Origin of the sequence: Paenibacillus agaridevorans (assembly GCF_003112455.1) — a bacterium.
In the GTDB taxonomy this organism is placed as follows: Bacteria; Bacillota; Bacilli; order Paenibacillales; family Paenibacillaceae; genus Pristimantibacillus; species Pristimantibacillus agaridevorans.
The window spans coordinates 1-57,671 of the sequence record NZ_BDQX01000047.1; the positions used below are offsets into that span (position 1 = coordinate 1).

Here is a 57,671-nt window from a genome sequence, read left to right on the forward strand (position 1 = left end):
CTGGATAGAGCGTTTGACTACGAATCAAAAGGTCAGGAGTTCGAATCTCTTAGGCCGCGCCATTATCTTCTCAAAATGCCGGTGTGGCGGAATGGCAGACGCGCGCGACTCAAAATCGTGAGGGAAACCGTGGAGGTTCGAGTCCTCTCACCGGCACCACATTAACAACTGACAGTTCATTAGAGAATATCTAATGGGCTTTTTTTATATTTTGATTACTCCATTCATTGTGTTTGCTTGCGGAGCAATCACTGTGACCTAACCATTCCTGCTCGTCTTTCATACTTACACTATTGCATAAAAGCAACGTAGCGCAGCTATCTAGAAGATCATGATAACGAATATGACGCATATTGTTGTTTTTCAAAACGAGTGCAAAATGTTGTGAAAGGTAGTTGGGTTTGATTCGTTCGCCAATTTTATCTACATAAATATAGCCCAGATAGTCCGTACAATAAGATTCCTTACAGACCTGTTTATCTGCTTCTTGCTGCTGTTTTAAACGTATCAGAAAGTCGTAGAAGGCGTCTAACGAGGGGAAGCGTACGGCGGCTCGACTTGTTCTTTGTCCGGTCTTTTGAAATGGTGACCAGTTTCCCATTCAAAGAGCCGGTCGTAACAGTATGCTTGACCGTGATTGTTTTGTTGAGCAGATCAATAGCTGACCATTTTAAGCCGATCACTTCGCTTCGTCTTAAACCGTAAAAAGCGGCTAAGATGACGCCGAGCTCAATTTTTGTCCCCTTCACCACTTCTAATAACTGATTAACTTCTGCTATTGTGTAGGAGCTGCCAACGAACGGTTCTTTCTTTGGACGAATGATCTTATCAGCCGGATTTGTAGTAATTCGCTACGTAATATAGACTTGATGAAGTGCCGAGCGAATATTGGCGTGATAATGAATAACCGTGTTAGCTTTGACTTTCCATTCATTTAAGGCGTAATTGTAAAATTCCTGAATGTGATGTGGTTTCAACTCCTGAAGTGTGATGCCTTTTTCACTAAAGTAGGGAGCAATACGTTTCTTAACTGCATTGGTATAGGAAATATAAGTAATCAGTTCAGTACTGGGCTTTACAGTTTCTAGCCACTCCAGCATGTAATCCGCAAATAAAGTCTGGTCAACATCTGAGCCCTTAAGTTCTTTTTTTTCCTCATTGATATTCATTCGACATCACACTCCTTTCCATGGTTATTAACTAAATAGGCACTTGAACTGGAAAAAGCAACTAACCTCTCAAAATCGATTATTTGAAAATAAAAAAGCCGAGAGTATAGTTGCAAGGCTTGGAACATACTTCGGCGGATCGATTAAATAAATGAAACTATTGGCTATAAAGATGTGATGCGAGTAATGCAATACTAATGCTGAAAGTGCGATACCGAAGCTGGCGGGCGAAGGGCGGATGCTTCGGCGGCATGTGGTTGGCGAAGAAGGGGAGTTCCCTGGCTGAGGTTGGTAGCCGGTCAACTTTTCCTACGGGGCGAAAGTGGAATGGACCGTCCCCAACGTGGGCTGGCATTGGGACGGCATTCATTTCCGCCATTACGTCGACGCGCCGGATCAGGGGCTGGTCTGTTTGTGTCTCTTCTCGGATATCGGACCGCAGGGCGGAGGGACGCTTGTCGTGGAAGGCTCTCACCATCTGTGCCACCCGTTCCTTATTCATGCCGCTTCGCCAAACCATAGCGGGGTTCCGCGGTTCATGTGCAATCGCGCGTCCCCGCTGAAGGAGAGGCTTCGCTTTGCCGCAGCAGGTGCCGCCGACGAGTCGCCGCTGGAACGAAGTGGTTTGAATTTCGCTAAGTGCGCACAATACCATCCTTACCGACTGTTGAACTGACAGGATACGACTACATGTGTGATAACGTAGCAGGAATTCATTTTGCCTCGTCGAAATAAACTAAACATGAACATAAACAAGAACCTGAAGCTTTTACTCCTTTCACTTCTATTTATAATGGCGTTGGTGAGCTTGCGACTTTTTTATTACAGCTTGTTCCAACCTGCGGATCATCCGCTGGCAGAGAACGGTATCTTGGATTTAAGGGAACAGCGATTGGTTGACGGTTGGATCAAATTGAACGGCGAATGGGAATTCTATCCATATTCATTTTTGCCTGCCCTTACAGAAGAATCCGCAGCTGCGGGTCTGCGGCCGGAACGCCTTGCGGTTCCAGGGGGCTGGCGCAGCGCATTTGCGGATACGGACGATTCCAACTACCGCTATGGCACCTATCGCCTGCAAATTCAGGTAGATCGTGGTGAAGCGCAACGCTACGCCCTCTATATGCAAACACCGCCTCAAGCGATGGATCTCTACGTGAACGGCCATCGGCTGGCCCGTGTCGGGGAAATTGCGGAAACGCCCGATCGCTTTGCCGCCCAAATGGCGACGACTTTCGTCGGCTTCGAGTTGCCCGAAGGCGAGGATCACATCGAGATTCTCATCCACACGTCAGCCGACGAGAGGCTTCTGCGCGGGGGCATGACGCCAATTCCGATTAAATTTGGGTCAGAGCGCGCCGTATCCGAATTCCGCACGCTCTCCTCCGCGTTGCAGGCCATGATGGTCATCCTATTGCTGATCTATCTTGGTTTTTCACTGATGCTCAACTCGTTGGGAGCCAGGCATCGAGGTATATTCTTTCACATTCTAATGATACTGTCCGGAGTCGGAGCCGTTCTGCTGGATAGGGACAAGCTACTGCAGTACGGTTTCTTCCTTGATATGGAGTGGGGAATCAAGCTGAACCACTTGTTTTACGGGGGGATAGGCGCATTTGTCCTGTTGCTCGCCATGGAACTGCTACCGAAGAACAAAAATAATCGCTATCTCTATGCGTATCTGGCGACGCTCGCGGTGCTGGTCATCCTGCGTCTGCTGCTTCCGCTTCATCTTTATATGGATGATATCACCCGCAAGCTGGAGCTCATCTTTGTATCAGGCACCTACCTGCTCGTTCCGGTCATCGTCTATCGCTCTATCTTGCAAGGGTTGAAAGATTACGTGTTTATTTTGCTGGCCACCATCAGCATTTTCGTCAGCACCGCTTGGGGACTGCTTTCCAGCAGCACGCAAGTAGAAGTATACTATTATCCGTTCGATTTTGTCATCGCCTCGTTCAGCTTCGCTGCTTTTTGGTTCAAACGTTTCTTCCAGGCCACATCAGAGACGAAAAAGCTCGCGCTGCGATTGCAAGACGAGGATAAACGCAAGGACGAGTTCCTTGCCAATACCTCTCACGAACTGCGCAATCCGCTGCATGGCATCATCAATATCGCCCAAGCGGTACGGGAAAATCCGAACAATACGCTGGAGCCCAAAGACCGCGACAACCTGGACCTGTTGATTACCGTAGGGCGACGCATGTCCTCGATGTTGAACGATCTGCTCGATGTCTCCCGGCTGAAAGACAGCCAGATTCGTCTTGATCTTCGCGCCGTATCCGTTGCTTCAATCACCGCCGGGGTATGCGACATGCTGCGTTTCATGACCGAGAACAAGCCGGTTCGTTTGGTACAGGACATTCCCGATGACTTCCCGCCGGTCCATGCGGATGAAAATCGTTTAACGCAAATCTTATTCAATCTGCTGCATAATGCCATCACCTACACCGATTTCGGCGAAGTTCGGCTAATTGTAGCGTACAACCGCGAACAGGCGATCCTGCGCGTTCGTGATACCGGGGTAGGTATGGATCAAGCGACGATGGACCGCATTTTCCTCCCGTATGAGCAAGGGAATGGCAGCCAAACCGGGCGCAGCGGCGGCCTGGGGCTCGGCCTGCACATCTGCCGACAGCTTGTGGAACTGCACGGCGGGCGGTTGAATGTGCGATCTTCTCCGGGACAGGGGGCCGAATTCAGCTTTACCCTTCCATTCTCGCCATCCGTTCCGCTGTTGAGCGCGGAAGAAGCGGCAGCGGCAGAAACGCGACAGCTTGCGAATGAGCGGACGAAGCCCGACGGCACGGTGGGTGCGGAAAGGAAAACGCCCGGAAACGGAGAAATCGCTTCCGCCTCACTAGATAAAGCGGACACGTTTGCCCGGAACGAAGAGCACGGCAAAAACGTCGCCCGCATTCTTGCAGTCGACGACGATCCGGTCAATCTTAAAATTTTGCAAAACCTGCTGGCTGAAGAAGACTCTTCCATTACCCTGGTTTCCAGCGGGGCGGAGGCACTGAAGCGACTGGGCGAAACTCGCTTCGATCTGATCATCGCCGATGTGATGATGCCGCTCATGTCCGGATATGAACTGACCCGAGCGGTCAGGGAACGCTTCTCCTTGTCTGAGCTTCCGGTTCTGTTGCTGACGGCGCGCAATCATCCGCAGGACATCGGCACCGGCTTTCGATCGGGCGCCAACGATTATGTAACGAAGCCGGTCGACGCCCTCGAACTCAAGTCCCGGGTACGCTCGTTGATCGCCACCCGACGCTCGTTCGAAGAACATTTGCGCATGGAGGCGGCCTGGCTGCAGGCGCAGATTCAGCCTCACTTTCTGTTCAACACGTTGAACACAATCGGGGCGCTGAGCGAGATCGACACGGCACGCATGCGCCAGGTTCTCGATGCCTTCAGCAGCTACTTGCGAACAGGCTTCGACTTCCGGAACCTCAACCGCGTCGTACCGATCGAACATGAGTTGATGTTGGTTCGTTCCTACCTGTCTATCGAGCAGGAGCGATTTGCCGAGAGGCTGGAAGTATCCTGGCATCTGGATGAACCACTGCTTGTCGAGTTGCCCCCTTTAACGATACAACCGCTTGTCGAAAACGCCCTAAAACACGGCATTCTCAAACGGTCGCGCGGCGGCAAGGTGGAGATCGCTGTCAGGCAGGATGAACGGGAAGCAACGGTTTCCATCAAAGACAACGGGGTGGGGATGGAAGAGGCGCTCATTCGCGATGTGTTGAATCATTCGGTAGCGAACAAAGCGGGAGTGGGTCTTTCCAATACCGACAAACGATTGAAGCAACTCTACGACCGCGGCTTGACCATCATCAGCGCTCCCGGACAAGGCACCGAGGTCGTCTTCCGCATTCCCATTGCCGAAGTCGGCAGTCGGGAGCCCTGAACGAAAATAGGAAAATCGCTCCTCTTGGCCAGGATTGCCTCTAAAAAAGAAACGCAGGATTCACAATAAAAAGAAATAAAAAAGCCGATTATCAGGTCTTGGACTTGATAACCGGCTTCTTTTTACTTTTCAGAGTAATATGTTTGGATGACATCTTCTTTAAGTGCCTTGAATTGTTCGTTATGATCTTCAATTTCCTTTTCTTTCAAATCCTTTTGGTCCACATTAAACTTACCTTGATGAAGAGAATGTACCCAATATGCTTCTTTTTTCTCATCCCAGTTTAAGAATAAGAGGTAGGTTGCTTCGGGGGCTGCCTTTCGATAATCTTCTGAATAAAATTGTGTTTTACCTACATCTGGGAATTCATTCTCTACGCTGAATGTTGGCTCAATAATAGTAATATTCCTTCCGTTTAATGGTTGGCCGTCGTTTTTAATCTCTTTGATAATTTCTATATCCGTTAACGAGTAGCCATCCAAATACTCACCTTCGATAATTACATCCTTCGATTTAGTTGTAACAGTAGCCAACACTACCAATTCAACATCTTCGGACAAGTCTTTTGCGTTGTCATAAATTGCATGGTTGAAATGACCAAGGGGTGCTTCTTTAATTGTTGTACGATCTAAATATATATATATGGAAGCAAACACCAGTATAACAACTACTATAGAAAATGTTAATTTTTTTCTAATCAACATATGAATTCCTCCTTATACTTTTCTTACGGAACTGGCCACTTCCACACTAAATGATCTGCATCTTGCGAAGAAGGAGAATTTAGAGATATTTGACCAGATTTCATCCAGTGGTTACCTGAATGTGCAGGAGAGAGTTCGAAATGGTGCAGACTCATGGCATGACCTGTTTCATGACCAGTATTATGATTTCTCTGCGCGGAAGTATAACTTGCGCTACTCATTCTCCCATGATCCAATCTAATTCTCGTCATATCAAAATTAGTACCGGATATAACACTTGCGGCAGAAACGGCACTAAGTGTACCGCTACTGCTTCGGTTCCAAAAATCAGCCGCGCCGAAAACTCCCGATCCTAGTTCGTTATCTGTTACATAATATTTAATTTGGGAATCGTCAGCATTTGATGTTTCATAAAGAAGGATTCCTGCATTAGGGACAGCATTCCAGCTGTTCTTTGCATTAGTTATTGAAGCACCATAACCATAGCTTGTAACTGATGAGTCAATCCAGTATTTAAAAACACCTCCATTTCTATTTTTTCCGCCCAAAACATGATTGCTGGAATAGTCTGCACTAACCATTGTAGCTCCTAAGAGCAGGAGAGACATTGTCGCCAACAGTGCTACCCGTTTTTTTTTCATTTGAACAGTTCTCCTTTCTCATTTAAACGAAAGTACGACACATATTGTTTCAAAATTACCAAAATACTTATATAAAAAATTGTACAACCATACTTAGATTCGAAAAAACATCCTCTCCTTTCTGTATTGAATTCCACTAATATGCATAATATGAATCATAATTTACATTAACATATATTTAGTAATTGGGAAGATATAGCAAAAAAAACAGTTCCTCTGAATTATTCTTTCTTCGACAAAACAAGACTACTTTTAATACCTTGTAACTATTTACCTGGTATAATTATACTATATCTTTCGTGTTATTATTTTATGGGTGAATGAAGGGGTTCTTGCAATTATTATCTATATTAGGGATTAAGAGGGAGTGTTTGGAATTTGTGGAGTGCAAAGTTATGAACATCGTCTGCTACTGGAATTTCTAAGCGTGCCTGGCGCACTATCGCAAGATGCTTATTGATGAATTTCTGGATGAATTTAATTCCTCAGGAACAGCAGAGACGAATAAAGCCATAGCGTTCTGTTTCAGGCGTAGGGACAAGGAAACAATTGGCCAGGTGCATAGAGATGACCCTCCATGAGGTCGGCATGCTCAGGAACTTAGGCATAAAAAAACGACACATACTTTTTACTGCACTCACCAGTAGTATCAGTGCTAACGATGAAGTGTAGGAGATGGATTGAATAATAAACCTAGCATTCTTATCTCATTCATAGTCATTTTACTTTGCTTGCTTGGACTTTCTACCACAAAGAGTCTAATGGGAATTGGTTAGAGAGTGGTCCGTTCGGGGATTCTTTTGGTGCATTAGACTCCATTATCGAGGAACCGCCTTATAATCAAAAAAACAGCTCGATAGAGATAATTTTGATTGGAAATTTAATGTATTCATGACGACTATTGGACCGCATCTATGGCACGGCAACTTGTCATATCGGAAGGAAGGGATATGCTAAAGGGAGGAGCAAATAGCAATGAATGGGTGGAGTCTGTCAATACAGGATATCTCTGCCTGTCTGCATGGGACCTGCGTTTTGGCAGGTTCTGTATGATTGGGGCGCAACAAGCCATTGAACTGGCAATAACTATTAATGAAAAATTCGATTACAGTAGAATGTGCTAAACTTCATTTGTTCTTATCTTGAATATCCCGGTGCGTGAGAGCCACTGTTCTGGTAAGTAGAGGGCCAAGTGTCCGGAAAAAATAAGCCAGGTCTTCGAAGGAGGGAGCCACTTCCTCAGTAGCTCCCTGTTTTTAAATATAAATGGAACGGATGGATGGCTTAGCTGTGGAAACATTTGCGCTTACGCATAGAGTCCATCCCATCGATCATGATAGAATAGGAGTTATGGACAATGCGGTCGAGAATGGCGTCGGCCAGCATGCTTTCTCCAATCTTGCCATGCTATCCGGCAGGCGAGAATTGGGAACCCCAGCCGGGCAGGGTCAGGCAGCAACTTGTATAACGAATTTATGGTTTATTTGCAAAAGACAGCCCTTTCTCATTAAGAGCATCATTCAGTATTCTCACTGCCTTTGGTCCAACCCCATGAATCTTCAAAATATCCGATTCCGTAACTTTTATTAATTGCTCAAGCCGATAAAATCCAGCATTAAGGAGTACACGATTTGCGGTCTTACCCATATTGGGCAGATCGCTTTCTGGTGGTGAATGATTAATAATGTCCATGTCTAGACTCCCCTCATTATTAAATTTAAAATCTGCAGTATAGCTTGTTACTTCAATAACAAAAACAGCATATTTGCTGAATAATATAGTATAATCCGTTTGTGATTCATATCGCTTTAATCACCGGTTCTGTTAGTTGTGGAAAGATGGAAAAATTCATTAAGATGAGTGAGCAATGACTGAGGTTGTGCAGTAATGTACGAGGCATGATCTCCAGGCACAACTATAAGCTTGGTGGTAAGTAATTTTGCCATCTCATGCGCGTACTCTGGGCGAATAATGTCATTGTCCCCTATAATGAGAAGTATGGGCATTGCAAGTTCTTGCAGTTGCATCGGTTTCAGTAAATCCTCTTTGTTGGAACTGTTGGCCATCTCTGCACCCTTGGCGATAAGCTTGGACCAATTCTCGGGATACGGGGCCACGCGTTCGTATTCCCGCCTCATCTCAGGCGGAAATCCTTCCGGCGAAGCATGGTTAAGGGCTTCGACAATAAAGGGAAAATAGCCGTCCATACTATAAACAGTCGATGCAAGCGCTAGTCTGCGAACAAGCTTAGGATTTGCAAGAGCTAACTGCAGTGCCGTTGCCCCCCCGGCGCTATATCCAAATACATCTGCCCTGTCGATCCCTAATTGCTTTAATAGTTCGGCGGTGTCGCGGCCCATTTGAGCAAAGCTTAAGGGACGATCGATATCGGCAGTATGGCCATGCCCTTGCTGTTCCATTAAAATGACTTGCCGGTGCTGAATCAGATCCGGCAAGATTGGATAGAACATGCCGACAGTTGCAAACTGGCCATGCAGCAAAACCAGCGGTTCACCAGTCCCGTGAATTTCATAATACATATTCAGTCCGTTTACCTGCTTATAACCGCTTTTGTCACTAATCATGAACTCTACCTCCGTTTATTTGATGGCGAGCCAAATTTCATTTGATGCGTTCGGATGATAAGGATCGGAAGCAATATAGACTTCAACGGCTGCCAATTCAGCGATCTCATATCCATTTGACGGGATCCATTCCGAATAAATTCGTCTCCAGGTATTCGGAATTTCAATCGGAGCTGATCCGTGCACTTCAAACACGACCCATTTGGTTGCGGGGAAATCAATGCTAGACATACCATCCGGCACTTCTCCAATATGTTCGGCTGCAATCCAGTAATCGACCGTGTTTTTCTCGTCGTTATAATTGTCTGTAATCCCCAATATCCCTTTTATTTCGCCGTTAATGAATTGAACCAGCTTGTCGGCTGTCCCATTTTCGTTCATCTCGCCCCAAAATTTCGCAATGCCCGAACCATTTGCCTCTTCTCCGCATGGACATTCACGCTTGACTCCGACGACTTGGAAAGCATCTCTTTCAACAATTTTGTAATTCATCGGCTCTGCTCCTTTTACATTCACCTGAATCATCAGGCGGTTGTAAGATTGCAGTTTCCCCGTCCCTTTTCGCACTTCACTCGGGGCAATGCCATGCTGTTTACGAAAAGCTTTTGAGAAAGCTTCAGGAGTTTCGTAACCATATTTGCTGGCAAGGTCGAGGATTTTGTATTGTGCACTGGATAGCTCCTGGGCTGCCAAGGTCAGGCGACGTCGCCGAAGATAATCTCCGACGGTTACATCTGTCAGAATCATAAAAGTACGTTGAAAGTGAAAGGGAGATATATTGGCTTGCTTGGCTATTTCTTCGATCGTAATCGAATCCAACAAGTGCTTTTCCATGAAGTCTATTGCCCTTTGCAATGACTCGACCATTGCCATGTCACCCAACTCCTTTGATCAAATTATAATCTTTGGGGAAATATTAGTCCTGTTATTCTGTGCTCTGTCTGGACCGAATGTTTAAAAAAGCCGTGAATTCCGGAATTTTTCTACTCTAAGCAGAAAGGATAGTGTTTTCCACGCCTTGGCTGATCCAACCCGAAGAGAAATTGTTCTTCTTATTGCCTCTCAAGATCGTACAGTATCAGAATTGGCGGCACCTTTTGATATGTCTTTAGCAGCTATTTCTAAGCATATTAAAGTCTTAGAACGGGCAGGTATTCTTGAAAGGAGTGTAAGAGGAAGAACACATACCTGTCGTCTTAATGCCGAATCCTTATCTACGGCTACAGATTGGCTGCGCTTTTACGAACGTTTTTGGAACAGACAGTTTGATGCTCTGGAACGTGAGCTTAATAACGCTAAAAAGGAGGAACATTAAGGTATTCACAACAAATTATTTAGGAAGGATGATTGAAATGATTTCTTCAACAACTACACTAACAGTATTAGCAGTAGTCCTCCTGTTGCTGGGTGATAGCATTTCATTATTTGGCGGGCTTGAAGAGCGTATTAAGTTGGAGCGGATAGAAACATCGGCCTTTGCGAGTGAAACCCACCTGCGATACCGGGTTGTAAAGTACGGATCATTTGGGATCTCTGTTGTTCACATATCGGCGCCTCAAGCTTCTGGGTGCTAATAAAAAGAAGCCCCGTCTCCTATCGGAATCCAAACGTATTGAAAGTAAAAAGAACTGATTGGCTCTTGCAGGTGATACCCTGAAGCTGCCATTCAGTTCTTCTTCTTTTTCAATGGCCGACACGAATGGCTCACACGTATCGCAGGTTTCCAAGCAAACGGGCTATCAATGCGAAGCGGTCAGGGCCGCAAAATCAGCCTTCCGGTGAGGCGTACTTACTCACGTCCGGCTCGAATGCTGCTTCGTTGGAGGGGTCCAGCTCTACATGGGTTGTTCCGCGATCGTCGGTCAGCACGAGCATGAGCGCTCCGACGAGGGGAACGCGGTCTGCGCTGAGATGACACGGGAAGCGCCGTTGACCATGTAGCCTACCTCGACCGTGAACACCGGAAGATCGAAGAGCCAGCTGTTCGTGAAGTTCACGGCGGTTAGCGTCCCGGTGAATGACGAGCCTTTCGCGTATAGATGCTCGATATCCGCCTGACGCCGCCGGGCGTGGGCGATCGAGCGGGGCAACCGTAGAAGCACGATAGCGGCCCAGAGCGCGAAGCTGGCTCCGACGACGGCGCCAAGCTCCGGCGGAATTGTCGGCGACGTCGCGAGGGCCTCGAGGTCAAAGGGGCGCGACGTATCGCTACTCAGCGTCCAGATCAGGAGAACTCCTGCGGCTGCAACGAGTCCTCCTGCGATTGCAAGCATCGGATATTGATGAAGCGGCGCTCTTCTATGCGGAAGTCCCGGAGATTGCAGCGCCCTGCAAGCAGGAGCAGGAGTTGCAGGACAAGTCGGCGCGGCTGAAGCGGAGCTGAATGCGTTGTTGAATATGGATAAGCCGGAGAACGAGGCGATAGACAAGGAGCCAGATGAAGAGGAACGGGGCAAGCGGAAATTTAAAATCAGTGGACAGGAGAGATGATGCTTAAAACATTGATCATTACAATCAGAATAAAGGTTTGATATACTTAGAGATGTCCGGATTGCATCCAAATGGAGCTGATACCTGACTAAACAGCATAGCAAAATTTTTCTTAAACCGCGCTTTGATTCATTCGTGAACAGAGACAAGGAGGAACGCGCTTTGAAAAAAACATTGTCAGATTTACGTAGCAAAAAGCAATTGAAACAGAAAATTTCCATGTTAACTTGTTACGACTACCCTACGGCTCGCTTGCAGGACCAGGCAGATATGGATGTTATTTTTGTCGGTGATTCACTCGGCCCCAATGAGTTAGGCTATGAGCATGAGAAGGACGTTACGTTAGAGGACATGATTCATCACCTTAAGGCAGTCCGCAGGGGTATAAAGAATGCTTATCTTTTGGCCGATATGCCTTATGGAACCTATGACACGATTGAAGCAGCGCGTACTACTGCGATGAAATTGATTGACCATGGCGCAGATGGAGTTAAATTGGAAGGACTGGAACTGGCTGTAATAGAGGACCTTTCCAAAAGAGGTATTGAAACATGGGCCCATTTAGGATTTAATCCTCAAAAACATATTGAGGCTAGCGTTCATGGCAAGACGTTTGAAACAGCGAGGTCACTAGTCGAGGCGGCAGACGCCTTGCAGAGTGCGGGAGCTTGTATGATGGTACTCGAGCTTGTTCCTGAAGAGGTAGGAGCTCTGCTGACGGAGCGTTTGTTGATTCCTACCATTGGCATAGGGGCTGGGAGGTTTACAGATGGGCAGGTTTTAATTGCACATGATTTATTGGGACTAACGCCTAAGAAGCTTCGACACGCTAAAGATTATGGACAATTGGATCAGCATATGCTAACCGCTTTTCAACATTACGTGAAAGATGTGAGTAGTGGAATGTTTCCCGAAAAAAGTAACTTACGCCATATGGATCAGGATGAACTGCATCTATTAAGATGTTATTTGTTAAAATAGACTGGTTGGTTCTGCTTATATCATTCAAATATAGCGAGCCTGTTGCCATTTCCCTGGTGACGGGCTTTTTTGTTTTGGGAACCAGTCACGATTATTTTAATTTAAATTTTTTCACAGAGCCACAACCAATTTGTTAAAACTTTATCATGCTGCGGATTGGAAACATAGCTCCAGTGAGTAAAGTGACACAACTTTATGCAACGCTAGTGATCCCGGATGCAAGAGCCGGGTATAGGATTCAAATCCGCGAGGGATGATGGCTGCCGTATAATTGGCCTTGTCACCGCGCCCCCAAGGCTGTTCCAGGGACGCCTGCAACCATGTCGCCGCATCCGTACCGGCCTGGCCCGATAAGGTTCCAACATACAATCACCCTCTTTATCTGTTTTTCGTCTTAAGCGCCTATCGATGTCCAATGACCACCGTCCAAAAACACGAACCGGTTTGTTTTGTGGAACAGGAAGTTCTAATCGTCACCGGATGTGAGGCAGCGGTTTTTCATCGACTGACGTTTGCCGTACGTCAAGGAACGCCATACCCATTCGAACGGTCCGAAGCGGAAGCGGCGCAGCCATAGTCCGCTTAGCCAAACTTGAACCGCAAAAATGAGCAAGGATAGCGCAAGCCCGATTGATGGCGCGATTTGACCGTACCATCCGAGACCGTAGCTGTAAAACAGGAAGGTGTACGAAGGACTGTAGCAAATAGTTGGTAAGCGCCATACGTCCCGCAGCCTGAAGCGGCGTAAAGAGCTGTCTCCAGAAGCTCCGCTGAATGAGCAGCAGCAGGCTGGCCATATAAAACAGCGCGATCGCCGGGCCGGCGATCAGGATACCTGCCCAATGCGCGTTGTTAAACCCGATTTGTCCCGCGTCTACCGTATGGTACAGCCAAAGCTGGAACGCCAGAAACAAAATTCCGATGCCGCCGCTCCACCGCCAAACTTTACGGATCGCCGCAACATGGCGGTCCGGATCGCGCAGCCATCCTTTCTGCCAGCCATACGCCCCGAATAGAAACATAGCGAACGTTAAAGGAATCGTTAATAACGAGCTGTTTTGCAAATGGGAAAGGTCGACAAGCCGCTGTCGAAATATTTCCTCGTACTTGCCGCCGCTGTAAACCGCATTTGAATCGTGTAGCAGCCGCAAGGCCTCGTCCGCCGACGGCCCGAGAGGAAGTCCCCATGGGACAAGCTCGGCCGTTGCGCTCCACCATTCAACATTCACCATATTCATATAGACGGAGGCGGACGCAAACAGCGGCATATTGGCGATGACGATTCCGAGCAGCGCCAGCCCGCGTATCATATCGAGATGGGCCGCTCTCGCCTCTCGTTCCCAGGCATTCGGCTCCACGTTGCTGCGCTTCATGCGTGGAGCCTTACAAGCTTTCGCCGGGCGGGTCGATATCGCGGAAGCCGTATTCCACCGCAACATCGGCGACTCGCAGCGTTTGGCCCGAGTATCGCTGCACGTCCGGATCCGTAAGCAGCGCCTGAACCGCGCGCCCCGGGAACTCGATGGAATCGCTCCCCGGCGGTCGTTCGCCGATCGCCGCTACAATCGCTTCGGTTCGCGTAAATCCGGGAGAGAGCGCCACGGCGGCAACCCCTTGGGAACGGAAATCGCGAGCAAGCGAACGGGCAAGCCGACTCACACTGCTCATCGCCAGATCGTAGAACAGATTGCCCATCACGTCCGCCTTAGGATCCGTATATCCGGTCAATATTACGAGACCTTTCCGTTCCATGAGCAGCGGCGCGGCGTACCAAGCGGAAACCAGATGACTTCGAACGCCGATGTCGATCATGTTCCGCCAGTTTTCAAGCGGAAGCGTCCAGAACGGGCCGTTCTGGAAAGGGAGCGCGTTCCCGTTGCAAGCATTGGCGACGAGCAGATCGATCCCGCCGTGTTCATCTCGAATACTCGTAAACAACGCTTCGACGGCGCTGTCGTCTGTATGGTCGAGGGGGATCGCAATGCCTTTCCCGCCTCTGGCCGTCACCTGCTCCGCCGTATCTTCGACCGTGCCTGGCAAGGGCGACGTCTTTCGGCTCCGGGATTCAATATCGGTGACATAGACGGTGGCTCCGGTTTCCCCGAGCACCAATGCGATGCCGCGCCCGATGCCGCGCGCCGCTCCCGTGACGACAACAACGGTGCCGCTTCGATCGTTCATTCGTTTTCACTCCCGTTTTTGGATTCGTCTACTTCAGCAACGATGCATACGCCCGGAACCGGTAACAGCTCGTGGGCGATCATGTGCTTGATCGCAAACCCGGCGCTTATGAAATGGCCGGCGGTACGATCGGCAATAAGCTGCAGCTTGCTTGCTGCCGGAGGCTGATTGAACACATAGACGGCGCCGCCGGGCGCCAGCATCTGTTTCATGAGGTCCAGGCCGCAATCGCGATCCAGCCAAAACTGATTGACGTTTACAGCAAAAATTTTGTTGAACCGGCTTTGGGCCAAATCGGCTTCATGCAAAGAAACGGCTAGAAAGCGAGCCTTACCGGATGCGACATGCTCTGCATTGTTTTTCTCAGCGAGGCGAATCATTTTAACCGATCGATCTAAAGCGGTGATGCTGCCGTTTGTCAACGTCCTGCAAATTTCAGCAACCGCCGCTCCGTTGCCGCAGCCGATTTCAAGCAGCCGGTCGGACGGAGAGATCGCAAGCACATCGACTGCCCAGCGGATTCGATCCGCTATAGTCGCCCCCATTATCAGGCTCCCTGACCGATCGTTCCATCGTTCGTTAACACATCCCGCAGCTGCGGCAAATTGCGATTCCAGCCATCCTCGTGGCATTCCCGTTCGGACTCCGGTACAGAGGAGTGCTGCAGGTGCAGCCAGGTGCCGCCGGCATCGGGTTTCAGCGCAATGTCCACAATGGAAGAGCCCGGCGGATGGACGTCGCTTCCTTTCCACCCCCATGTGAATACGATTCGCTCATAAGGGTCAATCGTCTTGAACGTGCCGAGCACGATATCGTGTCCGTTCATATCGATCTCGATGCGGCCGCTCTCTGCCGGTTCCAGCTTTGCTTGTTGGCCTAACCATAAACAAAGCTTGGCGGCATCGGTGAAATACGAGAAAATCGTGCTGGGCTTTGCCTCAATGAAAATTTCCCGCTTAATACCTACATCGCTCATCACTGCTCCTTCTCCCTTTCTTCGGCTTCGGCCAACTGCTTCAGCACCGTAAGATGATCGTCCCAAAACTGCCCTAAATATTGCTGTAAATCTTCAAAACCTTCCTTTCGCAAATAGTAAATTCGACTGTTCTTCCGCTTCTCCACGCCGACCAGCCTGGCTTGCAAAAGTACCTTCAAATGTTGGGATACGGCGGAGCCGCTAATGTCGAACGAGGAGGAGAGGTCGCCTGCCGTCCGTTTGCCATGCTTGAGAATGTCCAACATCCGTCTACGATTCGGGTCGCTGAATGCGGTGAAAATGTGATTGTTCATGAGCATATTTTAGCAAAAACTTAATTTAGTGTAAACTTAAACTATTCGTTCTGTGCTAGATACGATCGTCGTGTGCCTTGGCACGGTTTACAGGGAACAAGATCCCTACCGGCATGCGCCAAATGGCGCTGTTGGCGAGATTTACAATCTTGCGGATCGGCGAGTTCTCTCGGAACTGGAATGGCTCCAGATGATAGCGGGTCTGATGAAGTGGGATAACGAGCTTGTAGTAGCTCCCGATGATTGAGGCTTTGAACTTGGTATGGAACTGTGCTTTACTGAAATCACACCCTTGGAAACAGTCCTACTGAACACCATCCACTGGGAGTTTCTTAGGCACCAACGGAGCGGGGGAAGACGACCACCATTCGCATGATGGTGGAACTGATCAAGATCAGTCGGGGCGATATTTTCCCTTATAATCGATTGAAGACCAACGTTATGCTTTGAATCCATTTCTGAAGAGCCCGGTGCGGGAAAGCCGCACGCCGAGTTCTGTGGGGGTTCGGGCCACCAGTTGGGTGGCCCTTCTACCCGGAGACGGGGGCTAGGCGCCCCCTTTTACTCGATTCTGGCAATGTAAAATAAGAAAATCCTTATTATGCTAAGACCACGGCATCTGCTATTGCGGCATTAATACACTGACGAGTCTGAAGCAGCCAGTCCAAACTTTTTGGATATTGATCGAAAGCAAGCTTTTCCTGCAAACCCTGCTCTAACAACGTCATTGTTTGCTCTCTGCCCACAAGCTTCTCCAGCAATTGAAGTGCCCGCATATCCTGCAAACCTTCATAGAACACTTCCCAACGCAAGGAGTCCAGCGGACCGTCAGCGCCTGGGTACACAACAAAGGCATCACCGGAAGGGAAACCGCAATCGGCATCCGTCACGCGGAACGGATCAATCGCTTTAAGGGAATGCTGGCTGTACCAGAAGTTAAAGCCCCAATGCAGGAAACCTTTTACATTAAATTTGTACATTTGTGCACCGATAATCCGGTTACGATAAGATGGCATGCCGAAGAAACGATTGGCTACGTCGACATATTGTCCGCAGCAATAGTACGTCCATAGCGGCTCCACTTGATTCTCAATAAACGGCTCGATATGATTAGTCGCCGGAATAGGCACATCTACCAATCCATGTTGGTAAAAATCATAGTCGGACAAAGCATCAAGGAAAGCAAAATTACCCAAGTGCTTCTTCAGAATTTCGCTGGCTTGGCGGTAAGGCTCCAAATGTTCTTTATGCGGCTCATCCGAAACATGAAAGTACACTTGCTTCTCGATACCGCGCTTTTCAATAAACGCAACAAGTTCCTGTAAAAATTGATCAAGGAACGCGCAATAGGCTTCTCCGCCAGCATCCGTATCCCATCCGAAAATGCGCTGTTCCTCTCCATCCACTTCCGCGATAATTTTAGGAGCATGCTTCGCCCCCCACTGGGTGAACAAATGTGAGAACTCGTAATAGAGAATGCCGACTCTCTCACACATAGCAATCCAGCGCTCAAGCTTCTCAAAATTGAACTCATACGTATGTTCTGCGACTTGCTTCACGCCAATCAATTGAATTGTCGGACGTTCTCCTCCAATTGCCGTATCAAGCGGCGGTGTAAATAGCGGGGTAAGTAACAAGTTCACACCATGTCTGGCAGCATTGCTCGCATATTTCTCGATAAGCTCCCAATGCTCCTCGCCGAGCATCTCTACCTTATATTGTGTTGCTATGCAATCCGTATGGAACCATTCTGTATGAATCAGTTGCTGTGGCGGCAGCTCAGCCGGAAGAACTTCCAGTGTAAACTGTTCTTCTCCCAAGTGAGTACCCTCGCTGCTTGCAAAAGCAAGTGTGATAGTAAAAGATTTCTTGTCTTGCGCTGCATCCACCGCTGCGATAGACGGCAACGCAACCGTTACCCAAATCGAACGCCATTGATGCGGAATTGCATGCACACCTTGCTCGACAGGATACAAAATATCCGGATACAAACCGGGAGTTGTGCGTGTATAATCATCATCTGTTTGCGCGAAAGTCGGCATATCCGACGGTGCCAAGCCTACCGACCGCAAAGTGATGTAAGGCTTCATTTCGGATTTGACAGATACTTCAAGAAACCTTGACAAGGTGCCACTGCGATAAGCTACTTGAAAGGAGTATACTTCATTCCACAAAGCTGTTCCGCTATTGATCTGTGTATCAAGTAGATCCGAGTCTGCAAACACTTTACTCAGAGAACTTAGACAGCGTGTCTCGAATACTGGTGAAATACTGGTCACAATATGACCTCCTCTAGCTATGATGGTTTCATCATATCAATAGACCTTATTGTTCGCAATCTAAGAATATTGAATAAACTATAACAATAATGACCTTAATTTCAGAAAAAATTTGCGGTATACTCAAATAGAGAAAGATTGCAGAAAGGCAGGGTTTAACCATGGAACAAGGCGCGTTTGCATTCAGATATACAGAAGCTCTCCCTTACTTGCTGCTCGATTCTATTGGTTGGCAATCTACTGATTCACCCTATTACGGCAATAATGGGCATACCCGCACCGACAATGGTCATGTTATTTTTCAATATACCTTGAGTGGGGAAGGCAGGCTTGAATTGGATGGCCAGACATACAGACTCACGCCTGGAAAAGCTTTTATCGTAAAAATTCCGAGTGATCACCGCTATTACTATCCGGTGGAGACAGGGGAACCGTGGGAGTTTATATGGCTGAATGCCAAAGGTGAAGATGCGTTTCGCATGTGGGACCGCATTATCGAACATGGAGGTGAAGTTATTGCCTTGCGCGATCGCAGCTTGTCATTGTCCAGTTTCTGGGACATGTATAAAGCTGTATCCGAAGAAAAACTTTCTGATTGTGCAGAGCTGTCCGTTATGTTATACCGCTTCATGCTCTCCTTATTTACTCCCGATGCAGGCTTGAATACACAGGCAGAGAATTCTTCTATAGTAGAAAAAGCTAAACATTATATCAAAGAAAACCTTACCACTCCGGTCACTTTGGAGGATATTGCGGCATATTGCGGGGTATCAGGCGCCTATTTATGCCGCTTGTTCCAACGGAACAAACTTTCTTCGCCGCTGGAATATTTGCGTCGGCGCCGAATTGAAGCTGCTGTCACCATGCTACGTACAACAGAAATGAGCGCACAGGATATTGGCAAACAATGTGGCTTCGAAAGTCCCAGCTACTTCAGTAAAATCTTCAAAGCTTATCTCGGCTTCTCCCCCCGCGAATATCGCGTGCAGAGAGTGAATTATCCATTTGATACGATTTATTTGGATTAATTATTTTGTCCTGGTATCGTACTACAAGTTTAATGTGCTCATGTTGTTGGCATGATGGCTTCCCTCAAATCAACTCCATCATCCGTCCTCCCTCAGCCCCCGCCGCTGGCGATAAGACCACCCTGATCGTCGAAAACAAGCAGCCCGCGACTGGCGGCAGGCAACGTCTGTTCAACCATTTCAACGAGACGATCCATATTTAGTTGAAGCACCAGAATTCCATTCGGCGACGGGGAATTATCCGATTGGCCACTATGAAACGCAGGAAGATGTGCTTGGTTATTTGAGCAAACATCTGTAAGTGACAGAGGAACGACAACACATTCGGGCTTTAGCAGTCCGTAAATAATTCAACCAACATCAGGGGGGGCCTTGCCCCCCTATTTGTGTTGTTTAAGATAAAGAATGAACATAGGGCTGCTAAAATTCCGACATATGCATGAGTAGGGTGGTTGCTTATAGTTAAAATATGTTTTTGTAACCGCTTCAATAAAGGAAGGGCTTTTTATGTGATCAATAAATCATAATGGGGGGTACAAGTTGACAATAAAAATAGGCATTGTCGGTGCAAGGGGACTTAGCGTTTTACAAGGGTTTCGATCGATACCGGATACTGAGGTTGTAGCGCTTTGCGATTTGGACGAAGGGTATTGTCAAATGCAAGCCAAGCAACATGGAATACCGAATACATTTAGAATCTATGAAGATATGCTAGAATCGGACATCGACGCAGTTGTCATTGCAACACCGATGCATCTGCACGTCCCCCAGGCTATTCAGGCTTTAGAGCATGGAAAGCATGTGATGAGCGAGGTTACGGCGGGCGTTACGATGGATGAATTGTGGTGGTTAAAGGAAACGGTAGAAAGCTCGGGGATGGTTTACATGCTGGCGGAAAATTATTGTTACATTCCGGAGAATCAATTGATTATGAATATGGTTAAAAAGGGACTGTTCGGCGAGGTTTATTTTGGCGAAGGGGAATATCTTCATAATGCTCGGGATCTTGCTTATCGATTTAACCGTGAAGGAACGGTGGAAGGCGTTAACTCTACCTGGCGAAAGTATTGGCAATTGGGAAAGAGGGGGGCATTTTATCCTACACATAGCTTAGGACCGGTTATGCAGTGGTTCGAGGGGGATCGGATTAAATCAGTTTCCTGCTTCGGCACGGGTTGGCATACCGACAAACGTTTTCGTCAGGAAGATACTTCGATAACGATGTGTCAGTTGGAGAGCGGCAAGCTGATTAAGCTGCGTCTGGATTGCTTATCTAATCGCCCACATAATATGAGCTATTACACACTTCAAGGGACAAAAGGCAGCTTCGAAGCTCCGAGGGGGCTTGGCGATCAGCATAAAGTGTACTTCGTTTCCGAAGGCGAACATTCGGATGATGCTCAGTGGAAGCCGCTTAGCGATTTATATGAACATATGCCTGAACGCTACAAGAATGCTACAGACGAACAAAAGTCAGCAGGTCATTGGGGCGGAGATTACTTTATCGTGGAGGATTTCGTCAACGCCATTAAGGGCTTGCAGAAGCCGGCAATTGACGTATATGACGCCTGTGAATGGACAGCGGTAGCGCTGTTGTCTGAGCTGTCTGTCATGAATGGCGGACGAACGATGGATATGCCTGATTTTCGCAAGAGCACTTCATATGCAGACCAGATTATTAAGCTTTGATAATAATTAAATTACTCAACTGCTAAAGAATGAACATAGACCTGCTAAAGTTCTGACATAGTAAATAAAGATGCTGCATTCAATACTCGTACTGTAAGCGCTTTTTTAAGGTTTGGGCTCATTAGCAGTTAGCAAGAGCATTTAAAAATATAGGGAGTTAGGTCCGTGAAAGAATAACAAAAATGGAGGGATGAAGATGTCAGCGATAGGCGTACCGGGATTAATTTTATTGATTGTGCTGGCACTGCTGCTGTTCGGCCCAAGCAAGCTGCCAGAGCTGGGGAAGGCTGTAGGAAGGACATTGCGGGAATTCAAGAATGGGACGAGGGATATCCTGGAGGATAATTCGGTCAAGAAGCCGTTTGAGGTCGAACCGACTCCGTCGGTAATCGAGACGAAGGACAAGCAGCCGCTGCCGTGAGCTTAGCAAAAAAGGGGGGGGAAGTGATGGGTCAGGAAAAGGAGATGACACTCGTCGATCATTTGGGCGACCTGCGCAAAGTAATTATTCGATCCCTATCTGTAGTTGGGGTGGCACTAGTGATCGGTCTGGTGGTGGCAAGCCCGCTGCTGGATTACTTGAAGGCAGTGCCGCCGGCGAGCGGGATAGCCTGGAATGTGTTCTCCCCGTGGGATGCGGTTGGCATCTATATGAAATGCGCCCTGGTCATTGCTCTTGCGGTCTCGTTGCCCTATGTGCTGCACCAAGTTTGGGGATTTGTACGCCCGGGGCTGCGGCCTGAGGAGCAATATGTAGCTTTGAGGTATATCCCCGGCGCGGCAGCACTGTTTCTTCTGGGAGTTGCCTTCGCCTACTTCATTCTTTTTCCAATGGCCTACGGCTTCACATCAAAGATGGCACAGAGAATGGGGCTGCAGGAGACGTATGGAGTCATACAATATTTTACCTTTATGTTCAATATTATCCTTCCAACAGCACTGCTATTCCAACTACCTGTGGTGGTGCTGTTCCTGACCCGGCTGGGTATCGTTACGCCATCGCTGCTGAGGCGGATGCGCAAAGTGGCATATTTGGCACTGGTCGCCATCGCCGTGCTGGTGACGCCGCCGGACTTTATCTCGGATTTCCTAGTCGCTATCCCGTTGGTGGTCCTATATGAGCTGAGCATCTTGCTTTCAGCGCGGGCGTATCGGCAGCAGCAGGCATTGGAAGGGCAGGCAGCAGGAGAAAATAACGTTTCTAGTGTACAGCTTGGTTAGCTTGGACAAGATACTGCTGACATAAATAGAGTTGAAGGATCAAAGGAAGTCAGAAATTTTTTTTGCAAATTGACAACGGTTACATTGAATGGGAGGGAGCAAGGCCAATGGAAGAGAGAAGGAGAGGTTCACGGCGTGCTTTGTCAGCATGTCTGCTAGCGGTTATCGTGCTGCTGGCCAGTGTGTCGGTGCAGCCAGCGGCAGCGAAGGAAGAGCAGCTGCCTAGCATAGCGGTAGGGCAGGCGCCGCATGCGGTCGCGGTCAACCCAGCAACGAATCGAGTGTATGTAGCGAATGCGGCGGGCGACAGTGTCACGGTGCTCGCCGATGAGGCAAGCGGATCACCTGCGGTAGTGGCAACAATCGGGGTGGGCAAGACCCCCTATGCACTGGCTGTTGATGCAAAAAGCAACCGGATTTATGTTGCGAATGCGGATAGCGGCACTGTCACGGTGATTAATGGGGATACTCATGCGGTGCAAACGGTGAAGGTGGGCGATGAGCCGGTGGCGTTGGCTGTGAACAGTACAGGCAACAAGGCCTATGTCGCGAATGCGGGGAGCGGCTCGATTACAGAAATTGATGGAGCCACGCTGACAACTCGTACCTTTGCAGCAGGGGAAAGCCCGATAGCAGTGGCGATTAATGAGGCAGCGGGCAAAGTTTATGCCGTCAACATAGACAGCGATACAGCCACCATTATCGATGGTGCGACCGGATTTACGGAAACCGTGACCACAGGGAATGGGCCCAACGCATTGGCGGTGCATATCGGAACAGGCAATGTATACGCGGCGAATTTCTATAGTGGTGACGTGACGATCATAGACGGGACAACCGGGAAAACGCGGCAAGTGGAGGTTGGCAAAGGGCCAGCTGCAATTGCAATTGACCAGACCGACGGAAAGGTCTATGTCGCGAATAGTCAAGATAATAGCGTGTCAGTGCTTAGCGTGTCAGGGGAGGTACTGGGGACAGTGCCTGTCGGTAAGCGGCCAGGGAGCCTCGCTGTTCATCAAGGGACAGGCAACGTTTATGTGGCAAATTATGAAAGCGATAGCATTACAGCCATCGACGGCCATACGTATGCCGCCACGGAAACAGCCATTGGCGCAGGTCCAATAGCATTGGCCCTGCATGCAGGGCTGGGCAAAGGATATGTCGCCCAATATAGAGGAAACAGCATCGGAGTGTTGGATGGCTTAGGCATCGTTAAACCTCCCGGAGGGGGAGAGGGACCTGTAATAACACCGTCCCCATCACCTCCAGTTGACGAGCAAGAAGGGGCAGGAGAAAACGAAGGCGAAGCTAGGTGGCCGGAAGAGGAAGCTGGCAGCATTAAATTAGGCCGCGATTCGGCGACCATTTCAGTGCAGGACAACGGCCATATCAAAGCCATCCTGAATAGTGAGGCCTTGGAAGAAGCATTCACTAAGCTAGCAGAGCAAGGGCAAGCAGCGGTGCAGCGGGTTACATTTACCTTGGAGGAGCAAGCTCACAGGTACCGGATCGGGATTCCGGCGAAGTGCCTGCAGTCAGCGGCTCTTGCTGCTCCAGACGCAGTGCTTAAAATCAAAGCGGGCACTGCAAGCTATTACTTACCTGTCAGCTTGCCCCCTTTGGTTAATGCGTTGTCCAAGCGTGTCGAACATTTGGAAGACGTTGTTGTGTATGTCGGTATTGATACGAGCCGAGGCCTGGCTGCGGAAGAGTTGGCGGGGAAGGCCGGAGGACAAGGCTTGCAACTAATAAGCTCGCCGCTGACATTTAGCATCGCCATAGAGGACGATGAAATAACAGATTATGGAGCTGTTTATGTTGCAAGGAGCATCTGGTTGCCGGAGAAGTTAAAGCCAACAGATGCCATCGCGCTGCGTGTATCGCCATCGGGAGAGTTTCACTATTTGCCTGTGCGATTTAGCGAAGCGGCAGCCGGAGGCACTCTAGCTACATTGTTGCAGCCAGGCAACGGGATAATCGTAATTGCCAAGGCGCCAACGCCAAGACAATTTCAAGACCTGGCGGGCCACTGGGTATCTCAAGCTGTGGAGGAACTGGCCGCCAGACAAATTGTCAAAGGCGTATCGGAAACAACGTTTTCTCCGAGTAGGGCAGTATCGCGAGCAGAGTTCACCAGTTTGGCCATCCGAGCCTTGGCGCTTGCAGAGCAGGCTAGCGCGGGGACAGCTTTCGGGGATGTCGCGCCGGATAGCTGGTATGCGGCTGCTGTAGGAGCAGCAGTTCAAGCAGGTCTGACTCAAGGCACTGCTGGAGGGTTGTTCGATCCGGAAGGAAGGTTGACACGCGAACAACTGGCAGTGTTTTCCGTACGTATGCTCGCTCTAGCTTCTCATCCGGCGAAAGTGGCGGCAAACAGGCAGGAGGAGCTGCTAGGCGCATTCGCTGACGGAGCGGAAGTAAGCAACTGGGCAAGAGGGGCAGCGGCAGCAGTTATGCAAGCTGGAATCATGGAAGGTATGGGTGATGGACGCTTCGCACCTAAGAAAAACGTAACACGTGCTGAAGCGGCGGCAGTTGTGAAAAGACTGCTTGTGCTTATCGGTTTTATCCAATTCTAGTGAGGAGGCATTTAACATGAAATTAGGAGAAGAGAAGTTGGGCTCAGAGGAGAACAAGGTGAAGGAAAGTTTAATAAGCCGGCGCAAATTGCTGGCATCGATGGGAATTGCCGGTGTCGGGTTGGCGTCCAGCAACCTGCTTGGCGGAGCAGGGCAAGCGTATGCGGCCGAATCAGAGGTGCAGCGCAATAGGGTGCAGGATTTGCTGGCGCTGAATCTAATGGTGCCTGTAACAATCGCCCAGTTGCGTGCAGAGGAAAGCCCGGGATTAGGAGCGCTATACTATGTTCAGGACAGAGGGATGGAAGGGATGTTCCGCTATGATCCGTCTGACCAGGTATCTGCTGACGACACAGGCGGGGTGCTTGTATCAACGGCTGGCAAGAGGTTCAAGCGAATTGTGGAAGACGATGTTAGCGCGAAATGGTTTGGTGCAAAAGGAGATGGCGAAACGGATGATTCGTTCGCAATCGTTCAAGCTAACGCTTATGCGGCCGCGGGCGGAAGAGCGGTGTATTTTCCTGGCGGAACGTACAGAGCCCACGGCCTGTTGCCCACCGTTTCCTGGTATTCGCGTGAACGGGCAGTTATAAAAAGTAATTTTAATCCTGGTATGTCGGAATTCGATCGCGACTTTGTTAAAGTCATCAATCAGACAGGCCTCACGTTCGAAGGACTGGTCTTTGATGGTAATGTCAGCGCTGATCCGGACGCATGGAATTCGTCGAATTATAATGCATTTGCCGGTTCTATAGCCTTTGACATTTGGGGAAGCCAGCATATTGTATTGCGGAATTGCGTATTTCGCAATAGCTTCTTCTCAACCGTGCGCATCGAGTCCGAGAGCAGCCACATTACGTTGGAAAACTGCAGATTAATGCATGCTCGCGGAAATTTCGGAGACTGTTTCTACTCTCAGAAGTCTCACGATCTCACGCTCATTAACTGTATAGCTGAAGACTATACGCGGATTGGATTTGTAAACGATCTAGTGGTCTACAATGTTGACTATTCGCTATGTTTTGCAACGAATGGGCATAATTCTTCCGTTCTTTATGGGGGAGCCGAATACAACGCAGGCTTCTGGGCTGAGCAAACGGTAAGCGTTACATACTCGCAATGTGTTGCGGAGAACAATTCGGACCGGGGGTTTGTAGCTATTGCCGGCGGTCCTCTGCCAACCCGGACAGAGAGTGCTTCATTTATCTTTCAATCCTGTATTGCCTACAATAATAAAGGCTACGGTTTTATTGTCGGGACTTATGAGGAACATCATAATGTTACGGCAAGCATGAATGGCTGCGCGAGCTACAAATGCCTTAACGGGATTACGATAGTGGCTCGCAATACAGCGGATTCGTATCGATTAACCGATTGCCATGTCGAGCTTTCCTCCGAAGGGGATCATGAATATATCGGTTACTTGATCCTCGGTGCTCCGGGTATATCGCCCAGAATCAAGTTGAACAACTGTGTTACGAATTGCAATAATCGGGCAGATAATAAATTTCTCTCACCGGACCACATGACAGCCGATATTATGCTTTACGAGAGTGGCAAACCAATCATTGAGCTCAATGGTGTCTCCAACAATGGATTATATAATGGAGATGCGGCGCCTGTATTTATAAAAACGAATAACAGTGTGCCTGAATTATATGTAACAGGCAGTAATATCGCGCTTCCGTATATACAGGATTTTACGAAATTATCATTTGTTCGATGCCGCTTCATTTCATCCTCTCAATTTATTGGAAATCCTGCGGCAACTGGAGAAATTTCGTTGCAAGATTGCGAGATTATTGCGCCGACGACCATAATGACAAACGGGCGTGTGCAACTCCGGTCTGTAACGATGAAGCTGAGTTCTCACCAACAACTGAAGGTCAGCCGCTCGGCATCGACGAGAGCTTCCGCAACGGAGTTTGTTCAATGCCGCATCATTAAAAATATCACTGATTCCGCCGTTGAAGCGATCAAGCTTGAGGACACGGGCGGCGCTGGATCCAATGTATGGTTCCAGCACTGCATCTTCCAAAACGAAGGCGGCGCGCCGACGAGTGCGAAAGCGTTCATCGAGTCGACCAATAGCGATACGAAAGCTTGGTTTGATGCCAGTTATTCCGATCAATCTGTTACGTCCGCCATGAAAACAGGCGGAACATTGTCTACCCCGGTCGGACTTTCCCTTATTGCGCTGCAATAAGCCGGCGAAAGCCGTTTACACTTGATAGGTATAGAATTAGCGAGCTATATGTCCAATCGGACAATATGGCTCGCTCTGTTTCATTCCTTGCATAGCTGATGGAGGAGCAAAAAAGCTGATTTACAGTGGTGACTTGCGAATTCTGCTGATACTATTGTGATAGAAGATTTTCACGATGAGAGGGGCAGAAAGTTTTATGAAATACTTTAAAACTCGTCCGATTAAGCTGCAACTGCTTGTTATACTGTGTATATTTGTTGGTGTGATTATATTGATCATGTATATGACCTACAATCAATCCACTAAAATAATTTACCAGAAAAATGAAAATTATTCGGTTGAGTTGCTAGATAAAATGACGGAATACGTTCAATCCCAAATGGAACAGATCCATGGAATCATTGAAAGCACACTCTATAATCCCGATATCCATTATTATCTTAAAACATCTGATTTGCTTGATAAATATGACCTGTTCCAGAAAGTGGACAAGCAGGTGACAACGATTTCTCAGCTTCATCCTGGCGTTGTTGATATTACGATCATTGGTGAAAACGGAAATAACGTTAATCTCATGTCAGACAGCGGCAAGAAGGAAGCCGTTATGAGTACAGTAGCGGAATTGGCGTTACATAAAAACCAATCGGCAAAACCGTATTATACACGATTAATCCATACGAATACGCAAGAAGATTATTATATCATCGGAGCGAGAATTAATGATATATTTCCGACAAATACATTGGGATATATTATTGTGATACTCGATTTAAATGCGATTTTCCCTAAGTTTAATACGTTGCTTGAACATGGCTTTGGGAGTTTTTATGTTCTGGATCGTTATGGAATTATTAATGCAAGCAACGATAAATCGAGGATCGGAGAAAAGCTGGAGACTGCCTCCTACAACGATCTCATGCAGACAGCGAATATCGTACTTGAGATGGAACTGCCGGATATTCAGGGGAAAGTCGTCAATGTGTATTCGAAATCTGATCTATTCCGGGGAATGGACAAGATCCGTACCATGTATGGATGGCTATTGTTATTTTTTATACCGCTAATGGGTTTAATTTTGTGGATCATTAGCCGCAATATTGTGGAGCCCATTCGGAGCTTTATTAGATTTATTCAAATTGTTAAAACAGGTGAGCTTAATCAGGGTTATAAACGACTGGAGCTATCAGGCTATCACGAAATTATGATAATGGCTAATAAGTTTAATGATATGCTCGATGAAATCAATAGATTGACCGATGAGGTTGTAGCTTCGAAAACCAGAATTTATGCGCTGGGCATGCTGAAGAAACAGGCAGAGCTTGCTTTCCTGAAGCAGCAGGTAAATCCCCATTTTCTATATAATATGCTGGAATCCTTAAAAGGCATGGCTCAAGAAATCGGTGCAAAGGAAATGAAAGAAACGATATCCGCCTTAGGGCGAATGCTTCGTTACAGCATCAAAGGCCAAGAAGAAGTGACGCTTAGGGAAGAACTGACTATTGCTAACTATTATATTGCGCTGCAGCAGTTTCGATTTGAGGATCGTTTCGAGGTCCATGTCGATGTTCAGGACGACTTGTTAAATTGTATGGTTATTAAAATGCTGCTACAGCCCATATTGGAAAATGCAATTACCCATGGATTGGAAATGAAGATGGGGAAAGGGCATTTGTGGTGCAGTGGGTATCGAACAACGGATGGAAATATTGTCCTTCAAGTGAAGGATGACGGCGCAGGCATGGGGCCAGACCAATTGAATCGACTCCAGCAGGTACTTGATATTAAAGGCGAATTGCCGGATTTGTTTCAAAATCAAGAGCATCTTGGAATCATTAATGTTCATTATCGTCTGCGTACCACCTATGGAGAGCCTTATGGGTTAAAGCTTGATAGTGTTTTAGGCGAAGGAACGGAAGTACAACTCATACTACCCTGCGAAGAGGTGCTGGATGATGAATAATGTCATACTGATTGATGATGAAAAAAGGATTATTAGGAGCTTGAGGTCAAGCATCGATTGGAAAGCATACGGATTTGAAATTATAGCAGAGGCGTCTAACGGAATTGAAGGATTGGAGAGGATCAAGCAGTTATCTCCCGATCTTGTATTTACTGATATTCGAATGCCTGGTATGGACGGGTTGGAGTTAATCAGGCAAACAAATGAATTAAATATCGGGACTAGTTTTGTAATCACTTCAGGATTTAAGGATTTTGAATATGCACAGCAAGCGATGCGATACGGCGTACTGGATTATTGCCTCAAGCCATTCGAAGAGGATGAGCTTATTGAAGCATTGCATAAATTTAATAGATCATCTCAGAAGCAACAGGCGGCGCATTATCGTATCCCTGATTCGGATCATGAGGACGCTACAAGAAGTGCAACATTTAATAGTGTGCTCACTTATATAAACGACCATTTTCGAGAAGATATATCGCTGCATAACATTGCGGAGGAATTACAATTAAATCTTAGCTATGTGAGCCAATTATTTCGTAAAAACGGTAACGAAACCTTTCTTATTTATCTTACAAGAAAGAGAATTTCCTATGCCTGCGAACTGTTGGCGGGCTCTAACTTGACTATACAAGAGATATCCGGTCGAGTAGGTTATACGGATTATTTTCATTTCGCGAAACTATTTAAAAAAATGATGGACCAGACTGCGACGCAATATCGAGACAGTAACAAGAGAAGCTGAACGGCTAAAAAATGAACATAGACTTGCTAAAGTTCTGACATACGAAATAAGGAGTCTGCACTTTATACTAATCTTGTAAGCGCTTATCAAATCATCGTGTTACAAACTTAGGGGGGAAAAAAATGAGGAAAACGGGTAAAAGGTTAGGGGCATTCGTTATGGCGCTCAGTCTCGTATTGGCAGCGGCATGCAGCTCCAATACAAATTCAAATGAGGGGACTTCAAGCGCAACAACACCGGCAGAGAGTGGACAGACAGCCGGAAAAGAAACGACGGATATTAAAGAAGAGTATACGATCAAGGTTCTTACACAGAACAACAGTCAGATTAAAAAAAGTGATGAAACCAAAATTGGAAAAGTCATCAAAGAGAAGTTCAATATCGTATTCGAGTATGTGCAGACACCGGGAAATTACGCCGATAAGCTGAACCTTATGTTAGCAGGTGGGGATTATCCGGAAATTATTGGGATTCAGGATAATGATACTTTTGATAAATATGTAAGAGCAGGAGCCCTTCTGCCTCTCGATGAATTTGTCAATGAGACGCCTGACTTTGCCAGTAGATACAGCAAACAGATCCCGCTTTGGAAGTTATCGGCTAATGATGGAAAGCTGTATAAATGGGAAAGTAATGTGCCCGCTGATTTTAACAATGCGCTTGAGGTCAATGATATCGGAATTCGGATTGATGCGCTAGAGCAGCAGGGGTGGCCGGACTTGCTGTCAACAGACGATTACATTGCTTTTCTAAAGAAGGCACTGGCAGATAACCCAACTACAAATGGTCAGAAGACACTTGGAATGATCGTTCCCTTCGCAGAACCTTGGGGGATGCAAGGAATAAGTGACATTATGTTTGAAAAAGGCGGTCGATATTCGACTGCGGCAGGCAACCTTGGTGTTCTTTGGAACCAGGTGGATCAAAAATATGAGGATAGAATGAAAAATGAGTACGTAAAAGAAAACTACCAGTTTTTCAATAAGCTGTACCGTGAAGGGATTTTGGATAAGGATTCCTTTACAGACAAGCTGGATCAGTTTAATGAGAAATTGAACAGCGGCAGGGCGCTGTCCTCCTGGTATGTTGTTTGGGCATTGACTACAGCCAATCATGGGTTAGTCGAGGCTGGTCAACCTGAGCTGCAGTACATCAATTTGCCGGTGCGCAGCATGACTCAAATCGAACGCAACGAAAAACGGCAAATTCGTGTTGAAGATACTCGCCCCTTTGCTATATTTGCGATAACTAAAAATGCCAAACATCCAGACCGCATTAAGGAATTGCTGGCATTCTCAGCATCCGAGGAAGGTAGAGTTTTATTGCAATCCGGGATCGAGGGCGAAGAATATACCATTGAAAATGGCAAGCGTGTCCCAACGGAAGCTTATAAAAAGGCAGCAACAGATCCTGATGCGGGAAGAAACATCGGTTTCGGATTGTTTAATTTCCTAGGAGAGGTTTACACGAATGCGCCTGATGGCGTGCCGTATTCGATGAACCTGGACCAAGCGTTTCAGGATGAACTAGTGTTGACACCCGAAATGAAAGATGCTTATTCTCAACTTGGCTGGGAGAATTCAAAGGATTATTTCTTAAAAACGGGTGAGTCCGCCCATACAGGCGTAGCTGGAACGATTTCTATCGACACGACTTCAGAGCTCGGTGCTTTGCATCAGAAAATAGTTGATTTCCGTACGAAAAACGCTGCGAAGCTCATTGTAACTCCAAAATCGGATGAGGAATTTGAAGCCCTGTATCAAGCAACCATCCAAGAATACGAAAAGCTTAAGCCAGAAACGATTGTCAATGAATATAATCGTCTCTATCAGGAAAAGATGGCGCAGTTGGAACAATTGAAATAACAGGCATCGTTCGAGCAATGGACATGGCATACTTTTGTTTGTCCATGTCCATTGTTCAATTCTATTGCCCTTTATAGGAATGAGGCTGAAACAATGATACTGAAAATATTTAGACATCGTGAGTTATATTTAATGCTGTTGCCGGCTGTTGTTCTGGTCTTTATATTTTGGTATGTTCCGATATTGGGCTGGATCATTGCGTTTGTTAATTACAAGCCGGGGATCAGCTTGTCCAGTGCTGAGTGGGTGGGATTTCAGCAATTTAAATCCTTTTTTACGCAGAGCAGCGACTATATTTATCTTTTGCGCAATACGCTAGCCATTAATATTGGTACGCTGATTTCCAATTTATTTACTGCTTTTGTATTTGCTATCTTATTAAATGAAATTCGTTTGCGATTTTTCGGTAGATTTATTCAGACCGTAACGTTTTTTCCCTTTTTTATTTCGTGGGTCATTATATATTCGCTTTCCAATGCATTGTTTGCCCCATCATCCGGAGCGATTAATGAAATGTTGGTCGAATGGGGTATTCTGAACGAGGGCATAAATTTGTTGGGCGATCCTCAATATTCTTGGGGGCTGATGATTGCGTTAAATGCCTGGAAACATCTTGGCTACAATAGCGTCATTTTTATTGCATCGATCGTCTCCATTCCATCGGATTATTATGAGGCTGCGGAAATCGACGGTGCCAACCGTTTTCAAAAAATATGGCATATTACGATTCCTGCATTAATTCCAACTTTAATTGTATTGCTGATTTTAAATAGCGGTTGGATATTGAATTCGAATTTTGAGCAGTTCTACTTGTTCACTAATGGGACGAATTGGGAAAAGATAGAGGTGCTTGATATGTATATTTATAAATACGGGCTAAAGCTATTGAATTTCCCTTATGCGACTGCAGTTGGCATCATGAAAACTTTTATAAGCCTAGCTTTGATCATAGTGGTTAATGAGATATCCAAAAGAGCAACTGGGAAAGCTGTATTTTGACGAGGTGGTGTTTCGATGAAAGAACGATCTGTAGGCGGAACGATTTTTGATAGCTTCAATTATTTGTTTATGCTTGTTATATTAGTGCTCATGCTGATTCCCTTTGTTTATATTATTAGTTATTCGTTAAGTACACCCAGTATGATGAAGGGCGGGCTTATCCTATTTCCAAAAGGTTTTACATTGGATTCGTACAAGAAGGCTTTTGACGACCCTGCCGTTCTGTCGGGTGTATTCATCTCGGTGGCACGTACGATTATAGGGCCGGCAGCGATGTTGCTTTTTACTTCAATGGCTGCTTATGTACTAACCCGGGCCGAACTAATAGGTGTAAAGTTTTTTCGTAAATTTTTTGTTTTCACCCTTTATTTTAGCAGCGGCATGATTCCTATGTACCTATTAATGGGGTATTTAAATTTAACCGGCACCTTCCTTGTTTATATTCTTCCAGCAGTGATCTCTGTTTTCAACATGGTGCTTATAAAGACGTATATCGAGGCGCTCCCGAGAGAACTGGAAGAAGCTGCTGTCATGGATGGAGCCAATCATTTCTTGCTGTTCTTTAAAATTATTTTCCCTTTGTGCATGCCTGTATTTGCTGCTGTCGTTCTGTTTGATTCGGTTAATCAATGGAATTCATTTATCGACACTCAAATTTACAACACCATGTCGCCTAATTTATATACACTGCAGTATGTGTTGTACAATACGTTAAATCAAATCAATTCGCTGGAGCAATTGAAGGTACAAGGGCAAACTGAAATCGGCGCCCTTACTCCACAAACCTTTAAAATGGCGATTACGGTCATTACTGTCTTGCCGATTGCTTGTGTGTATCCGTTTTTGCAAAGATATTTTATTAAAGGCCTTTTGGTCGGTTCGATTAAAGGGTAATACAGATGATGTTGGCTCATTTCATACGCCGTCCGAATCTCCGAAAGAGGGAGAATTGGGCGGCGTTTTGCTCATAAAGTCCGCAAAGCTTCGCTGATTAATTGTCTATGAATTGTTCTGTCTATACTCCTGAGGGGGGATCCCCATATTTTTTTTGAAAAACTTAGTAAAATAAGAGACATTATAAAATCCGAGCTCAGAGGCCACTTCATGAATCTTGGCGCCCTCCACGCTAAGCAGTTCTTTTGCCCGGGCCAGCTTAAGCAGCTTTATTCTTTCCGATAAGGAAACGCCTTTCTCCGCATGATAGAGCCGTGACAAATAGGAGGGGCTGAGGTGAAACGTTTTTGCAAGATGGTCAAGTGACGTGTTTTCATGCAAATGTTTTATGATATAAGCATCCACCTTATCGGTAATTTGCTGTTTCTGATCCTTTTTCTCCCCCTCCGCATAAGAAAATAGCATGTCAGCCAGTCGTGAGCAATAATCTTCGAAGGCGGACCAGTTGGCATGCATCCCATAGTTGGAAAGAGGTTTTAAATCAAGCTGAATTTCGATGCTGCGGGTAATTTTTCTGGTGTTCATATACGAAAGGAGCATGACTGATAGGTGGGCGAATATTTCTAGCTGTAACGTGTAATCAATAAAAACCGCTTTTTGTATCACATAAAAAAAGTCGCTTATCGTACGGTGAAAGGTTGCTTTATCTCCAGTTTCAAGCAGGTTCGTCAGCTGGTTTAAATTTCTTTTAATGTCCTGCGGCAATAACTCCTGCTCGCTGTACTGCGAGAGCATGCTGTCTGCCTGTTCAACTAAAATGATTCCCTCATCGAGGCCGATGCCACGCTGTATCCACTCGCTCATTTCCTTGTAGGTATAATGGATTTGCAGCCAGCCTATGTTTGGTTTGGAGAGTACAAAAGAGACCGGGAGATGCAGGTACTGTCGAATGGACTGTTGGATTTTCTCCAGCAGCTCATTAATATACCACTGCAAATGGGTGAGATCTTGGGAGGATCCTGCCTGGATCAACCAAATCACATACCGATCCTCGGTAAATGAAACGATTTGGCAAGTTTCGCGCAAATATTCTTCGACAATATTATTTATCGCATATTGCAGCTGCAGCTTGTCTTTAAGCCGGTAGTCCTGCGGCCAACGATCTACTCTCCCGATCATCATAATGACCTCGTGTTCAAGGTCAAGCGGGATATGCAAGGTTTGTACATATCCAGCAATAGATTCGATAGTGAGATGGTTGTCGTACAACAGATGCTCAAAAAAATCTTTGTGCAGCAGGTACTGCGCTTTTTGCAGCTGCAGCTCTGTCTGCGTCATAATATCGTGCATGCGCAAATCGGTTTCTATCTCCCCAATGACCCTCTGAACCGTTTCTATAATAACTTCATCGTCGATCGGCTTTAACAAATAATCGAAAGCGTTTTCGCGCAAGGCGGTTTGCAAATATTCGTATTCCGAATAACCGGATAAAAAGATGACCTTGCAACGGCTCCACTGCTGTTTAACATGTTGGATCAGTTCTAGGCCGGACATTCCTGGCATGCGGACATCGGTAATCAAAATATCAATCCGATTGTTTTTCATAATTTCCAAACCTGCAATTGCGGAGTTGGCCTTCCAGATGATGAGCTCCAAATGCTCCATTCGGGTCAGCATATTATATAAGCTTTCTACAATAACCGGCTCGTCGTCGATCAGCAAAATGTTATTCATCATCCTTCTCTCCTTCAGTTATAATCGTCAGGGTTGCTGTAAGTCCGCCAAAATGATTCGTTTGCAGATGGATGCCGCTGCTTTTTCCATAGCGCAGCTGCAGGCGGCGGTGTACGTTCCACAAAGCATGATCTCCGAATTCTTCTTCCAAAACGCTATTACTTTCCCACTTCTGAAGCTGCTCGGGCGAAACGCCTTTGCCGTTATCTTCTATTTCGATAGTTAGACGGTTGACCGCTGTAATGATGCGTACATGAACCATTCCGTTTTGATGCATATCTTCAAGTCCATGAACGATTGCATTTTCCAAAAACGGCTGGATGATTAGACGGGGGACTTCCCACTCGTTTATAGAGCCATATTCGGTGAAATGAAAAGCAATACGATCACCGAATCTGATCTGCTGGATAAACGTGTACACTTTAGCATGCTGAAGCTCTTTCTCCAGAGAAATGAAATCCGCTTTGTTCTGCGTAATAAATTTGAAGTAATCACCTAGATGCCTGGACATCGCAGACACGCCCTCGAAGTCTTCATCTTGTGCCATTCTATACAAAATGTACAGACTATTATACAAAAAATGGGGATTCACTTGCGATTGCAGCTGCTTTAGCTCCGCTTTCTGGCTGCGAATCGTTTGTTCGTACACTTGCTGAACAAGGATTTGCAATTGGGCGGTCATCTGATTAAATTGCTGGTATAAATAATAAAATTCATCTTTATTACGATGCTGAAGATTGATATTAAACTGGCCGATTTCCACCAATTTAAATGCTTTCATTAATTTGCGCAGCGGCTTATGTAGAAATCGAAGCAATAACAGGGAGACGATGAGAACAACAAGGATGGCAATCGCGTAGAGCACGGTCAACCATATCTTAAACGAATAGACGGGCTGCAGCATCTGGCCTTCTTCTACAACGGTTACAAAGGACCAATTGCTAAATGTAAATGGTTTCGTGAAACGAAGATAGCTTTTGTTGTCTATCTGAAAAGAAGTCTCTTTTATGGAAGCGGTTTGTTTAATAAATTGCATTGTTTCTGCATTAGCATCAACCGAAGGAATAATAAAAGAAGAGTCCTCTTCGTTGCTCAGGATATAAGATGTGCCATTTCCTTTCGCTTTAGGATCAGCCAACTCTTTACTAATATTAGGAACAGACAATTCGATCACGACAAAAAATAAACCGTTACTGAGATGAGGAAATCCCATAGGGGAATAGATTCGACCATCCAAAACAACTAATTCTGAACCTGAGGTTTTATTTGTTAGAAGATCGTTTAGCTCCTGAGGCGTCAATTCCGTCTGACCCGTAAGGGAGGATAAGCGCCTCTGGATGTTCGGCATAATAATATAGGCCTCTTTAATATATCTACTCGATACGGAAAGGGTATACAGCTTGGAATGAAGATCATTAATCGTTTTCGTTTGTTCGTAGGGTGTCAGCGTATCGAAGCGTATGCTAATTGCTTGGAGGTCGGGATCTTTAAGGAAATCCTCCTGCAGTTGAAACGCTCGTTTTAATTCCGAATCCATCGAGGATACAAAAAAATCGGACTTCTGCTCCATCAGAACGAGGAGCTGCTGGCGAATGATATCGACTCCGGATTTGTTCATCAGGGAGCTTATTAAAAAAACAGGAATAAATACAACAAGAAAGGTTGCCAGCAGCTTTAGAAATATGCCGTAGCGGAATGGAAATAGCGTAGATAGCTTCAAAATAACCGGACCACCTCCAATTGAAATTCATCATACTTTGAAAAATATAAAAGAGCAAATAGAAAGTGAAAGAGAGAAATAGAGAACAATAGAGTGCAAGGCATGACAAGGATTCTCCCTTGTTGACGACTAAGTTCTCGCTTAAAGTTAATACATACACTCGAGTGTAATTCATTGTCGATCAGGGGGAGTTCCTTTTGAAAAAACGAATGGGCAAGGTTCGGATTATGGTTTTGATTGTGGCATTAGCCATGGTATCCATCCTTAGTGCGTGCAGCAAAGAGAATACGAGTGAGCCGAATACATCTAATGGAGCGAAGGCGACAAATTCGCAGCCTGCAACTGAATCTGCTTCCGAAACGACAAATGCAGAAAGTGAAACGGTTGATCCATTAGGCAAGTTTGATCCGCCTATCGAAGTCAAGATCGGCAGAACGGCTGATGGCTTCAAGTTTGAAGCTGGCGAGTCGATTGATAAAAATAGAGTTTACGATTTTTACGAAAGCGATTTAGGCGTGAAGTTAATTAACGAATGGATTGTGCCCGGCGATCAATATGCAGCGAAGTCCAATGTAGCTATATCATCCGGTAATATACCAGACGTGTTTATGGTTGATGGTATTCAGCTTAGAAATTTGGTTGAGGCTGGCATGATCGAGGATCTGACGGAAGTATATGAGAAATATGTAAGCGAAGACACGAAAAAAACAGTCGACGAAGATGGCGGCTATGCCGTAAATGCAGCCACGATAGATGGAAAAATGTATGCGTTTCCTGCGGTTACGCAAGGCTTCTGGACTTCGAACATGTTGTGGCTTCGTCAGGACTGGTTGGATAAGCTTGGCCTAACGCCGCCAAAGACGATGGATGAACTCGTCCACATTGCTTCGGAGTTTGTAAAGAACAAGCCTGACGGGGTGGACACTTATGGACTAGGCGTGTCCAAGGAACTGTCTCAATTTGTTGTTAATGGTTTTTTTAATGGCTATCATTCTTATCCATTTCAGTGGGTAACGGACAGTGACGGCAAGATTGTTTATGGCGGCATTCAGCCGGAAACAAAAACAGCCGTACTGGCACTAGCCGATATGTACAAAGCGGGACTTATTGATAAGGAATTCGGCGTGAAGGACGCGGCTAAAACGAGGGAGGCTGTTATTGCCGGGAAGCTCGGTATGGTATACAGCAGCTTTGGTTATGCATTCAGCAATATTAAGGATTTGTATGTTAATAATCCCGATGCCGTGTTACGTGCTTATCCAATGCCATCTGCGGATGGTGCGCCCGCCAAAGCCTATGTCGGACCTACTGCGGGTTCATTCTGGGTAGTAAAGAAAGGGTTTAAAAATCCGGAAGTCGTTATTAAATTAGCTAACTTCTTTACGGAACATTGGATGGTAAATCCAAAGTCCGATTATGGAACGGGCAAAGATAGCGGAATTATGTATTGGCAGTATTCGATTTTGCAATTTAACTCGCCACTGCTGCAGGTTAATGAGCATCGCAGAGTTAAAGCCTCCTTTTTGGCCAACGAACCTTTTGATAAATATCCAAACACATCCAACGAATATTTTTACCTAAAAGGGATGTACGATTATGCGAAAAACCCTAAAGATAATAAAAATGCTGATGTTCAAAATGGATGGATGTACAATACGACATTCGGAACACCGAATAGCGGAGCCGAAGTGCTGGATTATTACTTTACCAATAATCAAACCATGACAACACCATTAAAAATTGCTTCTACACCAACCATGTCGCAGAAAATGCCGACATTAACCAAGATGGAGGAAGTTTTTTATACCAAGGTTATCCTTGGTGAAGCGGGAGCCGATGATTTCGATAAGTTTGTGGCGGATTGGAAAAAGCAAGGCGGAGATGAGATTACCGCGGAGTTAAATAATTAGATTTTCCTGAGAGACAACGGGATTACCGGCTGTCTCTCCCCTCTCCCTTTCTAATCGAATGGGCATTTAGGAGGTAAAGTAAGGTGAACTCAAAACGATGGAGTAAAAACTTGCAGCTTCATATCATGTTAATTCCGGCTACTCTGTTTGCAATTCTATTTTCTTATGTTCCCATCACGGGCATTGTTATTGCGTTTCAAAGATTTATCCCAAATCGGGGCTTTTTTAAATCGACCTGGGTCGGGCTAGATAACTTTATCTATATGCTCAATATGCCGGATATTTATCAAGTCCTCTATAATACAGTGTTTATTGCACTCATGAAGATCATTGCAGGCCTAATTGTTCCGATAGTGGTAGCGCTTTTGCTTAATGAAATGAAGAAAAAAGTGCTGGTACGATCCGTGCAGACGATGATCTACCTGCCGCATTTCCTTTCGTGGGTCATTCTCGGGGGTATCTTAATCGATATTCTTTCTGTGGAAAATGGCATTATTAACAAAGTGATGCAAGGGGTTGGTCTCCCTTCCGTTTTTTTTCTGGGAGATAATAGCTGGTTTCCTTTCACGTTAGTGATTACAGATGTTTGGAAGGAGTTTGGGTTTGCCACTATCATTTATATGGCTGCGCTAACTTCCATCGACCCGACGATTTATGAGGCTGCTATTATCGATGGCGCGAATCGTTGGAAGCAGACGTTTCATGTTACTTTGCCAGGCATTACCCCGATTATTATTTTGCTTGGCGTATTAAGTATGGGCAATGTCTTGAATGCGGGATTCGAGCAAGTATTTATGCTTTATAGTCCATCCGTATATGAATCCGGCGATATTATCGATACGCTGCTGTACCGGGTTGGTTTTGTGGATGCACAGTTTGGTGTCGCAACAGCAGTGGGGTTGTTTAAATCCGTCATCGCTGCATTGTTGATAGGAACTTCTTACTGGCTTGCTTATCGTCTGGCGGGATACAGAATATTTTGATAGATGAGGGTTGTCGATGGGATCGAAAAAAAGTTCGCAGCAGCTAGCAACCATTGTCATTAGTATAGCCATGCTTGTGTTAGGCATTGTGTGTTTGCTTCCTGTTATTCATATCATCGCATTTTCATTAAGCAGTCCTGCTGCTGCAAATTCGGGGAAAGTACTCTTGTGGCCGATCGAGTTCAGCTTGGATGCTTATACGTATATTATGGATGAACCGAAATTCGGCAAATCATTTTTGGTGTCTCTGGAGAGAGTGGGCTTAGGTTTATCCATCAGTTGTTTGTTGACGCTGCTGACCGCTTATCCTCTTTCCAAAGAATCTGCCCGATTTCGTTCACGGACGTTTTATGTTTGGTTTTTTGTTACGACCATGCTATTTAGCGGAGGCCTTATTCCAACGTACATGGTGGTTCGCGCATATGGTTTGCTGGATACGATATGGGCGCTTGTGCTTCCAGGCGCCGTACAAGTTTTTAACATTACGCTTATGTTGAATTTTTTTCGAGGGCTCCCCAAAGAGTTGGATGAATCGGCGTTTGTCGACGGAGCGGGTCATTGGACGATTTTGTTCCGCATTAGCCTGCCGTTGTCGCTTCCTTCACTGGCAACCATAGCCTTATTTACGATGGTCGGTCATTGGAACGCCTGGTTTGATGGGTTGATCTATATGAACAGGCCGGAGCATTATCCGCTGCAGACGTATTTGCAAACGATAGTGACGAATCCCGATATGAGTAGAATTACGAACTTTGCAGAATTAAAGAACATTTCTACACGAACGGTCAAAACAGCGCAAATTATCGTAGCCATGCTTCCTATTATTGTTGTCTATCCATTTTTGCAAAGATTTTTTGTAAAAGGAATTGTACTAGGGAGTGTTAAGGGATAGCAATCAATCACCGTTGTAATGTAAGCGTATTCAAAATTGTGGATAATCCGATATGGGAGGTTTATCATGACTTTGAGAAGCAGAGGTAAAAAAGGTTTTGTTCTATTTATTATGTTTTGTCTCTTATGTTCCACACTAAGCTTTTCAATAAACAGCGTATATGGTGAAACGGCTAAGCCAATCGACAGTATTGCTTCATCCACTGCTCTTTTTCCCGATTTGGAGAACCATTGGGCAGGGGAGCCATTAAAGAAATGGGCTGCTGCCGGTTTGATCGAAGGTTATCCTGACGGTACATTCCAACCGGATCGTACGGTCAAGCGGGGGGAAGCATTCGCGCTCATTAATCGATCCTTTGGGCTTAACGAACAAATGCCAATCGATTTCTCCGATCTAGCCGCCTCCGATTGGGAATATAAAGATGTGGCTAAAGCGATGATGGCTGGTTACGTCAAAGGTTTTGCCAATGGCACAATAGGAGTTAAGAAACCGCTCAGCAGGCAAGAAGCGGCAGTTATTATTACTCGATTATTGGGATTAGATACAAATGGAGACAGCGTTGCTGCGAACGTTTTTACGGATGAAAAGCTGATATCGCAGTGGAGCAAAGGAGCTGTTGCAGCTGTTACAACTGCACAATTAATGAAGGGATACGCCGATGGAAGCTTTAAACCGGAAAACTTCATTACACGTGCCGAGCTTGTAGTCCTTTTGGATCGTGCGCTAAGCTTGAAAACTCCGACTGAATACAATCAATCGGGTACATATGGACCCGCTGATAGCGTTCGGACGATTGATGGCAATGTGGTTGTCAATGTTGCTGGTGTAACGCTGCAAAATATGAAGATCACTGGAGATTTATTGTTAGCCGAAGGTATCGGAGAAGGTGATGTTTTCCTTAACAATGTAACGGTTCTAGGTACGACGATCGTTAAGGGCGGAGGAAGTAACAGCATACACATGGATAACAGTGTTATGTTTACTGTTATTGTAGATCGAGCAGCCGGAACGGTGCGGATTGTTGTAACGGGAACGACGACGATAACCGAACTGACGGTTAAGTCCCCCGTTATTTTAGAAGTAGGTGAAGAAGCGAAGATCATCACAATGCTGCTGGATGCAATGGCTAAGGTAATGGGATTGGGAGTCATCGAGAAGGCGACATTAAACGTAAAAGCGAAAGGGACAACTTTCGAGACACGACCGCTGGTGCTGGTAGATCTGGCAAACCAATCTCAGGGTCAAACGGGCCCATCGGTTACACCTGGGCCAACGACACCCGGGCCCGAAATTGGAAGCAATCTCATTGTCGATAATGGCATGGCCAAGGCACAGATTATTATTGATGTAGATGCAAGCCAACGAACAGTTGAGGCCGCTAACACCTTAAAAAATTATATACAGAAATCCACTGGCGCTGCGCTGCCGCTAGTAACTTTGGATCCATTGACGGAACCGCCAAACGGCGATACAACATATATTTACATCGGAGTAAGCCGGACAGAAGATCAGGCAAAACACCAAGATTTGCTTGAAGAAATGAACGTTCATGGATTTATTATCGATTCGCAAGTGAATCATATTACGATTAAAGGAGCTACGGATTGGGGAACCGAATTTGGCGTTAACGAGTTCCTTGAGCGGTTTCTGGGGATACGTTGGCTGCTTCCGGGACCGGATGGCGAGGATGTACCGCCGCATAGCACAGTTGCTATACCGCGTGAATTGATTCAGGAGGAGCCTGCTACGATATCGCGTTCATTCTTCTTTCTTAATACTCCTGCCACTGCAGAATGGGGACGGCGCAACGGAATTCACGATAATATTCAATTCCATCATAACCTGGCTGTTCTGTTTGACCCGGTCGTATTTCAAGATCACCCGGAGTATTATGTGGATGGAGTTGTTCCGACGCATCCTTACGAATGGCAACCATGCTTGAATGACACAACCGCTGCAGTCGCGATTCAACGCATTAAACAATATTTCGATGAAAATCCGGATGTCGGCTCCTATTCTCTAGGGATAAATGACAGTACCAGGTTTTGTGCAGAAGATATCGCGCGCGCGAACGGGGAAATCAATTCAACGGGTTCCTTGCATTTGTCGGATGTTTATTACCCATGGGTGAATCAAGTTGTTGAAGGCGTCTTGGCAGATGAGCAATATAAAGATAAATATTTTGGATTGCTGGCCTATTGGACGATGTACGATCCGCCAAGTGAGCCGTTGCACCCCCATGTGGTCCCTTATATTACGGAGGATCGGATGACTTGGGAAGATGAGAGCGTTGCTGATGAAGGGAAACTGAACATTGAGGGTTGGACGCAAGTGGCGACCAATATTGGCTGGTATGAGTATTTGTATGGTTCTCCGTATAATGTGCCGCGTGTATACATGCAGAGGATGGCGGACAATTACAAGTATGCGCAAGATCAAGGCGTTATCGGTCATGTTGCGGAATTGTTTCCGAATTTCGGCGAGGGACCAAAGCCATGGGTTTCGGCCAAGCTGCAGTGGAATGCAGACCAAGATGTCGATGATTTGCTGGACGAATGGTACACACATGCGGTTGGCCCAGATGCGGCAGTAGATCTGAAAGCCTATTACGAGCTATGGGAACATTTTTGGACGGTACGTGTTCAAGATTCGGATTGGTATCAGAGATGGTTTAATTCGGATGAGCGTTATTATTTGAGATTCGATCAACCTGATTATTTGGAAGCCGTGACGAAGGAAGACATAACGGTAAGCAGGAACCTGATGGAGCAAGTAGTGGCTAAGGCTCAGACTTCGGGGCAGAAGGCGCGTGCCAAAAAACTGATGCGAGCTTTTGAGTTTTACGAAGCTTCTGCACTCAGTTATCCAAGAACCACTCCTGTTGATGCGCCGACAAATAATACCGAAGCGCTTGAGATGCTCGAGGACATTAAGATCAGTTTCAAGATGGTAAAGAAGCGGTTTAATTTGCCGACCCAGTTTGAGGGTGACCCCATTTTACACATTCCGCAAGCCCCACCGCATAGAGGCGGAACTTGGGATGGCATACAGACGAGTCTGATTGCCGCACTGCAAAGCTACATTGCTGCTCACCCGGAGGATGTCCAGGTTAAAGACGGGTTAGAGGAATTTTTGACGTACATTAGCAACACCAATTTCTCAGCCAATGCGGTTAAAACGACAGCAAGCAAAGACAACATCTTGAACTCGCTTGATTTCAATCAAGGACCATGGAGAAACGCAGTTCCGTTTAGCGAATTTATGGTTATGGGGACAAGAATTGATGTGCCGGAGAAAACAAATGTTTACCTGCTCTGGGATGACGAAAATCTGTATGTCGGGTATGAAAATTTCGATAGTCGTGCATGGGGAATGGTCGTGAGCGATTCCGCACCGGGCTCATGGTGGAGCAGCGGCGGGGATGATTCCGTCGAAACTTTTGTATCCGCCGATCCGACGGCAAGTATTACGGGGTTCTTCTCCAATCCCAGGGATGTCAGGTTCAACCATCGGAAAGTGGGAACCGGAGCACCTGCGCCAGCTGAAGATGTAGCGTGGGAAAGCAAGTCTGAAATCAAATTTGATCGCTGGAATACCGTTCAAGTCATTCCCTTTGCGAGTATCGGTATAGATCCAAGTGAGACTACAGAGCTGCAAGGCTATTTCCTAAGAAATTACCATGGGCAAAAATGGTTTTTAACTTGGGGCGGCGGACGTCCTTGGACTGCGGAACACTTCAAACCGGTTTATCTGGCAGATCCAAATCGGCAGCAACCGCTGAACAACAATACGTCCTTTGAAGAAGCGGATGAGTCGAGCCCGTCTGATATTAAAACCAAGGATTGGAAGTTTGAGTATTACAATCATAATCGTGATCCGCAGACCGAAAAAGCCTACCGCACCGATGAGATGGCTCGCACAGGAGAGCATAGCATTGCAGTTACGGGTATCACCAGCGGGTCGCTAGTTACGACTTTTGAAGTTGACGAGACAGCCGCTTATATCGACGCGTCGGCTTACTATTATAGTGCTGCAGATGCCGAGCCGGGCGGGGCGCTGGTGCTGGACGCGGAAGTGTTGAACGCTGACGGACAGTCACTTGGTACTTTGGCACTCGAAACCAAACAAATCTCGGATACCGCTGGCGAATGGGCGGAGGTTAAACTCAAAGCAGAGTTGCCTGACGGGGCTAAGTACCTCAAATTTCAAGTTTATCATTATGGCATCCCGGTGGGCAAAACCGTCTATTTCGACGATATCGTCGCTTACGGTGTTGCAGCGCCTTCGGTTGCCAACGTGTATGCAACAAATGGGAGCATTGAGGTGGCGCTAAACGGCTGGATCGAGTCGAGCCCTGTCGGAAGCGACTTTACGGTGACGCAGCAAATTGATGATGGAGAAGCAACGGTGTTGACGGCAGAAGTGACAGCATGGGATGAAGCTAGCAAAACAGCGATGTTGTCGGTTCCGCCGCTGCCTGTGACGGAGAACGTACACACGGTTATCTACTCGGTCGCATACAAGCAGTCAGCAGCTGTGAGCGCTGCTCCGATACGGGTAGGGAATCTGCCGCTGAACAATAATGAGTCCTTTGAAGAAGCGGATGAGACGAGTCCGTTTGATATTAAAACCAAGGATTGGCGGTATGAATATTATCCGCTTCAAGAACGCAATCCGGTTAGCGAAAGAGCGTACCGGACGGATGAAATAGCCCGTACAGGAGCGTACAGTATTGCGGTTACCGGTATAACCAGAGGGTCGCTCGTCTCCGTGATCGAGATCGATGAGACGAGACACACCGCTATAAACGCATCGGCCTATTATTATACCGCTGCCAATGCCGAACCAGGCGGAACTTTGGTGCTCGACGCGGAAGTTTTGGATGCCTCTTGGAAATCTCTCGGTACCTTGGCCGTGGATACGAAACAAATCTCGGATACGGCTGGAGCATGGGCGGAGGTAACCTTGCAAGCGGCACTTCCAGCCGGGGCGAAATATCTTAGATTTCAAATCTATCATCATGGCATCCCGGTGGGTAAAACCGTTTATTTTGACGATGTTGTCGCTTATGGCGTCACAGCGCCGATTGAGGAAGAGTCCCCGGAACTAAACAACAATATCTCTTTTGAAGAAGCGGATGAGATGAGTGCTTACGATATTAAAACAAAGGATTGGCGCTTCAGTTATTTCAATTCTAACCGCAATCCGATTACCGAAAGAGCGTACCGAACGGATGAGGTTGCCCATACAGGAGCGTATAGTATCGCGGTTAAGGGGATCACTAGCGGGTCTCTCATTACGACGATTGAAGTTGACGAGACAGTGCATGCCAATATGGAGGCATCAGCCTATTACTACAGCGCAGTGGATGCCGTGGCAGGTGGATCGTTGGTGCTGGCCGCCGATGTTTATGATGCCAATTGGCAACTGCTAGGTCAACTAGGATCAGAGACCAGACATATTTCGGATACTGCCGGAGTCTGGCAGGAGGTTACGTTTCAAGCAGCGATCCCAGCCGGAGCAAAATACTTGAATTTCCAGATCTATCACTATGGCATCCCGGTGGGCAAAACCGTTTATTTTGACGATGTCGTCGCTTATGGCGTATCGGAACAGTAGATATATTCGAGTATAATTCATAAATTTTGGAGGCCTATTAAGATGAGACAAATTAAAAGAGCAGTTCATATTGATTTTCATACGTTGCCGGACATTCCTGATTTTGGGGCGAATTTTGATGCCAAGATATTTGCTCAAACGTTAAAAGACGCCAAAGTAGAATTTATTAATGCGTTCGCCAAATGCAATATTGGCTACGCCTACTATCCGACAGAAGTCGGCGTGATGCATCCTCATTTGAATTTCGATATGTTCGGAGAGACCGTTGAAGAATGCCGTAAGCTGGGCATTGGCGTAACCGCATACTTCAACCTGGGATTAGACCATGAAATGGCCAGAAAGCATCGCGAATGGACCATCGTCAATAAAGAGGGACAGGTCATCTACGGTGACCGAACAGAACATTTCTTTAGAAACATGTGTCTGAACTCCGGTTATGGCGACTATATGCTGGCGATGATCAAGGAAGTGTTGGATCGTTATCCGGTTGAAGGAGTATTTCTCGACTGTATCAATATGCATCCTTCGCCCTGCTATGGCAACGAATGCAGTGAAGATATGCACAAGCGCGGAATGGATCCGCTTAACGACGAGCAAGTGCTTGCCTTTTCCAGGCTGCAGACGCTTGAATTTTGCAGAAAGGTTAAGTCGCTTGTAGGCGATGACAAATTTCTCTACCTGAACGGTTTGCACTTCGGCGAATCAGAGGGACTGAGTACGCATTCGGAGATCGAATGTTTGCCGGGACTTTGGGGGTATGATTTCTTTCCGGCGCAAGTGGCCTATGCTAGGAATCTTGGCATACAGGTGTTTTATATGACGGGGAGATTTCAAGCAAGCTGGGGAGATTTCGGTGGTCTCAAGACGAAAACTTCATTGGAAAATGATTGCTGGGATGCGATCAGCAACGCTGTGACGACTTCTGTCGGCGACCATATGCACCCTCGTGACGGACTTGATCCAGCCGTGTACAAAATGATCGGTGAAGTGTATACGGAAATAGAGAAATACGAGCCTTGGACGGACAATGCCAAAGCAGTGGCGGAGATCGGGGTCATGGTGCCTGTCAGCGGAGTTACTAGTAAAAACCACTTTGGAGCCGTTCGTATATTGGGAGAGCTCAAGTATACGTACGATCTCCTCGATGAGCGTATGGATTTATCGCCGTATAGGCTCATCATTTTGCCCGATGATCTGACGGTTTCGGAGATGCTTAAAGAGAAGCTGGAGCAGCATTTGGCTGAGGGCAAAGGTATTATCAGCTCAGGATATGGCGGGCTCAATCCCGAAAAGACGAAATTTGCTATCGATGCTTGGAACCTGGATTATGACGGGCCTGATCCATGGAATCTATCCTATTTCAAGATGTTGGAGGATACAGGGGAAGAGGTCCCTGATATGATGCATGCCGTTTATAAACAGGGCATCCAAATGCAGCTGAAGAATGGCGCTCAGATGATTGCGGATTACATTCAACCGTATTTCAATCGGCATTGGGATGGGTTTCATGGCTATTTTTACGCACCGCCCGAAAAGAGCAGCGGACGTCCTGCGCTGGCCAGATCCGGCAATATTTTTCAATTCAGCTTTAATATTTTCTCTGCGTATAACGAATATGCGATGGTGACTCATAAAAATATGGTGAAGTATTGCTTGGCGCAGTTGCTTCCAGATCCGCTTATCAAGTGCGAGAATATCCCTTCAACCACGCGTGTAACGGTAACGAAAAAAGAAGATATGAGAATGATTCATATCAAGACGACACATCCAGAAAAACGAGGGAATTATACGATTGTTGAGGATAGCCAGCTGCTAACGAAAGCGGTTGTATCTGTGAAGGGACAACATGTCGAGAAAGTGTATATGGCTCCTACTGGAGAAGCGCTAGCCTATGAAATTGCAGGAGAGTACATTCGAATTCCGCTGCCGGATATAGACGGTTATCTGATGGTTGTTGTAGCGGAAGGAGTTTAAGAGACAGCCGAGGAGTGAGAGGATGCCAGTATTTACATGCAACGATGCTGCTTTCTTAATTGATATTGACGATAGAGGGGAGCAAAATAAGTGGTTTTCTCCCCAATTCGACAAATCGAATTGGATGCGAGTGGCCATTCCGGGGGCGTGGGATTTTTACAGCCACGCTTTCTGGGGTTACGAGGGCATAGGTTGGTATTGCCTGGAGATCGGAGGGGATCTGGTTCAGCAAGATCGTAACCATCGCCTTCAGTTCGAGAGAGTGAGCGGGTATGCCAAGGTTTGGGTCAATGGCGAACGGGTAGGAGAGCATATCGGCGGTTATTTACCTTTCGAATATGATATTACTTCCTATTTACATGAAACCGGAACCAATCAGGTAGTTATCCGAGTAGATAATGTGCCGCGAAGCAACTGGCTGCCGGGGGCGACGCTTATCGAATGGATTCAATATGGAGGGATCTTGCGGCCGATATCGTTCGTTACAAGCAACCTCTGTTTTATATCCGACATTGCTATTGATGCTTCGCCTGTTCTGGGAGGAGCCAAAGTCGTCTGCAATGTAGAAGTGACAAATGCAGGAGGGGCATTATTCGATGGGAGCATCTTGCTCGAAATCCCTGCGAACGATGACATCTATATAGCTCTAGTAGAGGTCACCTGTCAAGCAGGACAAAAAGCAGTCTGCTCGGCAACGATTGATTTACCGCAAGCTCAGCTTTGGACGCTGGATTCTCCCAAACTCTATGACTTGAGGGCGGAATTGCTCGGGCTTAACGACGAAGCTGTAGATGAGAAGCAAGAGCGCTTCGGGGTCAGGACGATCGAGGTACAGGGAACGCAAATATGTCTCAACGGCCAGCCAATTATTATTAAAGGGGTTAATCGGTACGATGAAGTTGCTGGATACGGTCCCACCGTCCCGGAAGAAGTTATCCGCGCCGATTTGCTCAAAGCAAAGCAAGCCGGAGTGAACTGTATTCGGACCCATTATCCGCTGGACTCGCTTCATCTGAACCTGATGGATGAAATCGGACTTCTACTCTTCGAAGAGATACCGTTAAACTGGTGGCTAAAGCCTTGGGAGATTGACGCGGAGGTAGATGAGGCTGAAAATAACGGAATTATTGATAGAGCCGAGGTTGCATTGCAAGAAATGATTGAGCGCGGCCGCAACCATCCTTGTATTATTGCTTGGAGCATGTGTAATGAATCCGGAACGAATAAGCCATATGGCATTGATGCAATGCGTCGCTTAATGCGCAAAGCAAGAGAGCTAGATCCTACCCGTCTAGTATCTTTTGTAGCTGTTGGACATACAGCTGGACATCAGGCATTTGTCGAGGCGGATATGGTCTGCATCAATTTTTACTACGGTTCTGTTATAGCGCCAATTGTTTATCAAATCGACCAGCTGGAACAATTCGCTGCAATCGCTACGGCTAATCATTTGCAGGATACGGTTTTGGAGTTTGCAGGAAAGCCTGTAGTTGTCACAGAGTTTGGTGCGCAAGCGCTAGCGGGTATTCACGGAGATCATCGTTACTCAGAAACGCTTCAAGCAGCTTATATTGAATCGGTATGGCAAGCAATCAGAAGCGTGGAAGGTGTACAAGGCGGCATCCTTTGGTGCTGGGCAGATTATTACCATCGCAGTACGTATGCCGGACCTTGGCAAGCTCCCTATGGCGCATATGGCGTCGTAACTGTAGATCGTCAAGATAAGGAGTCATTAAGTGTGTTAAGCAGGCTTTTTAATGATGGTATCAAAAGGGAGCTTGAATAAGGATGAAAAGAATAGATGTTCATTGCGTGCTTGGATCATCGGCCAATGTAAAGCTGGAAATAACGAGCGAACAGGAACTGATCGATAGTCTCGATTATTACAACATTGAAAAAGCGATTGTCATTCACTCCATGGCACGTGATTTGGATCCGATCTCAGGTAACGAAAAAATGCTTGATTGGACTCGAAGAGAGGACAAATTGATTCCTTGTTTTGTTCTATCGCCTCATTATAAGTATGAAATGGGATGGGCTGAAACGGAGAAACTGCTGCGCAAGGAACGTATTCGCTTTGTTCGCATATATCCGCGATTGCACGGATTTACGCTGCATGGCGCGCATACCAGGGAAATCTTCGAGATGGCCGCCAAACTTCATATTCATCTATTAATCGATCATTCGGAAATGATAGATGCTCATGGAAAAGATATGGAAATTTTCGAGTCTCTTTTAAAGGAGCATCCCGCTGTCAATGTGATTCTTACTTCTGTCAGCCATAGAAACAATATGGTTATCTATAGCTATTTGGAAAACTACCCTAATTTCTATGTGGAATTTAGCGCCTATGCCAATATGCTGGCGTACGAAGAAGCGGTGCGGAGATTTGGTTCGGAACGCCTGTTATGGGGCACGGATATGCCGTTCAGAATGCCTGGATCTGCCATTACAATGCTATCGTATGCTGACATAAGCATGGAAGACAAAGAGAATATTGCCTATAAAAATATGGAGAAACTGATGGAGGGGTGACCGAAATGCTAATAAAGGAATACGCCGAGCAAGGGAAACCTCTGGATCATGTTTTGGTGATAGACGTTCATAGTCATTTAGGTTCATCCCCTAGCATTTATATGCCGTCTGCCAGTAAGGAAAAAGAGCAAGCCATTCTTTTTACTACTATGCTGGACCAGGTAGGCGTCGATTATGCCATCGTGTCGATGATGAGAGGGTTATTTACGAATCAACTGGAAGCAAACCTTGACTTGGCCAGGCTGATGGAGGTTCATCGCAAATTATTGGGCTACGTGACGTATATTCCTTCTTGGCAGCAAAAAAGTTTGGAAATTGCCGAGCAATGTTTCTCGAGTTCCGACCGATTTGTGGGAATCAAGATTCATCCGGATGTCAATAAATATCCGATTAACGGTCCGGACTATGCCCCCATGTGGGAATATGCGGATTCTAAAGGTTTGCTCGTACTCGTTCACACCTGGTCGCAATGTCCTTACTCCGATCCAGTGCGATTGTTGGATATCGCTGAAAAATACAAAAACGTTACCGTGTTAATTGGCCATTCCGGCGGAGTAGAGCCTGGAGTAACGACGGCCATTGAGCTGTCAAACAAGTATGAGAATATGTACCTTGATTTAACGGGCGTCTTTTTATGCTCGGGTCGGCCGCTCGACTATTTTGTCAGCCAGGCGAATCCGGATAAGCTGCTATTCTCCAGCGATGCTGCATTTAACAGCTTGACCTGGGATATCGGCAACGTTTTATATGCTCGGGTTTCCGAAGAAATAAAAGAAAAGGTGCTGGGCCTTAATGCACAGCGGTTGTTGAAGAGCTTTTTAATACGATGATGCCGAAAAAACCGCGTTAAAACGCGGTTTTTTTCTAATTTTGAGTCGCATGTAGGAGTTGAAATTGGACTCCTTAGGAGTGAGTAATCCCAGGGCCCAAGTGCCCAGGTCGTGACGGCTTGTTTATAGCGCTCTCAGATGCAGATTCGTTTGCGCTGTTTACACAACAATTGAGCGAAAATACACAACTATGGTGAGGTAAGAGCCATTCATTCATATATTTGTACATATATACTTAAATTTTGGTTCAGAGGGGTTCCGAACGACGATGTGAAGCGAGAATTTGTGTATTTTCGTACAAATCGCTGTGCAGGGGCCAAATTTGTTTCGGAAATTGGGGAGAAATGCACAAATATGCAGACGCAAGGAACGTTAGGGTGATTTGTCCCTGACGGTTTTTCTCATTACTCCCTTGTCGATAGCTTGTTATTTGAATCTTGAAGTTCTCAACCTGATTATTCACAGCTATATAATTTATCTAATAAATTATATAGAAAAATCAACTGTTATCCGGATTAGAACGACTGTATTTATCGCATAAATATTTTAATGAAGGGGTTTACAAACGGGTTTATCGGTTATATAATTCACTTAATGAATTATATAGAACTCACGCACCGAATCGGGAGGGATACAAGCGATGAAAGATGGAGGAGTGAAGGCGGCGTTTGGAAAAGTAAAGATAACGCCAGAGGAGCCGGCACCGCTGCAAGGTTATGATCCTGGTTTATACATTGCGAATCCTGACAAAGACATATTGGATGAATTGTATGCGCGGGTTTTGATTTTAGACGATGGGATATCACGGCAAGTGATTGTTAGTGTCGACTGTTGTCTCACGAACGAAAAGGACTACCTGTCACCTAATCCTAATGGGCAAATGGAGCCTTATCGTCAATTGCTCCAAACGTTCCCGGAAGGAACGAAGCGGTTATGGGCGGATGCCGCTCAAACAGAGGAATTTACCGTATCCGTGCATGCAACGCATACCCATAGCGCCCCCGAGTATTTTAGCGAGAAGTATACTTCTCGAATCGCAGCAATGATTGCAGAAACGGCCGAAAGGCTGCAGGACGTACAAATTCGTGCGGCTGCCGGACAATGCAGCGTATCGGTAAATCGTAGACCTCATCTGCAGCATAACGATACATTGCCCATTGATCATTCGCTCCATCTCATTATGATTGAGTCGATAGACGGCGAGTCTTTGGGGGCAATCGTCAACTGTGCGGTTCATCCAACCTTGCTGGCCAATCCGTTTAATCGGGTTTCCAGCGAATTTGTCGGACTGGCGATGAGTGAGTACGAATCGACGTTTAAAGAAGGTTTTGTTTCGTTGTTCATTCAAGGATTTTCTGGAAATGTAGGCCCGAGGGACCATTACCGGACAGAAACAGAAGATACGTATCCTTGGGTGCTCGAGATGGCTCAAGTGTTGCATCGGGATATTGCTCACGTAGCGAAAGACCTGCAGCCGATGGGCATACTTCCGATGAAAGCGGCAGAGAAGCAAGTTACGCTTCCAACGCGTCAAGGATATTTTATGCCAACGATCGACGTGACGCTGCAAGGCTTCCGAATCGGGGATTTGCTGCTGCTTGCCGTATCTTGCGAGGTTTTTAATGGGTATGAGAGGTTGATTAAACCGTATTCCCCAGCGTCGTTTACCTTGATGTCCGGACTTGCAAATGGATGCCATGGGTATCTTCCAACTGTAGAGGCGTTCCGTGATGGGCTGGGTGGATATGAAATGAATGTTACCCCTTTTGACGAAACCGTTTCTGATCTATTTGTTCGGGCTGCGGCAGAGCTAGTCGAGAGTTTATAAAAAATAACGGTAGGAAAGTAGGGAACTCGATGCAATTACATGATAATCATACTCCGGTACGTACGAAACCATGGGATTTCGGCTTAGTCAGCACGGCGGAAATTGGCGAGCTGGAAAAAGAGTATGTGCTGCGTGTCCTGGACAAAAAGAGAGTATTCCGATATAGCGGTAGTGATAACGAGCTTTCGGAAGCGTATCAATTGGAGAAATTGTACAGTGATCGGCTAGGCGTACAATATTGTCTAGGCGTTAATGCCGGTACTTCGGCGCTTGTAGTTGCGTTGATTGGAGCAGGCATCGGACCGGGAGACGAAGTAATCGTACCGGCATACACCTACATTGCTACTGCGGCGGCCGTCTTAATTGCCCGCGCGGTTCCAGTTATTGTAGATGTAGATGACACGTTAACAATGGATCCGCAAGCGCTGGAGGCGGCCATTACCCCATATACAAAAGCGGTTATTCCCGTCCATATGCGAGGAGTTCCTTGCCAGATGGACGAAATTATGGCGGTCGCGACAAAGCATAAGCTTATTGTGATCGAAGATGTCGCACAAGCAAATGGCGGTTCCTACAAAGGCAAGGCGCTCGGATCGATTGGCAATGCCGGCTGCTTTAGCTTTCAGCAATATAAACTGGTTACTGCGGGCGAAGGCGGCATGCTCGTTACCAATGATCCATCTATAAACGCGCGAGCTATGATTTATCATGATTCTGCTTTCGTGTACTGGGATATGAACAAAATGGCCGAAACCGTTCCTTTTGCTGGCGAGAATTACAGACTTAGCGAGCTAAACGCGGCGCTTGCGCTTGCCCAATCCCAGCGGATCGATTCTCTTGTATCTCGACTTCAGAAGGTCAAGTCGGTCATTGTGGATGGGATCAAGGATATCGCGCAAATACAGCTGCAACGTATTCCGGATCCACAAGGCGATCTCTCTTACAGCTTGGTTTTCTACTTGGATACACTGGAGCAATCCGAACAATTTTCGAAGCTGTTGGTCAAAGAAGGCATTCCAAACGGCACGATTAACAACAATGGTTTTGCGGATCGGCATATTTTTAAAAATTGGAAATACGTAATGGAGAAGCAAGGGGCTTCGGAAAATGATACCCCTTGGAACTGTCAGAGCTACAAAGGCAATGTCCAATATTCGCAAGATATGTGCCCGCAAACGATTGACTGGCTAAACCGTGCTATCGCGATAAATCTGCATCAAAATATGACGGATGAAGATTGTAACGATGTCATTGAAGCGATTCGTAAAGTTGCAGCCACCCTATAAGGAGTGAGTGAGCGAGGATGAGTGAGATGCTGTCAGGCGGAACGGTGAAAAAGAAATTGCGCGTTGGCATGATTGGATACAAGTTTATGGGAAAAGCCCACAGCCACGCTTATCGCGACTTGCCTTTTTATTTCGATACCAAAGTCGAACCTGTGATGCAGGCGATTGCGGGACGCAATCAAGAGGGAGTGCAAGCGGCGGCGGAGAAGATGGGATGGGCTTCATATGAAACGGATTGGCGTCGTCTAATTGAAAGAGATGACATCGATTTAATTGATATCGTTACACCGAACAACACGCATGCGGAAATTGTGATCGCGGCAGCAAATGCCGGCAAACATATTTTATGCGAGAAACCATTGGCGATGAATGTCGAAGAGGCCGGGCGCATGTTGGAGGCGGTTAATAAAGCCGGAGTTGTGCATATGATCTGTCACAATTATCGTTTCGCTCCGGCCGTTCGATATGCCAAACAGCTTATAGACAGTGGGAAGCTTGGACATATTTATCATTTTAGAGCTAGATATTTGCAGGATTGGATCATGGACCCCAACTTCCCGCTTGTCTGGCGGATGCGCAAGGATGTATGCGGATCCGGTACGCATGGAGATTTGATGGCTCATTCTATTGATTTGGCACGTTATCTAGTAGGCGAGATCAGCGAAGTGGCTGGAATGATGGATACCTTTATCAAGAAACGTCCTCTGGGAGAAATGAGCGGCGGTTTAAATGCCGAGATTCACGGGGATCAGATGGGTGATGTTGATGTTGATGATGCTGTAGCGTTTCTGGGCCGCTTTGACAATGGGGCGTTCGGCGTCTTCGAAGCGACTCGTTTCGGCAAAGGGAACCGCAATACGAACCAGTTCGAGATTAATGGATCCAAGGGCTCTGTCCGTTGGGATATGCAGAGTATGAACGAATTGGAATTATATTTGGAAGATGATGAGCAAGGCAATCAAGGGTTCCGCACCATCACTTGTACGGAGGGAATCCATCCGTATGCGGGGGCCTACTGGCCTGCAGGTCATATTATCGGTTATGAGCATACTTTTATCAACCTTTTGCATGAGCTAACAAATGGTATTGCCGAAAATAGAAGTCCATCGCCTAATTTCGAGGATGGATATCGTAATCAACTGGTCCTGGAAGCAGTTGAAACTTCATCTGTAAACAAAAGTTGGGTAAAAATACCGACAACAACTATTCTTACGCCATAGAACGGTTAATAGCCGTTTTCACTTGAGAGGAGCTTGACTATGTATCGATTTTCATTTGGACCTTGGAATATTCATGAGGGGGCAGATCCGTTTGGTCCCGCGGTTCGTCAATCCTATGATTTTCAACAGAAACTAGCCGTTTATCGCGAGCTTGGATTCGAAGGCATCCAATTCCACGATGATGATATTGTACCGGATATTGAACAGAAATCTTATGCGGAAATCATGAAGGAAGCCGGTGCCGTACGTCGTCGTTTAGATGAGCTTGGATTGGTTGCGGAAATTGTTGCTCCACGTCTATGGGAAAGCGAGCGAACGATTGATGGCGCATTTACTTCCAATGATGCGAAGGAGCGCGCCTACGCAATCGAACGTTCCAAACAAGCTGTCGATATTGCGCGAGAGATGGGAACGAACAACTTCGTGTTATGGCTGGCTAGAGAGGGCACCTATATTCGTGAAGCCAAAAATCCGGTTGATTCGGTTAATTACATTGTAGATGCCATGAATCAACTGCTCGAATATGACAGCAATATCCGAATTCTAATTGAACCGAAACCAAATGAGCCAATGGATCATGCGTACATACCGACTATTGGACACACATTAGCGCTTGCTTATCGGACGATAGATCCGAAGCGAGTGGGCGGGTTAATTGAAACGGCACATTGCATACTGGCAGGTCTTGACCCATCGGATGAAATGGGCTACGCGCTCTCCTTTGACAAGCTGTGGAGCGTACATCTTAATGACCAGAACGGGCTGAAATACGATCAGGATAAGTCATTCGGTTCTGATAATTTACGTCGTGCATTTAATCAAGTGCGTGTGCTTGAAGAGAATGGATATGGCAAAAACGGCGAGTTTGTCGGCTTGGATGTAAAGGTCATGAGGACGCAGCCTCGCGACATTTCGTATAAACACTTGGAAAATAGCAAAAAAATGTTTTTGCATCTCGTTGATAAGGTGCGTACTTACGACAAAGAAGCAGAGCGTCAGTTTATTGCGGCGCGTGATTATGAAGGACTGGATTTGCATGTTTTAGAACATTTAATGGGGAGATGAATGTCTTGAGCGCTTTTAAAGGTAAAGTAGCCGTCCATGGCATTACTTGGGGCGACAAATTCGAAAAAAGCTTTGAGGAAGCAGCTCTGTTAGGTTACAAGGCCATCGAGCCGTGGCCCTCCTTTGTGTTAGGGTTTGAAAACCGCGAGAGCGAACTGCAGCAATTGCTCGATCGATACGGTCTTACCCTTGCCGGAGTATACGGAGGAGCTTCGGGCGAAGCGGGGCGTTGTTTGGCTGATCCGGCAAAGCAACAGAGTATCATTGACTTTAACGTTCGGCTAGCCAAAATAATAGCCAAATGCGGAGCTGGACATATCGTGTTCGGTCCAGGGGCCCCTCGTAAAGGAGCTATGACGCCGGAACAATTAAAGCAGGCGGCCATTACAATTAACGAATCCGCAAAACGAACGTTGGAATTTGGTGTTAAGTCGTGCGTGCATCCTCATTTGTGGACGGAGATTCAAGATGAGAATGAGCTCGATGATTTGCTTGCGTTATGCGATACCGAAGTGTTCTTTGCACCTGATACGGCACATTTATCGGGGGCTGGCATGGATGTACCCAGCGTGATTCGTCGGCATAAGGAGCGGGTCGCTTATGTGCATCTTAAGGATCTTGCGCCGAAAGATGCAAGCAGCCAAGCCACTACC

The 57,671-nt window shown here is 46.5% G+C and carries 41 protein-coding genes, 1 tRNA gene and 4 pseudogenes (1 of these 46 running past the window's edge); 30 read left to right on the top strand and 16 right to left on the bottom strand.

Going from position 1 to position 57,671, the window contains the following annotated elements:
- Positions 1-77 precede the first annotated feature (77 nt).
- Positions 78-159, top strand: a tRNA-Leu gene (locus tag PAT3040_RS04715).
- 31 nt (positions 160-190) lie between these two features.
- Here PAT3040_RS04715 and PAT3040_RS39860 read toward each other — a convergent pair.
- A complete protein-coding gene (locus tag PAT3040_RS39860) occupies positions 191-601 on the bottom strand; it encodes a site-specific integrase (RefSeq protein ID WP_373863926.1) in 411 nt (136 codons plus the stop codon).
- 250 nt (positions 602-851) lie between these two features.
- Positions 852-1,169, bottom strand: coding sequence for a tyrosine-type recombinase/integrase (locus PAT3040_RS04725; RefSeq protein ID WP_108991723.1), 318 nt, complete (start codon positions 1,167-1,169; stop codon positions 852-854).
- Positions 1,170-1,491: 322 nt separating this feature from the next.
- Here PAT3040_RS04725 and PAT3040_RS36260 point away from each other — a divergent pair, with 322 nt between their 5' ends.
- Both PAT3040_RS36260 and PAT3040_RS04735 read left to right on the top strand, forming a co-directional pair.
- A complete protein-coding gene (locus PAT3040_RS36260; protein WP_146200361.1) occupies positions 1,492-1,845 on the top strand; it encodes a phytanoyl-CoA dioxygenase family protein in 354 nt (117 codons plus the stop codon).
- 237 nt (positions 1,846-2,082) lie between these two features.
- On the top strand, positions 2,083-5,085 hold the full coding sequence (locus PAT3040_RS04735; protein ID WP_181376439.1) for an ATP-binding protein: 3,003 nt from the start codon (positions 2,083-2,085) through the stop codon (positions 5,083-5,085).
- A gap of 122 nt (positions 5,086-5,207) precedes the next feature.
- Here the strand turns inward: PAT3040_RS04735 and PAT3040_RS04740 are convergent, their stop codons facing one another.
- The 6 genes and pseudogenes from PAT3040_RS04740 to PAT3040_RS04760 all read right to left on the bottom strand — a co-directional run bounded on the left by PAT3040_RS04740 (position 5,208) and on the right by PAT3040_RS04760 (position 9,888).
- The gene (locus PAT3040_RS04740) at positions 5,208-5,789 is read right to left on the bottom strand and encodes a hypothetical protein (RefSeq protein ID WP_108991726.1); all 582 of its coding nucleotides are present in this window, start codon (positions 5,787-5,789) and stop codon (positions 5,208-5,210) included.
- Between the two features lie 23 nt (positions 5,790-5,812).
- Positions 5,813-6,430 (bottom strand): hypothetical protein, encoded by a 618-nt coding sequence (locus PAT3040_RS36265; RefSeq protein ID WP_146200362.1) that lies wholly within the window; start codon positions 6,428-6,430, stop codon positions 5,813-5,815.
- 1,284 nt (positions 6,431-7,714) lie between these two features.
- A pseudogene (locus tag PAT3040_RS37940) lies at positions 7,715-7,861 on the bottom strand (ATP-binding protein); the annotation flags it as partial.
- Positions 7,862-7,903: 42 nt separating this feature from the next.
- Positions 7,904-8,122: a helix-hairpin-helix domain-containing protein gene (locus PAT3040_RS04750; RefSeq protein WP_108991727.1), complete on the bottom strand. Its 219-nt coding sequence runs from the start codon at positions 8,120-8,122 to the stop codon at positions 7,904-7,906.
- 116 nt (positions 8,123-8,238) lie between these two features.
- Positions 8,239-9,015, bottom strand: coding sequence for an alpha/beta fold hydrolase (locus PAT3040_RS04755; protein ID WP_108991728.1), 777 nt, complete (start codon positions 9,013-9,015; stop codon positions 8,239-8,241).
- A 15-nt stretch (positions 9,016-9,030) separates the two neighbouring features.
- Positions 9,031-9,888, bottom strand: coding sequence for an AraC family transcriptional regulator (locus PAT3040_RS04760; RefSeq protein ID WP_108991729.1), 858 nt, complete (start codon positions 9,886-9,888; stop codon positions 9,031-9,033).
- Between the two features lie 142 nt (positions 9,889-10,030).
- On the opposite strand from PAT3040_RS04760, the pseudogene PAT3040_RS04765 reads away from it, so the two are divergent.
- Together PAT3040_RS04765 and panB are read left to right on the top strand one after the other, a co-directional pair.
- Positions 10,031-10,330 (top strand): annotated as a pseudogene (locus tag PAT3040_RS04765) (ArsR/SmtB family transcription factor); the annotation flags it as partial.
- Positions 10,331-11,667: 1,337 nt separating this feature from the next.
- Complete coding sequence (gene panB / locus PAT3040_RS04780) at positions 11,668-12,486, top strand: 3-methyl-2-oxobutanoate hydroxymethyltransferase (protein ID WP_108991731.1); 819 nt, start codon at positions 11,668-11,670, stop codon at positions 12,484-12,486.
- Positions 12,487-12,952: 466 nt separating this feature from the next.
- Here panB and PAT3040_RS39460 read toward each other — a convergent pair.
- The 5 genes and pseudogenes from PAT3040_RS39460 to PAT3040_RS04805 all read right to left on the bottom strand — a co-directional run bounded on the left by PAT3040_RS39460 (position 12,953) and on the right by PAT3040_RS04805 (position 15,957).
- Positions 12,953-13,925, bottom strand: a pseudogene (locus PAT3040_RS39460) (DUF418 domain-containing protein).
- Positions 13,870-14,667, bottom strand: a complete 798-nt coding sequence (locus tag PAT3040_RS04790; RefSeq protein ID WP_108991732.1) for an SDR family oxidoreductase — start codon at positions 14,665-14,667, stop codon at positions 13,870-13,872. The pseudogene PAT3040_RS39460 and the gene PAT3040_RS04790 overlap by 56 nt, the downstream one beginning before the upstream one ends.
- Positions 14,664-15,212, bottom strand: a complete 549-nt coding sequence (locus tag PAT3040_RS04795) for a class I SAM-dependent methyltransferase (protein ID WP_181376440.1) — start codon at positions 15,210-15,212, stop codon at positions 14,664-14,666. The genes PAT3040_RS04790 and PAT3040_RS04795 overlap by 4 nt, the downstream gene beginning before the upstream one ends.
- Before the next feature lie 2 nt (positions 15,213-15,214).
- Complete coding sequence (locus tag PAT3040_RS04800) at positions 15,215-15,643, bottom strand: SRPBCC family protein (RefSeq protein WP_108991734.1); 429 nt, start codon at positions 15,641-15,643, stop codon at positions 15,215-15,217.
- Entirely contained in the window at positions 15,643-15,957 is a 315-nt protein-coding gene (locus PAT3040_RS04805) for an ArsR/SmtB family transcription factor (RefSeq protein WP_181376441.1), read from the bottom strand. Before PAT3040_RS04805 ends, PAT3040_RS04800 begins: the two co-directional genes overlap by 1 nt.
- 329 nt (positions 15,958-16,286) lie before the next feature.
- On the opposite strand from PAT3040_RS04805, the pseudogene PAT3040_RS39865 reads away from it, so the two are divergent.
- Positions 16,287-16,368: pseudogene (locus PAT3040_RS39865) on the top strand (multidrug ABC transporter ATP-binding protein); the annotation flags it as partial.
- Positions 16,369-16,556: 188 nt separating this feature from the next.
- Here the strand turns inward: PAT3040_RS39865 and PAT3040_RS04810 are convergent.
- The gene (locus tag PAT3040_RS04810) at positions 16,557-18,236 is read right to left on the bottom strand and encodes a DUF4091 domain-containing protein (protein WP_258234835.1); all 1,680 of its coding nucleotides are present in this window, start codon (positions 18,234-18,236) and stop codon (positions 16,557-16,559) included.
- Between the two features lie 161 nt (positions 18,237-18,397).
- On the opposite strand from PAT3040_RS04810, the gene PAT3040_RS04815 reads away from it, so the two are divergent.
- The 11 genes from PAT3040_RS04815 to PAT3040_RS04865 all read left to right on the top strand — a co-directional run bounded on the left by PAT3040_RS04815 (position 18,398) and on the right by PAT3040_RS04865 (position 33,422).
- Positions 18,398-19,264 carry an AraC family transcriptional regulator gene (locus PAT3040_RS04815; RefSeq protein ID WP_108991736.1) on the top strand — a complete coding sequence of 289 codons (867 nt, stop codon included), beginning with the start codon at positions 18,398-18,400 and terminating at the stop codon, positions 19,262-19,264.
- Positions 19,265-19,804: 540 nt separating this feature from the next.
- On the top strand, positions 19,805-20,953 hold the full coding sequence (locus PAT3040_RS04820) for a Gfo/Idh/MocA family protein (RefSeq protein ID WP_181376442.1): 1,149 nt from the start codon (positions 19,805-19,807) through the stop codon (positions 20,951-20,953).
- Between the two features lie 196 nt (positions 20,954-21,149).
- Positions 21,150-21,374, top strand: coding sequence for a twin-arginine translocase TatA/TatE family subunit (gene tatA, locus PAT3040_RS04825; protein ID WP_108991738.1), 225 nt, complete (start codon positions 21,150-21,152; stop codon positions 21,372-21,374).
- A gap of 26 nt (positions 21,375-21,400) precedes the next feature.
- The gene (tatC, locus tag PAT3040_RS04830) at positions 21,401-22,174 is read left to right on the top strand and encodes a twin-arginine translocase subunit TatC (protein WP_307719155.1); all 774 of its coding nucleotides are present in this window, start codon (positions 21,401-21,403) and stop codon (positions 22,172-22,174) included.
- Positions 22,175-22,281: 107 nt separating this feature from the next.
- Positions 22,282-24,753, top strand: a complete 2,472-nt coding sequence (locus tag PAT3040_RS04835; protein WP_108991739.1) for an S-layer homology domain-containing protein — start codon at positions 22,282-22,284, stop codon at positions 24,751-24,753.
- Between the two features lie 16 nt (positions 24,754-24,769).
- Positions 24,770-26,959 (top strand): right-handed parallel beta-helix repeat-containing protein, encoded by a 2,190-nt coding sequence (locus PAT3040_RS04840; RefSeq protein WP_219930234.1) that lies wholly within the window; start codon positions 24,770-24,772, stop codon positions 26,957-26,959.
- Between the two features lie 175 nt (positions 26,960-27,134).
- Positions 27,135-28,919, top strand: coding sequence for a cache domain-containing sensor histidine kinase (locus PAT3040_RS04845; protein ID WP_108991740.1), 1,785 nt, complete (start codon positions 27,135-27,137; stop codon positions 28,917-28,919).
- Positions 28,909-29,664: a response regulator transcription factor gene (locus PAT3040_RS04850; RefSeq protein ID WP_108991741.1), complete on the top strand. Its 756-nt coding sequence runs from the start codon at positions 28,909-28,911 to the stop codon at positions 29,662-29,664. The genes PAT3040_RS04845 and PAT3040_RS04850 overlap by 11 nt, the downstream gene beginning before the upstream one ends.
- A gap of 122 nt (positions 29,665-29,786) precedes the next feature.
- Positions 29,787-31,529, top strand: coding sequence for an extracellular solute-binding protein (locus PAT3040_RS04855; protein ID WP_108991742.1), 1,743 nt, complete (start codon positions 29,787-29,789; stop codon positions 31,527-31,529).
- Positions 31,530-31,622: 93 nt separating this feature from the next.
- A complete protein-coding gene (locus tag PAT3040_RS04860) occupies positions 31,623-32,528 on the top strand; it encodes an ABC transporter permease (RefSeq protein WP_108991743.1) in 906 nt (301 codons plus the stop codon).
- 15 nt (positions 32,529-32,543) lie between these two features.
- Positions 32,544-33,422: a carbohydrate ABC transporter permease gene (locus PAT3040_RS04865; RefSeq protein WP_108991744.1), complete on the top strand. Its 879-nt coding sequence runs from the start codon at positions 32,544-32,546 to the stop codon at positions 33,420-33,422.
- Between the two features lie 105 nt (positions 33,423-33,527).
- On the opposite strand, the gene PAT3040_RS04870 is transcribed toward PAT3040_RS04865, so the two are convergent.
- Positions 33,528-35,159 carry a response regulator transcription factor gene (locus PAT3040_RS04870; protein WP_108991745.1) on the bottom strand — a complete coding sequence of 544 codons (1,632 nt, stop codon included), beginning with the start codon at positions 35,157-35,159 and terminating at the stop codon, positions 33,528-33,530.
- Positions 35,149-36,876 carry a sensor histidine kinase gene (locus PAT3040_RS04875; RefSeq protein ID WP_108991746.1) on the bottom strand — a complete coding sequence of 576 codons (1,728 nt, stop codon included), beginning with the start codon at positions 36,874-36,876 and terminating at the stop codon, positions 35,149-35,151. Before PAT3040_RS04875 ends, PAT3040_RS04870 begins: the two co-directional genes overlap by 11 nt.
- A gap of 197 nt (positions 36,877-37,073) precedes the next feature.
- Here PAT3040_RS04875 and PAT3040_RS04880 point away from each other — a divergent pair, with 197 nt between their 5' ends.
- From PAT3040_RS04880 to PAT3040_RS04940, 13 genes are all read left to right on the top strand, one after another.
- Entirely contained in the window at positions 37,074-38,786 is a 1,713-nt protein-coding gene (locus tag PAT3040_RS04880) for an extracellular solute-binding protein (RefSeq protein ID WP_108991747.1), read from the top strand.
- A gap of 83 nt (positions 38,787-38,869) precedes the next feature.
- Positions 38,870-39,769, top strand: a complete 900-nt coding sequence (locus tag PAT3040_RS04885; protein ID WP_181376444.1) for an ABC transporter permease — start codon at positions 38,870-38,872, stop codon at positions 39,767-39,769.
- A gap of 16 nt (positions 39,770-39,785) precedes the next feature.
- Positions 39,786-40,661 (top strand): carbohydrate ABC transporter permease, encoded by an 876-nt coding sequence (locus PAT3040_RS04890; protein ID WP_108991748.1) that lies wholly within the window; start codon positions 39,786-39,788, stop codon positions 40,659-40,661.
- Between the two features lie 66 nt (positions 40,662-40,727).
- On the top strand, positions 40,728-46,280 hold the full coding sequence (locus tag PAT3040_RS04895) for a DUF4838 domain-containing protein (RefSeq protein ID WP_108991749.1): 5,553 nt from the start codon (positions 40,728-40,730) through the stop codon (positions 46,278-46,280).
- A gap of 42 nt (positions 46,281-46,322) precedes the next feature.
- On the top strand, positions 46,323-48,254 hold the full coding sequence (locus tag PAT3040_RS04900; RefSeq protein WP_108991750.1) for an alpha-amylase family protein: 1,932 nt from the start codon (positions 46,323-46,325) through the stop codon (positions 48,252-48,254).
- Between the two features lie 124 nt (positions 48,255-48,378).
- On the top strand, positions 48,379-50,040 hold the full coding sequence (locus tag PAT3040_RS04905; RefSeq protein ID WP_258234845.1) for a glycoside hydrolase family 2 protein: 1,662 nt from the start codon (positions 48,379-48,381) through the stop codon (positions 50,038-50,040).
- A gap of 2 nt (positions 50,041-50,042) precedes the next feature.
- Positions 50,043-50,789 carry an amidohydrolase family protein gene (locus PAT3040_RS04910; RefSeq protein WP_108991752.1) on the top strand — a complete coding sequence of 249 codons (747 nt, stop codon included), beginning with the start codon at positions 50,043-50,045 and terminating at the stop codon, positions 50,787-50,789.
- A gap of 5 nt (positions 50,790-50,794) precedes the next feature.
- Complete coding sequence (locus PAT3040_RS04915) at positions 50,795-51,619, top strand: amidohydrolase family protein (protein WP_108991753.1); 825 nt, start codon at positions 50,795-50,797, stop codon at positions 51,617-51,619.
- A gap of 640 nt (positions 51,620-52,259) precedes the next feature.
- Positions 52,260-53,447 carry a hypothetical protein gene (locus tag PAT3040_RS04920; RefSeq protein WP_108991754.1) on the top strand — a complete coding sequence of 396 codons (1,188 nt, stop codon included), beginning with the start codon at positions 52,260-52,262 and terminating at the stop codon, positions 53,445-53,447.
- A 29-nt stretch (positions 53,448-53,476) separates the two neighbouring features.
- Complete coding sequence (locus tag PAT3040_RS04925; RefSeq protein ID WP_108991755.1) at positions 53,477-54,733, top strand: DegT/DnrJ/EryC1/StrS family aminotransferase; 1,257 nt, start codon at positions 53,477-53,479, stop codon at positions 54,731-54,733.
- 17 nt (positions 54,734-54,750) lie between these two features.
- On the top strand, positions 54,751-55,953 hold the full coding sequence (locus tag PAT3040_RS04930; RefSeq protein ID WP_258234836.1) for a Gfo/Idh/MocA family protein: 1,203 nt from the start codon (positions 54,751-54,753) through the stop codon (positions 55,951-55,953).
- Positions 55,954-55,992: 39 nt separating this feature from the next.
- Positions 55,993-57,018 carry a TIM barrel protein gene (locus PAT3040_RS04935; RefSeq protein ID WP_108991756.1) on the top strand — a complete coding sequence of 342 codons (1,026 nt, stop codon included), beginning with the start codon at positions 55,993-55,995 and terminating at the stop codon, positions 57,016-57,018.
- Positions 57,019-57,023: 5 nt separating this feature from the next.
- On the top strand, positions 57,024-57,671 hold the 5' portion of the coding sequence (locus tag PAT3040_RS04940; RefSeq protein ID WP_108991757.1) for a sugar phosphate isomerase/epimerase family protein. The gene runs 210 nt beyond the window's last position; only the first 648 of its 858 coding nucleotides appear in the window; its start codon is at positions 57,024-57,026; the stop codon falls past the right edge of the window.

Excerpts from the sequence above, each read along its gene's own strand:
- PAT3040_RS39860 (WP_373863926.1), bottom strand. The coding sequence starts at position 601 with ATGGGAAACTGGTCACCATTTCAAAAGACCGGACAAAGAACAAGTCGA.
- PAT3040_RS04725 (WP_108991723.1), bottom strand. The coding sequence starts at position 1,169 with ATGAATATCAATGAGGAAAAAAAAGAACTTAAGGGCTCAGATGTTGAC.
- PAT3040_RS04740 (WP_108991726.1), bottom strand. The coding sequence starts at position 5,789 with ATGTTGATTAGAAAAAAATTAACATTTTCTATAGTAGTTGTTATACTG.
- PAT3040_RS36265 (WP_146200362.1), bottom strand. The coding sequence starts at position 6,430 with ATGAAAAAAAAACGGGTAGCACTGTTGGCGACAATGTCTCTCCTGCTC.
- PAT3040_RS04750 (WP_108991727.1), bottom strand. The coding sequence starts at position 8,122 with ATGGACATTATTAATCATTCACCACCAGAAAGCGATCTGCCCAATATG.
- PAT3040_RS04755 (WP_108991728.1), bottom strand. The coding sequence starts at position 9,015 with ATGATTAGTGACAAAAGCGGTTATAAGCAGGTAAACGGACTGAATATG.
- PAT3040_RS04760 (WP_108991729.1), bottom strand. The coding sequence starts at position 9,888 with ATGGCAATGGTCGAGTCATTGCAAAGGGCAATAGACTTCATGGAAAAG.
- PAT3040_RS04790 (WP_108991732.1), bottom strand. The coding sequence starts at position 14,667 with ATGAACGATCGAAGCGGCACCGTTGTTGTCGTCACGGGAGCGGCGCGC.
- PAT3040_RS04795 (WP_181376440.1), bottom strand. The coding sequence starts at position 15,212 with ATGGGGGCGACTATAGCGGATCGAATCCGCTGGGCAGTCGATGTGCTT.
- PAT3040_RS04800 (WP_108991734.1), bottom strand. The coding sequence starts at position 15,643 with ATGAGCGATGTAGGTATTAAGCGGGAAATTTTCATTGAGGCAAAGCCC.
- PAT3040_RS04805 (WP_181376441.1), bottom strand. The coding sequence starts at position 15,957 with ATGAACAATCACATTTTCACCGCATTCAGCGACCCGAATCGTAGACGG.
- PAT3040_RS04815 (WP_108991736.1), top strand. The coding sequence starts at position 18,398 with ATGGAACAAGGCGCGTTTGCATTCAGATATACAGAAGCTCTCCCTTAC.
- tatA (WP_108991738.1), top strand. The coding sequence starts at position 21,150 with ATGTCAGCGATAGGCGTACCGGGATTAATTTTATTGATTGTGCTGGCA.
- tatC (WP_307719155.1), top strand. The coding sequence starts at position 21,401 with ATGGGTCAGGAAAAGGAGATGACACTCGTCGATCATTTGGGCGACCTG.
- PAT3040_RS04835 (WP_108991739.1), top strand. The coding sequence starts at position 22,282 with ATGGAAGAGAGAAGGAGAGGTTCACGGCGTGCTTTGTCAGCATGTCTG.
- PAT3040_RS04840 (WP_219930234.1), top strand. The coding sequence starts at position 24,770 with ATGAAATTAGGAGAAGAGAAGTTGGGCTCAGAGGAGAACAAGGTGAAG.
- PAT3040_RS04845 (WP_108991740.1), top strand. The coding sequence starts at position 27,135 with ATGAGAGGGGCAGAAAGTTTTATGAAATACTTTAAAACTCGTCCGATT.
- PAT3040_RS04850 (WP_108991741.1), top strand. The coding sequence starts at position 28,909 with ATGATGAATAATGTCATACTGATTGATGATGAAAAAAGGATTATTAGG.
- PAT3040_RS04855 (WP_108991742.1), top strand. The coding sequence starts at position 29,787 with ATGAGGAAAACGGGTAAAAGGTTAGGGGCATTCGTTATGGCGCTCAGT.
- PAT3040_RS04860 (WP_108991743.1), top strand. The coding sequence starts at position 31,623 with ATGATACTGAAAATATTTAGACATCGTGAGTTATATTTAATGCTGTTG.
- PAT3040_RS04865 (WP_108991744.1), top strand. The coding sequence starts at position 32,544 with ATGAAAGAACGATCTGTAGGCGGAACGATTTTTGATAGCTTCAATTAT.
- PAT3040_RS04870 (WP_108991745.1), bottom strand. The coding sequence starts at position 35,159 with ATGATGAATAACATTTTGCTGATCGACGACGAGCCGGTTATTGTAGAA.
- PAT3040_RS04890 (WP_108991748.1), top strand. The coding sequence starts at position 39,786 with ATGGGATCGAAAAAAAGTTCGCAGCAGCTAGCAACCATTGTCATTAGT.
- PAT3040_RS04895 (WP_108991749.1), top strand. The coding sequence starts at position 40,728 with ATGACTTTGAGAAGCAGAGGTAAAAAAGGTTTTGTTCTATTTATTATG.
- PAT3040_RS04900 (WP_108991750.1), top strand. The coding sequence starts at position 46,323 with ATGAGACAAATTAAAAGAGCAGTTCATATTGATTTTCATACGTTGCCG.
- PAT3040_RS04905 (WP_258234845.1), top strand. The coding sequence starts at position 48,379 with ATGCGAGTGGCCATTCCGGGGGCGTGGGATTTTTACAGCCACGCTTTC.
- PAT3040_RS04910 (WP_108991752.1), top strand. The coding sequence starts at position 50,043 with ATGAAAAGAATAGATGTTCATTGCGTGCTTGGATCATCGGCCAATGTA.
- PAT3040_RS04915 (WP_108991753.1), top strand. The coding sequence starts at position 50,795 with ATGCTAATAAAGGAATACGCCGAGCAAGGGAAACCTCTGGATCATGTT.
- PAT3040_RS04920 (WP_108991754.1), top strand. The coding sequence starts at position 52,260 with ATGAAAGATGGAGGAGTGAAGGCGGCGTTTGGAAAAGTAAAGATAACG.
- PAT3040_RS04925 (WP_108991755.1), top strand. The coding sequence starts at position 53,477 with ATGCAATTACATGATAATCATACTCCGGTACGTACGAAACCATGGGAT.
- PAT3040_RS04930 (WP_258234836.1), top strand. The coding sequence starts at position 54,751 with ATGAGTGAGATGCTGTCAGGCGGAACGGTGAAAAAGAAATTGCGCGTT.
- PAT3040_RS04935 (WP_108991756.1), top strand. The coding sequence starts at position 55,993 with ATGTATCGATTTTCATTTGGACCTTGGAATATTCATGAGGGGGCAGAT.